General features: G+C 71.1%; 47 protein-coding genes, 3 pseudogenes and 1 riboswitch (1 of these 51 running past the window's edge). Of the genes and pseudogenes, 33 read left to right on the top strand and 17 right to left on the bottom strand.

The genetic code is table 11. The features are described from left to right. Positions 1–121 precede the first annotated feature (121 nt). From ACFPZI_RS20495 to ACFPZI_RS20480, 4 genes are all read left to right on the top strand, one after another. Positions 122–1,993: an ABC transporter ATP-binding protein gene (locus tag ACFPZI_RS20495; RefSeq protein WP_381364903.1), complete on the top strand. Its 1,872-nt coding sequence runs from the start codon at positions 122–124 to the stop codon at positions 1,991–1,993. Between the two features lie 163 nt (positions 1,994–2,156). Then, positions 2,157–3,035 (top strand): FadR/GntR family transcriptional regulator, encoded by an 879-nt coding sequence (locus ACFPZI_RS20490; protein ID WP_381364901.1) that lies wholly within the window; start codon positions 2,157–2,159, stop codon positions 3,033–3,035. A 462-nt stretch (positions 3,036–3,497) separates the two neighbouring features. After that, complete coding sequence (locus tag ACFPZI_RS20485) at positions 3,498–5,021, top strand: RNA polymerase sigma factor (RefSeq protein WP_381364900.1); 1,524 nt, start codon at positions 3,498–3,500, stop codon at positions 5,019–5,021. Between the two features lie 146 nt (positions 5,022–5,167). Beyond that, the gene (locus ACFPZI_RS20480) at positions 5,168–6,040 is read left to right on the top strand and encodes a S1 family peptidase (protein ID WP_381364898.1); all 873 of its coding nucleotides are present in this window, start codon (positions 5,168–5,170) and stop codon (positions 6,038–6,040) included. A 193-nt stretch (positions 6,041–6,233) separates the two neighbouring features. Here ACFPZI_RS20480 and ACFPZI_RS20475 read toward each other — a convergent pair whose 3' ends face one another. Further along, positions 6,234–6,464, bottom strand: a complete 231-nt coding sequence (locus ACFPZI_RS20475; protein WP_381364896.1) for a DUF7455 domain-containing protein — start codon at positions 6,462–6,464, stop codon at positions 6,234–6,236. 443 nt (positions 6,465–6,907) lie between these two features. Between ACFPZI_RS20475 and ACFPZI_RS20470 the strand changes: the two genes are divergently transcribed. The 3 genes from ACFPZI_RS20470 (at position 6,908) to ACFPZI_RS20460 (ending at position 11,355) form a co-directional block, all read left to right on the top strand. Continuing rightward, positions 6,908–9,031, top strand: a complete 2,124-nt coding sequence (locus tag ACFPZI_RS20470; RefSeq protein WP_381364895.1) for a DNA gyrase/topoisomerase IV subunit B — start codon at positions 6,908–6,910, stop codon at positions 9,029–9,031. A gap of 102 nt (positions 9,032–9,133) precedes the next feature. Further along, the gene (locus tag ACFPZI_RS20465; RefSeq protein WP_381364894.1) at positions 9,134–9,766 is read left to right on the top strand and encodes a DUF485 domain-containing protein; all 633 of its coding nucleotides are present in this window, start codon (positions 9,134–9,136) and stop codon (positions 9,764–9,766) included. Continuing rightward, positions 9,763–11,355 carry a solute symporter family protein gene (locus ACFPZI_RS20460; RefSeq protein WP_381364892.1) on the top strand — a complete coding sequence of 531 codons (1,593 nt, stop codon included), beginning with the start codon at positions 9,763–9,765 and terminating at the stop codon, positions 11,353–11,355. Before ACFPZI_RS20465 ends, ACFPZI_RS20460 begins: the two co-directional genes overlap by 4 nt. Before the next feature lie 50 nt (positions 11,356–11,405). Here ACFPZI_RS20460 and ACFPZI_RS20455 read toward each other — a convergent pair. The 4 genes and pseudogenes from ACFPZI_RS20455 to ACFPZI_RS20440 all read right to left on the bottom strand — a co-directional run. Continuing rightward, a pseudogene (locus ACFPZI_RS20455) lies at positions 11,406–11,564 on the bottom strand (two-component system response regulator); the annotation flags it as partial. Between the two features lie 152 nt (positions 11,565–11,716). Then, positions 11,717–12,655, bottom strand: a complete 939-nt coding sequence (locus tag ACFPZI_RS20450) for a sucrase ferredoxin (protein ID WP_381364890.1) — start codon at positions 12,653–12,655, stop codon at positions 11,717–11,719. A gap of 340 nt (positions 12,656–12,995) precedes the next feature. Beyond that, positions 12,996–13,232 (bottom strand): annotated as a pseudogene (locus tag ACFPZI_RS20445) (hypothetical protein); the annotation flags it as partial. A 274-nt stretch (positions 13,233–13,506) separates the two neighbouring features. Further along, positions 13,507–13,851 carry a DUF6082 family protein gene (locus tag ACFPZI_RS20440; protein WP_381364888.1) on the bottom strand — a complete coding sequence of 115 codons (345 nt, stop codon included), beginning with the start codon at positions 13,849–13,851 and terminating at the stop codon, positions 13,507–13,509. A gap of 524 nt (positions 13,852–14,375) precedes the next feature. On the opposite strand from ACFPZI_RS20440, the gene ACFPZI_RS20435 reads away from it, so the two are divergent. Then, positions 14,376–15,497: a CobW family GTP-binding protein gene (locus ACFPZI_RS20435; RefSeq protein ID WP_381364886.1), complete on the top strand. Its 1,122-nt coding sequence runs from the start codon at positions 14,376–14,378 to the stop codon at positions 15,495–15,497. On the opposite strand, the gene ACFPZI_RS20430 is transcribed toward ACFPZI_RS20435, so the two are convergent. Next, positions 15,494–17,950 carry a DNA gyrase/topoisomerase IV subunit A gene (locus ACFPZI_RS20430; protein WP_381364884.1) on the bottom strand — a complete coding sequence of 819 codons (2,457 nt, stop codon included), beginning with the start codon at positions 17,948–17,950 and terminating at the stop codon, positions 15,494–15,496. The genes ACFPZI_RS20435 and ACFPZI_RS20430 overlap by 4 nt on opposite strands. 413 nt (positions 17,951–18,363) lie before the next feature. On the opposite strand from ACFPZI_RS20430, the gene ACFPZI_RS20425 reads away from it, so the two are divergent. The 4 genes and pseudogenes from ACFPZI_RS20425 to ACFPZI_RS20410 all read left to right on the top strand — a co-directional run bounded on the left by ACFPZI_RS20425 (position 18,364) and on the right by ACFPZI_RS20410 (position 23,364). Next, the gene (locus ACFPZI_RS20425; RefSeq protein ID WP_381365005.1) at positions 18,364–19,776 is read left to right on the top strand and encodes a M16 family metallopeptidase; all 1,413 of its coding nucleotides are present in this window, start codon (positions 18,364–18,366) and stop codon (positions 19,774–19,776) included. Beyond that, positions 19,773–21,161, top strand: a complete 1,389-nt coding sequence (locus tag ACFPZI_RS20420; RefSeq protein ID WP_381364882.1) for a M16 family metallopeptidase — start codon at positions 19,773–19,775, stop codon at positions 21,159–21,161. Before ACFPZI_RS20425 ends, ACFPZI_RS20420 begins: the two co-directional genes overlap by 4 nt. Before the next feature lie 255 nt (positions 21,162–21,416). After that, a riboswitch (cyclic di-AMP (ydaO/yuaA leader) is annotated at positions 21,417–21,579 on the top strand. A gap of 12 nt (positions 21,580–21,591) precedes the next feature. Next, positions 21,592–22,365, top strand: coding sequence for a M23 family metallopeptidase (locus tag ACFPZI_RS20415; RefSeq protein WP_381364880.1), 774 nt, complete (start codon positions 21,592–21,594; stop codon positions 22,363–22,365). A 257-nt stretch (positions 22,366–22,622) separates the two neighbouring features. Further along, positions 22,623–23,364: pseudogene (locus tag ACFPZI_RS20410) on the top strand (GntR family transcriptional regulator). 212 nt (positions 23,365–23,576) lie between these two features. Here the strand turns inward: ACFPZI_RS20410 and ACFPZI_RS20405 are convergent. After that, entirely contained in the window at positions 23,577–23,858 is a 282-nt protein-coding gene (locus tag ACFPZI_RS20405; RefSeq protein WP_381364879.1) for an HPr family phosphocarrier protein, read from the bottom strand. A 212-nt stretch (positions 23,859–24,070) separates the two neighbouring features. On the opposite strand from ACFPZI_RS20405, the gene ACFPZI_RS20400 reads away from it, so the two are divergent. The 4 genes from ACFPZI_RS20400 to ACFPZI_RS20385 all read left to right on the top strand — a co-directional run bounded on the left by ACFPZI_RS20400 (position 24,071) and on the right by ACFPZI_RS20385 (position 29,709). Beyond that, complete coding sequence (locus ACFPZI_RS20400; protein WP_381364877.1) at positions 24,071–26,989, top strand: bifunctional acetate--CoA ligase family protein/GNAT family N-acetyltransferase; 2,919 nt, start codon at positions 24,071–24,073, stop codon at positions 26,987–26,989. Between the two features lie 155 nt (positions 26,990–27,144). Next, the gene (locus tag ACFPZI_RS20395) at positions 27,145–27,732 is read left to right on the top strand and encodes a DUF5998 family protein (RefSeq protein WP_381215009.1); all 588 of its coding nucleotides are present in this window, start codon (positions 27,145–27,147) and stop codon (positions 27,730–27,732) included. Further along, a complete protein-coding gene (locus ACFPZI_RS20390; RefSeq protein ID WP_381364876.1) occupies positions 27,729–28,970 on the top strand; it encodes an alkaline phosphatase family protein in 1,242 nt (413 codons plus the stop codon). Before ACFPZI_RS20395 ends, ACFPZI_RS20390 begins: the two co-directional genes overlap by 4 nt. An 88-nt stretch (positions 28,971–29,058) precedes the next feature. Continuing rightward, positions 29,059–29,709 (top strand): thymidine kinase, encoded by a 651-nt coding sequence (locus tag ACFPZI_RS20385; protein WP_381364874.1) that lies wholly within the window; start codon positions 29,059–29,061, stop codon positions 29,707–29,709. A 519-nt stretch (positions 29,710–30,228) separates the two neighbouring features. Here ACFPZI_RS20385 and ACFPZI_RS20380 read toward each other — a convergent pair. The 3 genes from ACFPZI_RS20380 to ACFPZI_RS20370 form a co-directional block, all read right to left on the bottom strand. Continuing rightward, positions 30,229–30,471: a DUF5302 domain-containing protein gene (locus tag ACFPZI_RS20380; RefSeq protein WP_381364873.1), complete on the bottom strand. Its 243-nt coding sequence runs from the start codon at positions 30,469–30,471 to the stop codon at positions 30,229–30,231. A gap of 402 nt (positions 30,472–30,873) precedes the next feature. Further along, positions 30,874–31,485, bottom strand: coding sequence for a DUF6879 family protein (locus ACFPZI_RS20375; protein WP_381364871.1), 612 nt, complete (start codon positions 31,483–31,485; stop codon positions 30,874–30,876). After that, positions 31,478–31,747 carry a hypothetical protein gene (locus tag ACFPZI_RS20370; protein ID WP_381364869.1) on the bottom strand — a complete coding sequence of 90 codons (270 nt, stop codon included), beginning with the start codon at positions 31,745–31,747 and terminating at the stop codon, positions 31,478–31,480. Before ACFPZI_RS20370 ends, ACFPZI_RS20375 begins: the two co-directional genes overlap by 8 nt. A 235-nt stretch (positions 31,748–31,982) precedes the next feature. Here ACFPZI_RS20370 and ACFPZI_RS20365 point away from each other — a divergent pair, with 235 nt between their 5' ends. From ACFPZI_RS20365 to ACFPZI_RS20350, 4 genes are all read left to right on the top strand, one after another. Continuing rightward, positions 31,983–32,393 (top strand): hypothetical protein, encoded by a 411-nt coding sequence (locus ACFPZI_RS20365; RefSeq protein ID WP_381364867.1) that lies wholly within the window; start codon positions 31,983–31,985, stop codon positions 32,391–32,393. Then, entirely contained in the window at positions 32,390–34,558 is a 2,169-nt protein-coding gene (locus ACFPZI_RS20360) for a tetratricopeptide repeat protein (RefSeq protein WP_381364865.1), read from the top strand. Before ACFPZI_RS20365 ends, ACFPZI_RS20360 begins: the two co-directional genes overlap by 4 nt. Before the next feature lie 253 nt (positions 34,559–34,811). Next, a complete protein-coding gene (locus ACFPZI_RS20355) occupies positions 34,812–35,069 on the top strand; it encodes a hypothetical protein (protein WP_381364863.1) in 258 nt (85 codons plus the stop codon). After that, positions 35,066–35,446 (top strand): PIN domain-containing protein, encoded by a 381-nt coding sequence (locus ACFPZI_RS20350; protein WP_381364861.1) that lies wholly within the window; start codon positions 35,066–35,068, stop codon positions 35,444–35,446. The genes ACFPZI_RS20355 and ACFPZI_RS20350 overlap by 4 nt, the downstream gene beginning before the upstream one ends. Positions 35,447–35,871: 425 nt before the next feature. Here ACFPZI_RS20350 and ACFPZI_RS20345 read toward each other — a convergent pair whose 3' ends face one another. After that, the gene (locus ACFPZI_RS20345; RefSeq protein ID WP_381364859.1) at positions 35,872–37,275 is read right to left on the bottom strand and encodes a DUF2786 domain-containing protein; all 1,404 of its coding nucleotides are present in this window, start codon (positions 37,273–37,275) and stop codon (positions 35,872–35,874) included. A 103-nt stretch (positions 37,276–37,378) separates the two neighbouring features. On the opposite strand from ACFPZI_RS20345, the gene ACFPZI_RS20340 reads away from it, so the two are divergent. Next, positions 37,379–38,200 (top strand): hypothetical protein, encoded by an 822-nt coding sequence (locus ACFPZI_RS20340; protein WP_381364857.1) that lies wholly within the window; start codon positions 37,379–37,381, stop codon positions 38,198–38,200. Between the two features lie 183 nt (positions 38,201–38,383). On the opposite strand, the gene ACFPZI_RS20335 is transcribed toward ACFPZI_RS20340, so the two are convergent. Beyond that, a complete protein-coding gene (locus ACFPZI_RS20335; protein WP_381365004.1) occupies positions 38,384–39,187 on the bottom strand; it encodes a VOC family protein in 804 nt (267 codons plus the stop codon). A gap of 355 nt (positions 39,188–39,542) precedes the next feature. Here ACFPZI_RS20335 and ACFPZI_RS20330 point away from each other — a divergent pair, with 355 nt between their 5' ends. Further along, a complete protein-coding gene (locus ACFPZI_RS20330) occupies positions 39,543–40,394 on the top strand; it encodes a sulfurtransferase (RefSeq protein WP_381364855.1) in 852 nt (283 codons plus the stop codon). Between the two features lie 106 nt (positions 40,395–40,500). On the opposite strand, the gene sepH is transcribed toward ACFPZI_RS20330, so the two are convergent. Next, positions 40,501–41,541, bottom strand: coding sequence for a septation protein SepH (sepH, locus tag ACFPZI_RS20325; protein WP_381364854.1), 1,041 nt, complete (start codon positions 41,539–41,541; stop codon positions 40,501–40,503). 480 nt (positions 41,542–42,021) lie between these two features. Here sepH and ACFPZI_RS20320 point away from each other — a divergent pair, with 480 nt between their 5' ends. Continuing rightward, the gene (locus ACFPZI_RS20320) at positions 42,022–42,882 is read left to right on the top strand and encodes a hypothetical protein (protein WP_381364852.1); all 861 of its coding nucleotides are present in this window, start codon (positions 42,022–42,024) and stop codon (positions 42,880–42,882) included. Here ACFPZI_RS20320 and ACFPZI_RS20315 read toward each other — a convergent pair. Continuing rightward, on the bottom strand, positions 42,806–44,134 hold the full coding sequence (locus tag ACFPZI_RS20315) for a D-arabinono-1,4-lactone oxidase (protein WP_381364850.1): 1,329 nt from the start codon (positions 44,132–44,134) through the stop codon (positions 42,806–42,808). The two genes, ACFPZI_RS20320 and ACFPZI_RS20315, sit on opposite strands and share 77 nt — an antisense overlap. Continuing rightward, the gene (locus ACFPZI_RS20310) at positions 44,094–45,353 is read right to left on the bottom strand and encodes an MFS transporter (protein ID WP_381364849.1); all 1,260 of its coding nucleotides are present in this window, start codon (positions 45,351–45,353) and stop codon (positions 44,094–44,096) included. Before ACFPZI_RS20310 ends, ACFPZI_RS20315 begins: the two co-directional genes overlap by 41 nt. A gap of 146 nt (positions 45,354–45,499) precedes the next feature. Here ACFPZI_RS20310 and ACFPZI_RS20305 point away from each other — a divergent pair, with 146 nt between their 5' ends. Next, the gene (locus ACFPZI_RS20305; protein ID WP_381364848.1) at positions 45,500–46,621 is read left to right on the top strand and encodes a ferrochelatase; all 1,122 of its coding nucleotides are present in this window, start codon (positions 45,500–45,502) and stop codon (positions 46,619–46,621) included. Positions 46,622–46,861: 240 nt separating this feature from the next. Further along, complete coding sequence (locus ACFPZI_RS20300; RefSeq protein WP_381364846.1) at positions 46,862–47,677, top strand: inositol monophosphatase family protein; 816 nt, start codon at positions 46,862–46,864, stop codon at positions 47,675–47,677. 239 nt (positions 47,678–47,916) lie between these two features. Here the strand turns inward: ACFPZI_RS20300 and ACFPZI_RS20295 are convergent, their stop codons facing one another. Then, complete coding sequence (locus ACFPZI_RS20295) at positions 47,917–48,090, bottom strand: hypothetical protein (RefSeq protein ID WP_381364845.1); 174 nt, start codon at positions 48,088–48,090, stop codon at positions 47,917–47,919. 578 nt (positions 48,091–48,668) lie between these two features. On the opposite strand from ACFPZI_RS20295, the gene ACFPZI_RS20290 reads away from it, so the two are divergent. The 4 genes from ACFPZI_RS20290 (at position 48,669) to ACFPZI_RS20275 (ending at position 52,270) form a co-directional block, all read left to right on the top strand. After that, positions 48,669–49,322: a response regulator transcription factor gene (locus ACFPZI_RS20290; protein WP_319064346.1), complete on the top strand. Its 654-nt coding sequence runs from the start codon at positions 48,669–48,671 to the stop codon at positions 49,320–49,322. A gap of 4 nt (positions 49,323–49,326) precedes the next feature. Continuing rightward, the gene (locus ACFPZI_RS20285; protein ID WP_381364842.1) at positions 49,327–50,574 is read left to right on the top strand and encodes a sensor histidine kinase; all 1,248 of its coding nucleotides are present in this window, start codon (positions 49,327–49,329) and stop codon (positions 50,572–50,574) included. Positions 50,575–50,967: 393 nt separating this feature from the next. Then, positions 50,968–51,264 carry a DUF4193 domain-containing protein gene (locus ACFPZI_RS20280; protein WP_003993510.1) on the top strand — a complete coding sequence of 99 codons (297 nt, stop codon included), beginning with the start codon at positions 50,968–50,970 and terminating at the stop codon, positions 51,262–51,264. Positions 51,265–51,277: 13 nt separating this feature from the next. Further along, positions 51,278–52,270 carry a hypothetical protein gene (locus ACFPZI_RS20275; protein WP_381364840.1) on the top strand — a complete coding sequence of 331 codons (993 nt, stop codon included), beginning with the start codon at positions 51,278–51,280 and terminating at the stop codon, positions 52,268–52,270. Between the two features lie 106 nt (positions 52,271–52,376). On the opposite strand, the gene ACFPZI_RS20270 is transcribed toward ACFPZI_RS20275, so the two are convergent. After that, a complete protein-coding gene (locus ACFPZI_RS20270) occupies positions 52,377–52,838 on the bottom strand; it encodes a DUF3093 domain-containing protein (RefSeq protein ID WP_381364839.1) in 462 nt (153 codons plus the stop codon). Between the two features lie 213 nt (positions 52,839–53,051). Between ACFPZI_RS20270 and ACFPZI_RS20265 the strand changes: the two genes are divergently transcribed. From ACFPZI_RS20265 to ACFPZI_RS20250, 4 genes are all read left to right on the top strand, one after another. Continuing rightward, positions 53,052–53,636 carry a PaaI family thioesterase gene (locus ACFPZI_RS20265; protein ID WP_381364837.1) on the top strand — a complete coding sequence of 195 codons (585 nt, stop codon included), beginning with the start codon at positions 53,052–53,054 and terminating at the stop codon, positions 53,634–53,636. Continuing rightward, on the top strand, positions 53,633–54,208 hold the full coding sequence (gene dut / locus ACFPZI_RS20260; protein WP_381364835.1) for a dUTP diphosphatase: 576 nt from the start codon (positions 53,633–53,635) through the stop codon (positions 54,206–54,208). The genes ACFPZI_RS20265 and dut overlap by 4 nt, the downstream gene beginning before the upstream one ends. Position 54,209: 1 nt before the next feature. Then, positions 54,210–54,971 carry a DUF3710 domain-containing protein gene (locus ACFPZI_RS20255; RefSeq protein ID WP_381364833.1) on the top strand — a complete coding sequence of 254 codons (762 nt, stop codon included), beginning with the start codon at positions 54,210–54,212 and terminating at the stop codon, positions 54,969–54,971. Between the two features lie 281 nt (positions 54,972–55,252). Continuing rightward, positions 55,253–57,201: the 5' portion of a sensor histidine kinase gene (locus tag ACFPZI_RS20250; protein WP_381364831.1), read on the top strand. It continues 739 nt past the right edge of the window; only the first 1,949 of its 2,688 coding nucleotides appear in the window; it begins with the start codon at positions 55,253–55,255; its stop codon lies beyond the right edge, outside the window.

The following is a 57,201-nucleotide window of genomic DNA, read 5'->3' as shown; positions in this document are numbered from 1 at the left end:
AGAGGCGTCCGGCCCCGGCAAGCGCGGGCCGCGGACATGGATCCCGTGCGGCTGAATTCCCCGCGGCCGACAGGCCTTGCGGTGCCCGAAAAATCCGATATGGCGCGCTATCTTGCTTCGGGTGATCCAGGCCATCGGACTGACCAGCAACCCGCGCAAAGAGCTACCGCCCGCCGTTGACGACGTCTCCTTCGAGGCGCACGCAGGTCGCGTCACGATGCTGCTCGGAGTACCGGGCGCGGGCAAGTCGACAGCGCTCAGGCTCATGCTCGAACTTCAACCGGGCCGTGGCATCACCTACTTCAGGGGCCGTCCGCTGCACGACATCGGCCATCCGTCCCGCGAAGTCGGCGTACTGCTGGGCGAGGTGCCGGGCCACCCCGCACGCACCGTGCGCGGACACGTCCGCATGCTGTGTGCCGCGGCGGGAGTTCCGGTGCGTCGTGGGGACGAAGTCCTTGAAGCCGTCGGGCTCGTGAGCCTGCGGGAGAAGCGCCTCGGCACACTTTCGCGGGGCATGGACCGACGCCTCGGGCTCGCCTGCGCACTGTTGGCGGACCCGCACACCCTCGTGCTCGACGAACCCGCACACGGACTCTCCGTCGGTGAGAACCGCTGGCTGCACGGCATGCTCCGGGCCTACGCGGCGCAGGGCGGCACCGTCCTGAGCACCACGGCCGACCCCAAGGAAGCGGCGCGCACCGCGGACCGGGTGGTCACCCTCGATCAGGGACGGCTCGTCGCCGATCAGCCGGCCGCGGACTTCTCGCGCACCCGGCTGCGCCCCCGCGTCGCCGTCCGCACACCGCATGCCGCCCGGCTCTCGGCGCTGCTCGCCAAGGAGGCCCGTACAGCCCGGCGTTCCGTGGAGGTGGCCGAGGACGGCGGCAACCGTATCTCCGTCTACGGCAGTAGCTGCGCGGACATCGGCGAGATCGCCTTCCGGCACGGCATCGTCGTCCATCAACTCGCGGACGAGACCGGGGACATGGGGCCTGGAGCGGGTGCGTCCCGCACCGAGGAGCCGACTGCCTCGGACGAGGGAACGCCGTCCACCGTGCCGCTGTCCACCGCCACCACTCCCGACGCCGGACATCCCGACGGTGCCCTGGACTCCCGTCCTGCCGACCGCCCGCCGACCGGCCCCCGCGCCGGAGGTGAGGCCCGGGTCCTGGAGTCCGGGTCCTCGACCGGGCTGCCGCCTCCCATCTTCCTTCGCCCCGCGCTCCGTCCCCTCCACCCGCTGCGCTACGAGATCCGCAGGGTCACCGGCGTCGGGACCGGGTTTCTCGTCGGGGCGGCCGCGCTCGTGCTGTCCGCGCTCACCGCCGTACTGCTGGCCCGGATCGGACACACCCCGCAGCCGCGCCTGCTGGCCGCGTGGCCCAGGGAGTTGCCCCTGCCGCCCGCGGCGATCGGGGCGGGGCTGCTCGGCGCGCTGGCCTTCGGCGACGAGTTCCGCCACCCCGCCCTGGCGGCGGACCGGGGCAGTGCGCCCCGGCGGTTGGGGCTGCTCACCGCCAAACTCCTCGTCGCCTCGGTCACCGCGTTCGTACTGGCCGTCCTGACGATCGGGTGCGATGCCGAGCTGCTCTATCTCGTCTACGGGCGGGAGCTCGTCGAGGCCCCCGCCGACTGGTTGCCGCTCGGAGCGAGTTGGCTCGGACTCGTGATCGGGTGCGCCTGGGTGGGAGTGCTGGCCGCAGGGGTCTTCCGGTCGACCACCGCCGGTCTCGCCGTGGTCGTCGCCGTTCCGCTCCTCGTCGTGCCCCTCGTGCGCAAGCCGGCGGACGGGTTGCCGGTACGGACCGCGGCCGGGGCGCCCCTGGGGATGCGTGAGGTGTCCCCGCACCGCTGGTCCTTCGGGGGCGAACGGTATCTGGAGGGGGCGCTGCGGATGGTCGCCCAACCGGTGGGGGGCGCGCTGGCGTTGTCCCTCGCGGTGCTGCTCTGCGCGTATCTGCTCACATCCTTGCGGAACAGGGCCCGATGACGACCGACGGTGCCCCGATCGGTCCGTTCATGCCTGCAACTCCCCGAAGGGAGCCCGCTTCTTTCCGATAAGGCGTCAATTGCGACGGGGTGAGCGATCACCCTTTCGTGTGCTTTTCACCAAACTCCTCAAGGGAGTTGGGAGCCGCGCCGACAAAGGATGCGTGAGTACCCTTGCGCACACCATGATGACCACCGCCCGCTCCGCAGACTCCGGCCTCGCGGGTCCGGGCGAACTCGACCGCTACCCCTATGCCGACGCGCCCGTCGGCGGCCGTGTCGGGCTCCCTGTCTGGGACACCGATCCCGAGCTGGGCCGTGGGGGCCGCCGCAGCGCGGGCAACCGCGGCCGCGGGCTGCACGGCCAACTCGTCCAGCAGCTGGGTCAGATGATCGTTTCGGGCGATCTGGGCGCCGACCGGCCCCTGGTTCCCGAGGAGATCGGCCAGCGCTTCGAGGTCTCCCGCACCGTCGTCCGCGAGTCGCTCCGTGTCCTGGAGGCCAAGGGCCTGGTCAGCGCCCGGCCCAATGTCGGCACGCGCGTGCGCCCGGTCAGCGACTGGAATCTGCTCGACCAGGACATCATCGAGTGGAGGGCCTTCGGACCGCAGCGCGACGACCAGCGCCGTGAGCTCAGCGAGCTGCGCTGGACGATCGAGCCGCTGGCCGCCCGGCTCGCCGCCGGGCACGGGCGCGAGGAGGTCCAGCAGCGTCTGTCCGACATGGTGGAGATCATGGGGCACGCCATGGGACAGGGTGACGCGCTGACCTTCGCCCGCGCCGACTCCGAGTTCCATTCGCTGCTGATCCAGATCGCCGGCAACCGCATGCTGGAGCACCTTTCCGGGATCGTGTCCGCCGCGCTGCAGGTCTCGGGCGGACCGGTCACGGGCTGTGAGCGGCCGAACGAAGCCTCGCTCACGCACCACGGCCGGATCGTCGACGCGCTCGCCGGCGGCGACGGCGCGGCGGCCGAGGCGGCCATGCGTCAGTTGCTGATGATCCACCCCGAGGTCGAGCGAGTGGTGCCCGGCCCGCGCTAGCACTGGCGCTGACCGCGTTCCGCGGACGGCCCGGCCTGCCATCCCCTCCTGCCATCCCCTCCTGCCATCCCCCTCCTGCGGCACCCTCCGACCGGTGAGCCGCCCGCTGTAGGACCCCGCGGGATCACCTTCGATCCCGCGGGGTCCTACAGTGATGAAGGGGCCGTAAGGTCCGGCATGATGCCGCTGTCACCCCCGAGTGACCTTCTTTGTGTCGATCTGATCGATTGTGGGCACTTACGGGGTGTGACTCGGGCCACGTGGATTGGGCGTAACGCTCCTGGAAAGAACGCGATGACCTAAGAGGTGGCAGTCGCGGAGGGAATACGGACGCCGTTCACGGCGCTGTGCAACTCCCCGGCCCCCGCCCGCATCGTCGGCCTATCCCCAAGCCGGCGGTCGGCCCCTGTCCGTCGTGGACGGGGCCGGAAGCCGTTTTCTCAACGTCCCGAGAGGTTGTTCGTGTCGGCCAGCACATCCCGTACGCTCCCGCCGGAGATCGCCGAATCCGTCTCTGTCATGGCGCTCATCGAGCAGGGAAAGGCTGAGGGGCAGATCGCCGGCGATGACGTGCGTCGGGCCTTCGAAGCTGACCAGATTCCGGCCACTCAGTGGAAGAACGTACTGCGCAGCCTCAACCAGATCCTCGAGGAAGAGGGTGTGACGCTGATGGTCAGTGCCGCGGAGCCCAAGCGCACCCGAAAGAGCGTCGCAGCGAAGAGTCCCGCCAAGCGCACCGCGACCAGGACGGTCGCGGCGAAGGCGACGACCACCCGGAAGGCCAGCGCCACCGCCACACCGGCCGCACCCGACGCCGCCGCCGAGGAAGAGGCACCCGCCAAGAAGGCGGCTGCCAAGAAGACCACCGCGAAGAAGACGGCCGCCAAGAAGACGGCGGTGAAGAAGACGGCCGCCAAGAAGACCGCGGCCAAGAAGGACGACGCCGGGGCCACAGACGAAGAGGCCGTCGAGGAGACCAAGGCGACGGACGAGCCGGAGGGCACGGAGAGCGCAGGTTTCGTCCTCTCCGACGAGGACGAGGACGACGCGCCCGCCCAGCAGGTCGCCGCCGCCGGTGCCACCGCCGACCCGGTCAAGGACTACCTCAAGCAGATCGGCAAGGTGCCCCTGCTCAACGCCGAGCAGGAGGTCGAGCTCGCCAAGCGGATCGAAGCCGGTCTGTTCGCCGAGGACAAGCTGGCCAACTCCGACAAGCTGGCGCCGAAGCTCAAGCGCGAGCTGGAGATCATCGCCGAGGACGGGCGCCGCGCCAAGAATCACCTCCTGGAGGCCAACCTCCGTCTGGTGGTCTCCCTGGCCAAGCGCTACACCGGCCGCGGCATGCTCTTCCTGGACCTCATCCAGGAGGGCAACCTCGGTCTGATCCGCGCGGTGGAGAAGTTCGACTACACCAAGGGCTACAAGTTCTCCACCTACGCCACCTGGTGGATCCGTCAGGCGATCACCCGCGCGATGGCCGACCAGGCCCGCACCATCCGCATCCCGGTGCACATGGTCGAGGTCATCAACAAGCTCGCGCGTGTGCAGCGCCAGATGCTCCAGGACCTGGGCCGCGAGCCCACCCCGGAGGAGCTGGCCAAGGAACTCGACATGACCCCGGAAAAGGTCATCGAGGTCCAGAAGTACGGTCGCGAGCCCATTTCCCTGCACACCCCGCTGGGCGAGGACGGCGACAGCGAGTTCGGTGACCTCATCGAGGACTCCGAGGCCGTCGTCCCGGCCGACGCGGTCAGCTTCACGCTTCTGCAGGAGCAGCTGCACTCCGTCCTGGACACCCTGTCCGAGCGCGAGGCGGGCGTCGTCTCCATGCGCTTCGGTCTCACCGACGGTCAGCCGAAGACCCTCGACGAGATCGGCAAGGTGTACGGCGTCACGCGCGAGCGCATCCGCCAGATCGAGTCCAAGACCATGTCGAAGCTGCGTCACCCGTCGCGCTCCCAGGTCCTGCGCGACTACCTCGACTAGGACAGCGATCACGACAGTCCCACAAGGCCGAACCGAGGCCCGGTCCCCTTCGCGGGGCCGGGTCTCGGTGCTGCTCCGCGGGTGCGGGGCGCGACGGGGTGGATCACGCTGGGTGTCCCATCAACGCCCCAGTGTGAGGAGAGCGCATGCGTCGTTGCCTAGCCCGGGTCCTGGCCCGGCCACTGGTCCTCGCCGCCGCCACGACCGCGATACCGCTGGCAGCGGCCGCTCCCGCGGCTCCGGCGGTCGCGGACCGCATCGTCGTCGGCGGGTTCCCGGTCGATGTGAACCAGAGTCCGTGGACTGTGGCGCTGTCCAGCCGTGACCGGTTCGGGGGTACCCGGGCGGGGCAGTTCTGCGGGGGTGTGGCCGTCGGCCGGACCACGGTGCTCACCGCCGCCCACTGCATGAACGAGGAGGCCCTGGGAGCGCCGCCGGACCGGGTGCCCGACCTCAGAGTGATCTCGGGCCGTACGGATCTGCTCTCGGACCAGGGCGAGGAGATAGAGGTACGCGAGACCTGGGTGAATCCGGGCTACGACCCGCTCAGCAACTCCGGCGACTTCGCCGTGCTCACCCTGGCCGCACCGCTGCCCTCCGGCTCGGTGATCGGCATGGCCGGCGCGGGCGATCCCGGGTACCGGGCCGACACCCCCGCGACCGTCTACGGCTGGGGGGACACCACGGGCTCAGGAACCTACGCCGGCAGCCTGCACGCGGCGCGGGTGCGTGTGCTGCGCGACACCCTGTGCGAGGACGCCTATCCGGGCGGCAGCGAGGGCACATACCGCGCCGGGACCATGCTGTGCGCCGGTGAGCAGGACGGCGGGCCGGACGCCTGCCAGGGGGACAGCGGCGGCCCGCTGGTGGCCGAGGGGCGACTGATCGGCCTGGTGTCCTGGGGCAGCGGATGCGGCTGGGCGGAGACTCCCGGGGTCTACACGCGTGTGTCCGATGTCATGCGAACGCTCGACGGGGCTCCGGCCCGACAGGCCGGAAAGGCGCCCGGAGGCGCCTGAAGGCGCCCGGCGAGCCCTGAGCGGGTTTCCCGGGCCTCTCCCTCTCCCGGGCAGCCCCAGGGGCCGAAAGGCCCAGGAGCGAGAACGCATGAGAAGGAGGCGGCTGTCTCCGCAACGAAGGCAGCCGCCTCTCCCGCCGGCCTGTGCCGGTCTGGCTCGTCGTCGTACGCGAGATGTCAGCGTGTCCCCGTGATCAGCGCTCTTCCTCGGCGGCAGGGGCCGGCGGAGAGGTCAGCCGCTGAGTCTCGTCCTGTATCTCGGCGGCGATCTTCTTGAGTTCCGGCTCGAACTTGCGGCCGTGGTGGGCGCAGAAGAGCAGTTCTCCGCCGCTCAGCAGGACGACGCGCAGGTATGCCTGGGCGCCGCAGCGGTCGCAGCGATCGGCGGCCGTCATTGGGCTCGCGGGGGTCAGAACAGTAGTCACGTCGCCTCTTCTCTAGCTCGACGAGCTGTCGTACCAGGGTCAACATCCAACCAGCCCCAAAACGTTCCCGCTCGTGGCTTCTTCTCGAAAAAATCTTTCCGAGGTGACTGGGTGTTGCCGGTTGGCGGCGAATGTGCCGTATCGCGTGTCTGTGTCGTCGTACGGATTCGCGTCGGATCGGTGGTGGTCGGCCCTCCCGGCTGGTAGCCGGTTGTTCTTGAGGACGTGCCCGGAGCCTAAATGGTTCATGCCTGGAAGGGAACGTGATGTGTGCTTCACTCCATCGAGGGATCGAACAGGCATACGACTCTCGACTAGTCTAGGTTTCAGACGAGGGTGGCGTGACAACGGCTCTACCAGGCCTCGGTACCCTCTCACCGGTGACAAGTGACGCGCCCTTACCCATGAGGGCCCCATCTGAAATTCAGCGAGGAGCGAACCGCGTGACCGCCGAGACGTCCGTGCCGTCCACAGCGCTGCTGGCAGGAGCAGACCGGGACGGTTCCAACTACACCGCGCGGCACCTGCTCGTCCTCGAGGGGCTCGAGGCCGTGCGGAAGCGCCCCGGGATGTACATCGGATCAACCGACAGCCGCGGTCTGATGCACTGTCTCTGGGAAATCATCGACAACTCGGTGGACGAGGCCCTCGGGGGCCACTGCGACCACATCGATGTGATCCTCCACGACGACGGCTCGGTGGAGGTCCGGGACAACGGCCGAGGTATCCCGGTCGACGTGGAGCCCAAGACCGGCCTCTCCGGTGTCGAGGTCGTCATGACCAAGCTGCATGCCGGCGGCAAGTTCGGCGGCGGTTCGTACGCCGCCTCCGGCGGACTGCACGGCGTCGGCGCGTCCGTCGTCAACGCGCTCTCCGCGCGGCTGGACGTCGAGGTGGACCGAGGTGGGCACACCCACGCGATCAGCTTCCGCCGCGGTGTCCCCGGCGCCTTCGCCGCCCTGGGCCCGGAGGCGAAGTTCGAGGCCGGGAGCGGGCTGCGCGGGACCAAGAAGATTCCGAAGACCCGCAGCGGCACCCGTGTGCGCTACTGGGTCGACCGCCAGATCTTCCTCAAGGACGCCAAGCCGACCCTGGAGACCCTGCACCAGCGCGCCCGCCAGACCGCGTTCCTGGTGCCCGGCCTGACCATCGTCGTCCGTGACGAGCTCGGGCTCGGCGACGGTGGCAGCAAGGGCGAGGAGTCCTTCCGCTTCGACGGCGGCATCAGCGAGTTCTGCGAGTTCCTGGCCACCGACAAGGCCGTCTGCGACACCCTCCGCTTCACGGGGCAGGGCACCTTCAAGGAGACGGTCCCGGTCCTGGACGAGTACGGCCAGATGACACCCACCGAGGTGACCCGCGAACTCGGCGTCGACGTCGCGATGCGCTGGGGGACCGGCTACGACACGACGCTCCGGTCGTTCGTCAACATCATCGCCACCCCCAAGGGGGGCACCCATGTCGCCGGCTTCGAGCAGGCCGTCGCCAAGACGGTGAACGAGGTGCTGCGCACGAAGAAGATGCTGCGCGTGGCCGAGGACGACGTCGTCAAGGACGACGCCCTGGAGGGCCTCACGGCGGTCGTCACCGTCCGCCTGGCCGAGCCGCAGTTCGAGGGCCAGACCAAGGAGGTTCTCGGCACCTCGGCGGCCCGCCGCATCGTGAACACCGTGATCTCCCGGGAGCTCAAGGCATTCCTGACCTCCACCAAGCGCGACGCCGCCCAGCAGGCCCGTGTGGTTCTGGAGAAAGCGGTCGCCGCGGCCCGGACCCGCATCGCCGCCCGTCAGCACAAGGACGCCCAGCGCCGCAAGACGGCCCTGGAGTCCTCCTCGCTGCCCGCCAAGCTGGCCGACTGCCGCAGTGACGACGTCGAGCGCAGCGAGCTGTTCATCGTCGAGGGAGACTCCGCCCTCGGTACGGCGAAGCTCGCGCGGAACTCCGAGTTCCAGGCGCTGCTGCCGATTCGAGGCAAGATCCTCAACGTTCAGAAGTCGTCCGTGACGGACATGCTGAAGAACGCGGAGTGCGGGGCGATCATCCAGGTCATAGGGGCCGGATCCGGACGGACGTTCGATATCGACGCGGCTCGCTACGGCAAGATCATCATGATGACCGACGCGGATGTGGACGGCTCCCACATCCGCACCCTGCTCCTGACGCTGTTCCACCGCTACATGCGGCCCATGGTCGAGTCCGGCCGGGTGTTCGCCGCGGTGCCTCCGCTGCACCGTATCGAGCTCGTCCAGCCCAAGAAGGGGCAGGACAAGTACGTGTACACGTACTCGGACCGCGAGCTGCGCGACAAGCTGATGGAGTTCCAGACCGAGAACATCCGCTACAAGGACTCGATCCAGCGCTACAAGGGTCTCGGGGAGATGGACGCCGACCAGCTGGCCGAGACGACCATGGACCCGCGCCACCGCACCCTGCGCCGGATCAACCTCACCGATCTGGAGGCCGCCGAGCAGGTCTTCGATCTGCTCATGGGCAACGACGTCGCTCCGCGCAAGGAGTTCATCTCCAGCTCGGCGGCGACACTGGACCGGTCGCGCATCGACGCGTGACCGCCGTGCGATCGACGCGTAGGGGTCCCCGCGGTCACCTGATGGGGTGAAGCAGAACGGGAAGAAGAGCCGGGGGTCTTCCCGTTCTGTCCATCCTTGGGCATGCAGCAAAGCGATGGCCGCCCCCACCCGGGCGGAGGCGGTCCTGAGAGTCCCGCCGGACATGCCGAAAGACGCTCCGCACCTCCCGGGGGAGGTGCGCCCGGGCAGCTCGACGGCGGCCATGCCCTGCCCTCCGGCGGGCCGTCCGGCGTCGTGAGCTACGACGACCCCTGGTACGACGCCCTCGCTTCGGGCTGGGGCGAGGGCACCGGCAAGGGCGCCGGAGCACCCACGGCGGTTCGGACACCGCCGGCGCAGGCCGCGGTCGTACCGGCCGCGCGCGGGCGGGAAGACGCCGTGGCAGTGGCAGACGTGTACCTCCAAGTCCAGCGCAGCGCCGCGTTCCAGGAAGTGCGCAGTCGCTACCGGAGGTTCGTGGTCCCGGCGGTCGTCGTCTTCTGCGCCTGGTACGTGGCGTACGTCGTGACCGCCACCACCGCGCCGGACCTGATGGCGCAGCCGGTGGCCGGCGCCGTGAACGTGGGGATGCTCGCCGGGCTCGGCCAGTTCCTGACCACATTCCTGCTCACCTGGGCCTACGCACGGCACGCGCGACTGCGCAGGGACCGGGCCGCGCTGGAACTGCGCTGGGACACACAGGAGTTGGCGCGCGGCCGGGGCGGTGCCTCATGACGGGCGATCACCAGGCACTGGCGCTGCTGCTGTTCAGTGCGTTCGTCGCGGTCACCCTGGGGATCACCACCTGGGTGAGCCGCCGCCGACAGGGCTCGGCCGAGGAGTTCTATGCCGGTGGCCGGCTCTTCTCACCGATGGAGAATGGTTTTGCCATCGCGGGCGACTACATGTCCGCCGCCTCCTTCCTCGGTATCTCCGGACTGATCGCCCTCTTCGGCTACGACGGGATGCTGTACTCGGTGGGCTTCCTGGTGGCCTGGCTCGTGGTGCTGCTCCTGGTCGCGGAACTGGTGCGCAACTGCGGCCGGTTCACCCTCGCCGACGTGGTGGTGGCCCGGATGCGGGAACGGCCCGTCCGCATCGCCGCGGGAACGTCGTCGGTCACCGTGTCCGTGTTGTACCTGGTGGCGCAGATGGTGGGTGCGGGCAGCCTGGTCGCGCTGCTGCTCGGCGGCCGGAGCGAGGCGGCGCAGGCATGGACCGTCGTCGGCGTCGGGGCGCTCATGGTGATCTACGTGTCGATGGGGGGGATGCGGGCCACCACCTGGATCCAGATCGTCAAGGCGGTCCTGTTGCTCGGCGGCACCATCGCGCTGACCGTCCTCGTCCTGCTGCGGTTCCACGGCGACTTCAACCGGCTGCTGCTCACGGCGGCCGAGCGCAGCGGTCACGGGGAGGCGTTCCTGGCCCCCGGGCTCGCCTACGGCGGGGACTGGACGTCCCGGTTCGACTTCATGAGCCTGGGGCTCGCGCTGGTGCTGGGCACGGCCGGGCTGCCGCACATCCTGTCCCGCTTCTACACCGTCCCGACCGCTCGGGCGGCCCGGCGCTCGGTCGTCTGGTCGATCGGGCTCATCGGCGGGTTCTACCTGATGACGATCGTGCTCGGGTTCGGTGCCGCCGCCGTCGTCGGACCGGATGCCGTGCGCGGGTCCAACGCGGCCGGGAACACGGCGGTTCCGCTGCTGGCGCTCGACCTCGGCGGCGGCGCCGGCTCCACCGGCGGAACGGTGCTGTTCGCGATCGTCGCCGCGGTCGCCTTCGCCACGATCCTCGCCGTCGTCGCCGGGATCACCCTCGCCTCGTCGGCGTCCGTCGCCCACGACCTGTACGCGTCCCTGCGGCGCCGCGGTGGAAAGCCGCGCAGCGAGGTGGCCGTGGCCCGGGTGGCCGCGCTCGGCATCGGCGTGCTGGCGATCGCGCTCGGCCTGCTGGCCCGTGATCTCAATGTCGCCTTCCTCGTCGGGCTGGCCTTCGCCGTGGCCGCCTCCGCCAATCTGCCCGTGCTGCTCTACTCCCTGTTCTGGCGCGGATTCACCACCAGGGGCGCCGTGTGGGCCGTCTACGGCGGGCTGATCCCGGCCATGGTGCTGGTCCTGCTGTCCCCGGTGGTCTCCGGCAACCCGGAATCCCTGTTCCCCGGCGTCGACTTCCACCTCTTCCCGCTCCAGAACCCTGGCCTGGTCTCCATCCCGCTCGGCTTCCTCGCCGGCTGGCTCGGCACGGTCACCTCGGCCGAGATCCCCGACGAGGCCAAGCACGCGGAGGCCGAGGTGCGGTCGCTGACGGGCGCGGGGGCCGTGTGACCCGGGCCGTGTCGCGTGGGCCGTGTCGCGTGGGCGCCGTGCGACGACGCTCAGGTACGGGTCGCCGACACGTAACGGTGTTTCGGTCGGCCCGCGTCGCCGTACTTCAGGGTCAGCGTGGCCCGGCCCGTGCGCTCCAGAAGCTTCGGACAGTGCTGGGCGGTCTGGCGGCCCGCCCCTGTGCGCTCGGCGATCTCCTGGGCGACCGCGAGCCCCGTCCGGTCGGGCGGACAGTGGTCCAGGAGCATCGGATCCAGCCGGGGCAGCGTCTCCGGCAGGCCGAGCGCCTCGGCCGCGTTGTGTGCCGTCTCGTACACGCGAGGAGGAGTCGGTGTCCGCGAGGGATCACGCGCGCGGCCGGTCAGCTCGCGAGCGCGGCCATGGTCACCTCGCGGATCGCCACCACGTCCATCCGCGCGGGCGAGCCCAGCACCGACCCGCAGCTTTCCGCGCGGGGCGGCAGGGACGACCCCTGGGCCACCTCCACGCGCCAGCGGCGCCCGTCGGTGTGCGCGATGAGCACCTTCCAGCGCGGGGCCGCGCCGTCCGTCCGCACGACGGTCAGCGCCTCGGCGGCGTACTCGCCCACCGCGGTACGCACGGCCAGCTCGGCCGCCTGGCCGGGACGCTCCCAGGCGGAGCTCCCGCGGCACCCCTCCGTAACGATCCGGCCCTCCTGCGCGCCGTGCAGCGCCTCCTTGACGGTATGCGCCTCGGCCCTGCCGTACGCGTAGCCGTGAGGCAGCACGAGCACCGTGGGCGAGAAGCGGTGTCCGCCCAGGTGAGTGACCTCCCAGACGCCCTCGACGCCGGAGGCGGCGAGCTCGGCCGCCAGAGGCCGGCCGAGGAGTGCGCAGCAGCGGTCGCGCCTGCCGTTGGTGCAGACGAGGGCGAGCGGGTCGCCCTCGTACGGCCGCCCGCCGAGTGCCGTGGCGAAGGTGCCGCTGTATCCCCTGCCGAGGGCCGCGAAGTCGAGGTCGAGCAGGCGCTCCGGGTCCGTGGTCGTGGCGGAGTGCAGCCACGTGCTGCCGGGCACGGTGTGGGCCGCGTACACCTGGCGCATGGCGGGCGTCCGGCGGTCCGCGTGGCGTCCGGGGCGCCTGATGAGGGCGATACGCACCCCGGTGCCCGACGCGGCGGCCTCCAGGGCGCGGCCCAGCGCCGGGTCGAGGTGGCTCGAGGTGAGCGCCTTGGGGCCCCATGGACCGGGCTGTTCCAGCAGGAGCCAGGTCCTCGCGGTGGCCGCGGTTCCCGCGACGGGCTCGTCGAGCTCGCGGGAGGCGGTTGAGCACGTACTCACAGAGGTGAGCCTAACCTGAGTTGCCCACGAGTGACTTCCTGGCCCGCCCGTGCCTCATACGGGTGCTGCTGCTGGAGGAAGGGGCGAAGGTGACGCGCGTGCCCAGTCGAACTTGGCGTCCAGGAGACGGGGCCGCGATGTCGAGGGCCGCGGCGAGGGTGCTCCGGCGCGCGGGATTTTCAGAAGAGAGCATGAGGTGCACGCAGGGGCCATGTGGTCCTGCCGGCCCGGCGCGCCCTGTCGCGGAAGGCACAGGGCGCTGGGGTTGCTCGACGGCACATGGGTGCGGATTGACCGGAAATGAGTCGAGGTGGGCGGTAATGCTCCGCCCGGTTTCCTGTGCGTCGGGGATGTTGGCCTTGGCGTGAATGAGGGTTTCGCGGGTGACCGCGACGATGCGCTCGTAGGCTCCTCTCGACGCGTCGCCAGGAAGCTTCGACTCCAGGTCCTCTGTGACGTCTGTGCCGATCACGGCGAACCTTCCGTCGGACAGTTCGAAAATATCGGGGCAATTGGCGCCGGTTGCACTTCCCCGCGCGCTCGGAGGGGTGCCGATCCGGCGGACGATGTGGCTCACTGTTCTGGTGTTCCCTTTGATCTCGAGGCTTGGCGCGCACGTAGCTCCGCGGTGCGATGCGGCCCGGTGGGGCCATGACCTCGACAACCGGGCGGCATGGAGCGGCGGTTCGGCGGGGATCTACCCGTTTCACAAGATGCGCGGTAGTCAACCTTGTTGGTACCTGGGGAAACGCTGCGCTTTATGGGTTTGTTTCCGCCCAACCGTGTGATGTGTTCAGGAGAGTGAGGCAGGGGGACACGGCTTCACGCCCGGCCGCCGGAGGCGGCCGCTGCTACTCGCTCGGAGGCTCCCTCACCACCCACCACTCGTCGAAATCCGCCTCCTCCAACTGCACCAGCAGGTCGTCGACCATACGTCCGACCTTGGCCTCCTCGGAGGTCTCGATGAGGGCCGCACGATGTGGCCGGGTGGCGTACCAGTACTCCCTGAAGAGCGGGTTGCTCAGCATGCTTCGGGCGAAGCCGAAGAACTCCTCTCGGGACATGTCGCCCATGCGGTAGTAGCAGAAGGCGTTCGTATAGACGGCGTTGGCGAAGAGGAACTGGCGCTGCCTTTGGGGTGGCACGGCTCCGTCGTAGGCGTCCAGCACCTCGGGATCATCCATGGCCTTACTCAACAACTCCCAGTGGGGGCGCTGTTGATGGGCGAAGTTGGTCTTGCGCTGATCGTGAGCGGCCTGCTCCAGGTATTCGATCCGTGCGCGCGGGGTGTTTCAGCAGGGGCCGCTGCGAAGCCAGAGCCATGGCAGCGCCGGCCGCCAGACCTATCCCGGTCGAGGCTGTGGCCCGCATCCTCTGCATCCAAAATTACGCGTGGTCATGTCAACCCCCGTATCAGGCAGCCGTCCGCCGGCCGTCGGGGTTCGGGTCGACTGCAGGGGACCGGCGAGCGGTGGGCGGCGCTTGCCGCCTTCCAGGGTGCCGAGCTGCTCTGATCGGCGGGAAGGCGGAGAGGCGGCGCACGGAGGGAAGCGAGGGTCGCACAATCCGGCGCCTTGTCCAACGTCTGCCCCGCGAATGCTGCTAACAATCGTTCACTTCGCTCCTGTTCTCACCGCTCGTATCCTGGGGAGTCAGTCGATTCCCGGACGTACGCCGAGGCGCGAGCCGGGGTACGCGTAGGTGTGAGAGGGGTCGCGCGGTGGAGTGGAGCAGCGGTCGGCAGATTCCGGTCATCGTCCTGGCCGGATTTCTCGGATCCGGGAAGACCACCCTGCTCAACCACCTCCTCCACCACAGCGGGGGCAGCCGTATCGGGGCCGTCGTCAACGACTTCGGTGCCATCGAGATCGACGTCATGGCCGTGGCCGGAGCGCTCGGCGACTCGACCGTCTCGCTCGGCAACGGGTGCCTGTGCTGTGCCGTCGACGGCAGTGAGCTGGACGTGTATCTCGAGCGGCTGGCGCGGCCGTCCGCGGGGATCGACATCGTCGTCATCGAGGCCAGCGGTCTCGCCGAGCCGCAGGAACTCGTGCGGATGGTGCTCGCCGGCGAACATCCCCGGATCGTGTACGGCGGGCTCGTCGAGGTCGTGGACGCCGCCGAGTTCGGGGAGATCCGGGCCAGGCACCCCGAGATCGACCGGCACCTCGGCCTCGCCGATCTGGTCGTCGTGAACAAGCTCGACCGGGTGGCGGACGAGGACGGCGTGCTCGACGTCGTGCGGTCGCTCGTCGACCGCGCCGCCGTCGTTCCCGCCACGCACGGCCGCGTCGATCCGACGTTCCTCTTCGACCGCAGGCCCGGTGAGGAGCGCGTCGGGCAGCTCTCCTTCGACGACCTGCACCGGCACGGCCCCGACGCGGACGAGCACGCCGGGCATCTGCACGCCCGGTACGACAGTCTGTCCTTCGCCTCCGTGGTGCCGCTCGATCCGCGGCGGCTGATCCGGTTCCTCGACAGCCGCCCGGAAGGGCTCTACCGGATCAAGGGATACGTCGACTTCGGGCCGTACGACACCGGGAACCGGTACGCCGTGCATGCCGTCGGGCGGTTCCTGCGGTTCTACCCGGAGCCCTGGCCGGCCGGTGCGGAGCGGCTCACGCAGCTGGTGCTCATCGGGACCGGCATCGACACCGCCGCCCTCCGCAAGGAGCTGGAGGAGGTCTGCGCCGGCCACGTCCCCGATGCCCCCGGCACCCCACACGCCGACGAGCAGGGCATGTGGGGCGTGCTGCGGTACGTACAGGAGCCCGACGACCCGGGCCGGGAGGTCCCGCCGGGCCGGGAGGACCAGCAGGGCCAGCAGGGCCAGCAGGGCTAGATCAGCCCCGCCACCACCGCCACCGTCTTCGGCAGGGACACTCCCGAGCCGTCGCGGCGCGGGTCGGGTTCCGGCAGGTCGACCGGCGTCCCGTTCTTCTGAGAGGCGCGGGCCGGGGTGGGGCCGGCCCAGGCCAGGGACAGGCAGTCCTCGCCCTTGAGGAACCGCTGGCAGCGCACCCCGCCGGTGGCCCGGCCCTTGCGGGGGAACTGGTCGAACGGGGTCAGCTTGGCCGTCGTCTGGACGGAGTCGTCCAGCGTGCCGCGCGAGCCGGCGACCGTGAACACCACCGCGTCCGCCCCCGGATCGACCGCCGTGAAGGTGATGACCTTCGCGCCCTCGGTGAGCTTGATGCCCGTCATGCCGCCGGCGGGACGCCCCTGCGGACGGACCTGCGAGGCCTGATAGCGCAGCAGTTGCGCGTCGTCGGTGATGAAGAGCAGGTCCTCCTCGCCCGTGCGCAGTTCGACGGCACCGACGATCCGGTCGCCCTCCTTGAGGGTGATGACCTCCAGCTCCTCCTTGTTGGAGGGGTAGTCGGGCACCACCCGCTTGACGATGCCCTGTTCCGTGCCGAGAGCGAGGCCTGGCGACGACTCGTCGAGCGTCGTCAGGCAGATCACCCGCTCACCGTCCTCCAGGGAGACGAACTCCGAAATCGGCGCCCCGCCCGAGAGGTTCGGGGTCGGCATCGGCTCCGGCAGCTGCGGGAGGTCGACGACGTTCACCCGCAGCAGACGCCCCGTCGAGGTGACCACGCCCACCTCGCCCCGGGCGGTGGCCGGCACCGCCGAGAGGATCATGTCGTGCTTGACCCGTTTGGCGTGCGCGCCCTTGGGGAACGGCTTCGCGTCCGCCGTACGGGCGAGCAGGCCCGTGTCGGACAGCAGCACCCGGCACGGGTCGTCCGCCACCTGAAGCGGCACGGCGACGACCGGGGTGGAGGACGCGTCCAGCAGGACCGTACGGCGGTCGTTACCGAACTTCTTGGCTACCGCGGCCAGTTCGGACGAGACCAGCTTGCGCAGCTCCGCGTCCGACTCCAGGATGCGGGTCAGCTCCTCGATCTCCGTGTTCAGCCGCTCCTGCTCCGCCTCCAGTTCGATGCGGTCGAACCTGGTGAGGCGGCGCAGGGGGGTGTCCAGGATGTACTGGGTCTGGATCTCGCTCAGCGAGAACTGCTCCATCAGACGCTGCTTCGCCTGCGCGGAGTTGTCACTGGAGCGGATCAGGCGGATGACCTCGTCGATGTCCAGCAGAGCCGTGAGCAGGCCCTCGACCAGGTGCAGACGGTCGCGCCGCTTGCTGCGGCGGAACTCCGAGCGGCGGCGGACCACATTGAAGCGGTGGTCGAGATAGACCTCCAGCAGCTCCTTGAGGCCCAGGGTGAGCGGCTGGCCGTCCACCAGGGCCACGTTGTTGATGCCGAAGGACTCCTCCATGGGCGTCAGCTTGTACAGCTGCTCCAGGACCGCCTCCGGCACGAAGCCGTTCTTGATCTCGATGACCAGACGCAGACCGTGGGCGCGGTCGGTGAGGTCTTTGACGTCGGCGATGCCCAGGAGCTTCTTCGAACCGACCAGGTCCTTGATCTTGGCGATCACCTTCTCCGGGCCCACCGTGAACGGCAGCTCGGTGATGACCAGGCCCTTGCGACGGGCGGACACCTCCTCCACGGTGACCGTCGCGCGGATCTTGAAGGTTCCGCGGCCCTTCTCGTACGCGTCCCGGATGCTCGGGAGGCCGACGATCCTGCCGCCGGTGGGCAGGTCGGGGCCCGGCACATGGCGCATCAGGGCGTCGAGATCCGCGTTCGGATACCGGATCAGGTGGCGGGCGGCCGCGATCACCTCGCGGAGGTTGTGCGGCGGCATGTTGGTGGCCATGCCGACCGCGATGCCCGACGCACCGTTCACCAGGAGGTTCGGGAACGCGGCGGGCAGGGTCGTCGGCTCCTGCTCCTGGCCGTCGTAGTTGGGCGCGAAGTCGACCGTGTCCTCGTCGATGGACTCGGTCATCAGGCTCGTGGCCTCGGTCATCCGGCTCTCGGTGTACCGCATGGCCGCCGGCGGGTCGTCGTTGCCCAGGGAGCCGAAGTTGCCGTGGCCGTCGACCAGGGGGACCCGCATCGAGAAGGGCTGCGCCATGCGCACCAGGGCGTCGTAGATCGACGCGTCGCCATGAGGGTGCAGTTTGCCCATGACCTCGCCGACCACGCGCGCGCACTTCACATAGCCGCGGTCGGGGCGCAGGCCCATCTCGTTCATCTGGTAGACGATGCGGCGGTGCACCGGCTTCATGCCGTCGCGCGCGTCCGGCAGGGCGCGGGAGTAGATGACCGAGTACGCGTACTCGAGGAAGGAGCCCTGCATCTCGTCGACGACGTCGATGTCGAGGATCCGCTCCTCGTACGAGTCGTCGGGCGGCGGGGTCTTCGTGCTGCGGCGGGCCATCGCTGCCGGCTCCTTGCTGAAGCGTGGGACGGTATCTGACGCGGACCATTGTGGACCGCCGCACCGACAACCGGGACCATGACCCCCGCCGTTGCCCTCCGGCGGGGGCCGGGGCGGGGTGCCGGCAGGGTACGCGCACCTCTCACCGGCGTCGCCGGCGGGGCCGCCGGCGCGTGTCGGCACCGGGTGCCCACCTCGTACGCCCCGTGATCCCGTATGTACCGAGGTCCCGTGCGCCCCACGAACCCCGTGCGTACCGTGCCGTCCCACCCGTACCCACGGTTCTCGCTCTCGGCGTACCCGGTCCCGTCCGGGAACTTCGCCAGTGCTCCGCACGCTTGCATACAGTGGCAGGACCGGCACAAACGGCGGATGCGACGACCGCCTCCGCGATCGAAGGGACGTACATGCCCATGGGTCACACGGCCACCGCCCAGGCAGGCTCCGGCAGCCTGACAGCGACCGAGCACCGGCTGTCCAACGGCCTGCGCGTGGTGCTCTCCGAGGACCATCTGACCCCCGTCGCGGCGGTGTGCCTCTGGTACGACGTCGGTTCGCGTCACGAAGTCAAGGGCCGCACCGGCCTGGCTCACCTTTTCGAGCACCTCATGTTCCAGGGGTCCGGGCAGGTGAAGGGCAACGGCCACTTCGAACTGGTCCAGGGCGCCGGAGGCTCGCTCAACGGCACCACCAGCTTCGAGCGGACCAACTACTTCGAGACCATGCCGACCCACCAGCTGGAACTCGCCCTCTGGCTCGAGGCCGACCGCATGGGCTCCCTGCTGGCCGCCCTGGACGAGGAGTCCATGGAGAACCAGCGGGACGTCGTCAAGAACGAGCGCCGCCAGCGCTACGACAACGTCCCCTACGGCACGGCTTTCGAGAAGCTGACCGCCCTCTCCTACCCGGCCGGCCACCCGTACCACCACACGCCCATCGGCTCGATGGCGGACCTGGACGCGGCCACCCTGGAGGACGCCCGCGCCTTCTTCCGCACGTACTACGCGCCGAACAACGCCGTGCTCTCCGTCGTCGGTGACATCGACCCGGAGCAGACACTCGCCTGGATCGAGAAGTACTTCGGCTCCATCCCGTCCCACGACGGCAAGCCCGAGCCCCGCGACGGCTCGCTGCCCGGGATCATCGGCGAGGAGCTGCGTGAGCTCGTCGAGGAGGAGGTCCCCGCGCGTGCGCTGATGGCCGCCTACCGGCTGCCCGAGGACGGCACACGCGCGAGCGACGCGGCGGACCTGGCGCTCACCGTCCTCGGCGGCGGTGAGTCCTCGCGGCTCTACAACCGGCTGGTGCGACGGGACCGTACGGCCGTGGCGGCCGGATTCGGCCTGCTGCGGCTGACCGGGGCGCCCTCCCTGGGCTGGCTGGACGTGAAGACGTCCGGTGACGTGGAGGTACCCGTCATCGAGGCCGCGATCGACGAGGAGCTCGCCCGGTTCGCCGAGGAGGGCCCCACGGCCGAGGAGATGGAGCGCGCCCAGGCGCAGCTGGAGCGCGAGTGGCTGGACCGGCTCAGCACCGTCGCCGGCCGGGCCGACGAGCTGTGCCGGTACGCCGTCCTGTTCGGCGACCCGCAGCTCGCCCTCACCGCCGTCGGGCGCATCCTCGACGTGACCGCCGAGGACGTCCGGGAGGTCGCCAAGGCCCGCCTGCGTCCCGACAACCGCGCGGTGCTCGTCTACGAGCCCGTTGCCCCCGGGGCCGGGGAGTCCGAAGAAGCCGCAGCCGCCGGCACCGAAGAAGCCGCAGCCGCCGGCACCGAAGAAGCCGCGGCCGCCGGCACCGACGAGAACGAGGAGACGGCGAAGTGACCGAGCTCGCCACGATGGACTTCCACCCCCAGCCGCAGGCGGGCGAGGCCCGGCCCTGGGCCTTCCCGGCCCCCGAGCGCACCGCCCTCGGCAACGGTCTGACGGTGCTGCGCTGCCACCGCCCCGGCCAGCAGATCGTCGCCGTCGAGGTGCTGCTCGACGCGCCCCTGGAGGCCGAACCGGCCGGGCTCGACGGTGTCGCCACGATCACCGCGCGGGCGTTCTCCGAGGGCACCGACAAGCACTCCGCCGAGGAGTTCGCCGCCGAACTGGAGCGCTGCGGCGCCACCCTGGACGCCTACGCCGACCACCCCGGCATCCGTCTGAGCCTCGAGGTGCCGGCCTCACGGCTCACCAAGGGGCTCGGGCTGCTCGCCGACGCCCTCAGGGCACCCGCGTTCGCCGACAGCGAGATCGAGCGCCTCGTCCGCAACCGCCTCGACGAGATCCCGCACGAGCTGGCCAACCCGTCCCGCCGCGCGGCGAAGGAACTCTCCAAGGAGCTGTTCCCGGCGACGTCGCGCATGTCCCGCCCGCGCCAGGGCACCGAGGAGACCGTCGCCGGCATCGACTCGACGGCCGTACGCGCCTTCCACGAGAAGCACGTCCGCCCCGCGACCGCCACCGCGGTGGTCGTCGGCGACCTCACCGGCACCGACCTGGACGAGCTGCTCGGCGACACCCTTGGCGTCTGGACCGGATCGTCCGCCCAGCCGCGGCCCGTTCCGCCGGTCACCGCCGACGACTCCGGCCGGGTCGTGATCGTGGACCGCCCCGGCGCCGTACAGACACAGTTGCTCATCGGCCGCGTCGGAGCGGACCGGCACGACCGCGTGTGGGCCGCGCAGGTGCTCGGCACCTACTGCCTCGGCGGCACTCTCACCTCCCGCTTGGACCGCGTCCTGCGCGAGGAGAAGGGCTACACCTACGGCGTACGGTCGTTCGGCCAGGTCCTGAGGTCCGCCCCGGACGGCACCGGCGCGTCGCTGCTCGCCATCAGCGGCTCCGTCGACACCCCGAACACCGGCCCCGCCCTGCAGGACCTGTGGACGGTGCTGCGCACCCTCGCCGCCGAGGGCCTCACCGACGCCGAGCGTGACGTCGCCGTACAGAACCTGGTGGGTGTGGCGCCGCTCAGGTACGAGACCGCCGCGGCCGTCGCCGGCACCCTGGCCGACCAGGTGGAGCAGCATCTGCCCGACGACTACCAGGCCGAGCTGTACCGGCGGCTCGCCGCCACAGGCACCGTGGAGGCGACCGCGGCGGTGGTGAACGCCTTCCCGGTGGACCGACTCGTGACCGTCCTGGTCGGCGACGCGGCGAAGATCAAGGAGCCCGTCGAGGCGCTCGGCATCGGCGAAGTCACCGTCGTGGCCGCCGAATAGACGGCCCGTCAGCGGCCGGGACGCCGCTGAGAGGCAGTCCGCGGGGGCCCCGTGGGCACCCGGCGGAGCGCACGCGCGCGTGGCCCTGGTGGCGTGAAAGTCACCAGGGCCCGCTTATGCCCGAATTGGGGCGGGAAGTGCATGTCTGCCCTGTGGGATGCGCTACAAAAGCCGGGATCAGTTTGGGGATTGAAGGATGCCCCGCTTAGCTTCATGCGGTCTGTTCGTCGGGCAGTGCGCCGCACCCGCGGCACCGGACAGTCATCGCCGAGTCCCCGTACGGCGCGAGCCAGGGGAGCCGGGGACCCAACCGTCCCTGAGGTGAATCGGACGCCCGCGCGTGTCGCGAGGGGGCCCGTAGGAGACCTTCCTGCTCCGAACCTGTCAGCTAACCCGGTAGGCGAGAGGGAAGGAAAGGACCACCCTGTACATGGCGTTCACCCGCGCCCCCGGGAAGCACCGTCGTCCCAGCCGTGTGCATCGCGGCACCGCCAGGGCGGCGGGCGTCGCGGCCCTCACCACCACCGGTGTCATCGGCTCCCTCGCGGCTCCGGCGCTCGCCGCCGAATCCGCCGCGGAACAGACCGGCCTCACCCCCGTGATCACCCTGGGCGACGAGGCCGCCGCCCAGGTCGACGCCCAGGCGGCTGCCCAGCACGAGGCCGCACGCGAGGCGGCCCAGGCCGCCGCCCGCGAAGCCGCCGAGGAAGCCGCGCGGGAGAGGGCGGCCGAAGAGGCCGAGAGGGCCCGCGAAGCCGAGGAGCGCGCCGCGCGGGAGGCCGAGCGCAAGCGCCTCACCACCTTCGTGTCCCCGATCGCGGGCTCCTACGTCTCGACCGGTTACCTGTCCGGCGGTGCCGTCTGGTCCTCCGGCAGCCACACCGGTGTCGACTTCCACGCCGCGAGCGGCACCCCCGTGCTCTCGGTCGGCATGGGCACCGTCGTCGAGGCCGGCTGGGGCGGCGCCTACGGCAACCAGGTTGTGATCAAGATGCACGACGGCACGTACACCCAGTACGGCCACCTGTCGTCCGTCGGTGTCTCGGTGGGCCAGCAGGTCACCCCGGGGCAGCAGATCGGCGTCTCCGGCGCCACCGGCAATGTCACCGGCGCGCATCTGCACTTCGAGGCCCGCACCACCGCCGAGTACGGCTCCGACATCGACCCCGTCGCGTACCTCCGCGCGCACGGCGCGAACGTCTGACCGGGCACGTACCCCCTGGCCTCCGTGTGCACCTCGACATTCGGGTGATCCCCTGACACCCCAGGTGTCCGCTTTCCGTGGAATGGCCCCGGCTCGCTCTGCGAGCCGGGGCCATCGGACTTTCCGGCGGGCGGCCCGTTGTCCAAAAAACGGACATGATTCCCGGCTCGCCGTCGGAAATTCCCGCACGTTGCAATAGAGTTATGGAGCGGGCGTCACCCGTTGATGTTATGCGGGGATTAATTCGGAGGTCGGTCATGCGTATTCCGGCGCACTCGGTGTGTACGGCGATCCGGGACGACATCGTCTCGGGTGTCTACGAGCGTGGCGGCCGGCTCACCGAGGAACTCCTCGCCCGCCGCTACGGCGTCTCGCGCGTCCCCGTCCGGGAGGGCCCTGCGCACCCTGGAGGCCGAGGGCTTCGTGGTGACCCGGCGGCACGCGGGCGCATGCGTCGCGGAACCCACCGAGCGGGAGGCCGCCGACCTGCTGGAGATGCGGCTGCTGCTGGAGCCGCTCGGAGCCTCCCGTGCCGCACAGCGCCGCACCGAGGCCCATCTGAAGGTGCTGTGCGGCCTGGTCCGGCTGGGCCAGGAGCGGGCCCGTCAGGGCCACAGCGACGACCTGCGCTCACTGGGTGGCTGGTTCCACGAGACGCTCGCCCGGGCGTCCGGCAGTCCGGCGCTGACGTCGACGCTGATCCGGCTCCGGCACAGGATCGGCTGGATGTACGAGGTGCGGGGGACGAGGGACCCCGTGGAGTGCTGGGCGGAGCACGGCGCGGTCGTGGACGCCGTGGTGCGCGGGGACGGCGAGCGCGCGCGTGCGGTCATGGTGCTGCACATCGAGCGCGCAGCCGCCGCCCACCGCCTGCGCTTCACCGCCGGGTCCGGCAGGGCTGAGCGCGCGGACAGGGCCGAGCGCGCGGACCGAGGGGCCCGCGCGGAGAGTGTGAGGAACGCGCAACATCCCGTAAACACACCGAATCTGCGCTCTTAACACGGGTGCCGTATACAAAAGGGAGTGCGATTCCAAGACATTTCTTGCTGCGCGCAAAAAGGGAAAGAGAAAGGCCCGCCCGGCGGTTCGGGCAGACCTTTCAGTGGTGTGGGTCGGCGTCTGTGAACCACGGAGCACCGCAACCATTGATTGAGGAACCCAGGCGGCGCGCAACCAATTCCGCGAGAGCGGCGCCGGTTCAGGCGCAAAAATCAGACGGTCTCGGGAAGTTCCTCGAGCCCTTCGGAGACCAGCTTCGCCAGCCGGTCCAGGGCGGCGTCGGCCCCCTCGGCGTCGGAGGTGAGGACGATCTCCTCGCCGCCCTGGGCGCCCAGGCCCAGAACGGCCAGCATGGAGGCCGCGTTGACGGGATTGCCGCCGGCCTTGGCGATCGTCACCGGGACGCCTGTGGCCGTGGCGGATCGGACGAAGATGGAGGCGGGGCGGGCGTGGAGGCCCTCGGCCCAGCCGACGTTGATGCGGCGCTCAGCCATGTGTTGCTGCCCTTCGGAGTTCATGTTGTCTAGACCAGTTTCCCATATCGTGAAGCGTGCCGGGGAGCGGTACCGGAAGCGGTACCGGAAGCGACACCAGGAGTGGCACCCGCTCACGCTCCCCGGCGGCACCGGACCGCGGCCCCGGTCCGGCCCGTGCCCCCACAGACTGCCTCGCGCCGTTGCCGTACGCGAGCCGTACTCTGGGGCCCATGCAGACCTCCTCGGACCGGCATGAATATCCCGCCCACTGGGAGGCCGACGTGGTGCTGCGTGACGGCGGTACCGCGCGCGTACGCCCCATCACCGTCGACGACGCCGAGCGCCTGGTCAGTTTCTACGAGCAGGTGTCGGACGAGTCGAAGTACTACCGCTTCTTCGCGCCTTACCCCCGCCTGTCCGCCAAGGACGTGCACCGCTTCACGCACCACGACTTCGTGGACCGGGTGGGGCTCGCGGCCACCGTGGGCGGCGAGTTCATCGCCACCGTACGCTACGACCGGATAGGCCCCGGCGGAACGCCCGCGTCGTCACCGGCGGACGAGGCCGAGGTCGCCTTCCTCGTGCAGGACGCCCACCAGGGCCGGGGCATCGCCTCCGCCCTGCTCGAGCACATCGCCGCGGTCGCCCGGGAGCGCGGTATCCGCCGGTTCGCCGCCGAGGTGCTGCCGGCCAACAGCAAGATGATCAAGGTGTTCACGGACGCCGGGTACACCCAGAAGCGCAGCTTCGAGGACGGCGTGGTCCGCCTGGAGTTCGGCCTCGAACCCACCGACCGTTCCCTGGCCGTGCAGCGGGCGCGCGAGCAGCGTGCCGAGGCCCGCTCGGTGCAGCGGCTGCTCGCCCCGGGCTCGGTCGCCGTCATAGGCGCCGGCCGCGCGCCCGGCGGCGTGGGCCGCAGCCTCCTCGACAACATCCGGGACGCCGGATTCACCGGCCGCCTGTACGCCGTGAACAAGGCCCTCCCGCAGGAGCGGAAGGAACTCGACGGAGCCGCCGGAGTGCCCGCCCACCGCTCGGTGCGGGACATCGACGGCCCGGTCGACCTCGCCGTCGTCGCGGTGTCCGCCGACGACGTCCCCGAGGTTGTGGCCGAATGCGGCGAACACGGGGTGCAGGGGCTCGTCGTCGTGTCCGCCGGGTACGCCGAAGCGGGCCCCGACGGTCGCGAGCGCCAGCGCGCCCTCGTCCGCCAGGCCCGCTCGTACGGCATGCGGATCATCGGACCGAACGCGTTCGGCATCATCAACACCTCCCCGGACGTACGCCTGAACGCCTCGCTCGCGCCGCAGATGCCGCGCCCCGGCCGCATCGGTCTGTTCGCCCAGTCCGGAGCCATCGGTATCGCCCTGCTGTCGCGCCTGCACCGGCGCGGCGGGGGAGTCACCGGTGTCACGGGCGTGTCCACCTTCGTGTCCTCCGGCAACCGGGCCGACGTCTCCGGCAACGACGTCATGCAGTACTGGTACGACGACCCGGACACCGATGTCGCCCTGATGTACCTGGAGTCCATCGGCAACCCCCGCAAGTTCACCCGCCTCGCCCGTCGCACCGCGGCGGTGAAGCCCCTGGTCGTGGTCCAGGGCGCCCGGCACGGCTCCGGGCCCCGCGGGCACGCCGTGCGCGCGACGCGACTGCCCCACGCCACCGTCTCCGCGCTGCTGCGGCAGGCCGGGGTGATCCGGGTGGACACCATCACGGAACTGGTCGACGCGGGCCTGCTGCTCGCCCGCCAGCCGCTGCCGTCCGGGCCCCGGGTGGCGATCCTGGGCAACTCCGAGTCCCTGGGTCTGCTCACCTACGACGCCTGCCTCGCCGAGGAGCTGCGCCCGCACTCCCCGCTGGACCTCACCACCGGGGCGTCGGCGGCGGACTTCCACGCGGCGCTGTCCCGGGCACTGGCCGACGACACCTGCGACGCCGTGGTGGTGACCGCGATTCCGGCGCTGGGGGAGCCGCCCACCGACGACGCGGCACTCGCCGGGGCGCTGCGCTCGGCCGCCGCCGCGACCCCGTCCAAGCCGGTCCTGGTCGTCCACGTGGAACTCGGCGGCCTGGCCGAGGCCCTGTCGGCGGCGGCCGGCACGGCCCCGCAGCCGGCCCCGGCCACCCCGGCTCGCGCGAAAGCGCAGGCCACACACCCTGCCCCGCCGGACGACGAGCGCCCGGCCGCCGCATCGACGCCGGTCACCGCATCGACGCAGGCCACCCCGCACGGCCCGGCCACCCCGCTCACCCCGTTCACCCCCGTGAGCCTCCCCGAGGACGCCCACCTCATCCCCGCCTACCCCGCCGCCGAACGCGCGGTCCGGGCCCTCGCCCACTCCGTCGCCTATGCCCAGTGGCGACGGGACGCCGCCGACCCCGGCAAGGTGCCCGCGTACGAGGACATCGACGAGCGGAGCGCCGCCGCCCTCATCGACGCGCAGCTCACCGGCGGGCAGGACCTCGCCCTGGGTACCGAGGAGACCTGCGTGCTGCTCGGCGCCTACGGCATCGACGTCCACCGCGCCCTCCCCGCTCCCACCGCCGACGCCGCCGTCGAGGCCGCCCGCACCCTCGGCCGGCCCGTGGCCCTAAAGGTGACCGCCCCGCACCTCAGGCACCGCGCCGACCTGGGCGGCGTACGGCTGGACCTGGCGGACGAGGAGCAACTGCGCCGGGCCTACGCCGAGCTGACGGACCAGCTCGGCACGCCCGAGGAGCTGCGCCCCGTCGTGCAGCGGATGGCACCGCGCGGTGTCGACACCATCGTCCGCGCGGTGATCGATCCCGCCGCCGGAGCCGCGCTCTCCTTCGGGCTCGCCGGTGCCCCCTCGCAGCTGCTCGGGGACATGGCGCACCGGCTGATCCCGGTCACCGACCGGGAGGCGACCTCCCTGGTGAGGTCGATCCGGACCGCACCCCTCCTGTTCGGCTGGCGCGGCTCGACCCCCGTCGACACCCCCGCTCTGGAGGAGCTGCTGCTGCGGGTGTCGCGGCTGGTCGACGACCATCCCGAGGTCGTCGCGGTCAGCCTGGAGCCGGTCGTCGTCGCCACCCACGGCGTGAGCGTCCTCAGCGCCTCCGTACACCTGGCCCCGCCCCCCGCCCGCGACGACCTCGGGCCCCGGACCCTCCCCGCGTACTGAGGGCACGCGTGCGGGGACCGAGTACTGGGCCGCGCACAAGGACCCTCCTTTTGAGGTGACCGCCGGCGCGTCTGCCGAGGCCCGCGGCCCGGCGCGCGCGGGGGAGTGCCGTGACCGGTGCCTCGCAGTCAGTGGTCCCCCGTAGGATGGGCGCCATGGCCAAGACCAGTACGACGACCCAGGGGCTGCGGGCGGCGATCGAGCGCAGCGGCTACTACCCGGCCCTCGTGGCCGAGGCGGTGGAGGCCGCCGTGGGCGGCGAGCCCGTCCGGTCGTACCTGGTCCACCAGGAGACCACGTTCGACCAGAACGAGGTGCGGCGCCATGTGACCGTGCTCGTCCTCACCGGCAACCGCTTCATCGTCAGCCACACCGACGAGCAGGCCGCCGACACCACGTCCCCGACCCCGTACGCCACCACGTCCACGGAGTCGGTCAAGCTCGGCCGGATCTCGTCGATCGTGGTCAGCCGCGTCGTCGCCAACCCGGAGTCCTACAAGCCGGGCACACTGCCCCGCGAGATCGTGCTCACCATCGGCTGGGGAGCGGTCGCCCGCCTCGACCTGGAGCCGGCCGCCTGCGGCGACCCCAACTGCGAGGCCGACCACGGCTACACGGGCAGTTCGACGGCCGACGACCTCAGCCTGCGGGTCAGCGAGGCCGGGGACGGCCCGGAGACGGTGCGCCAGGCGCTCGCCTTCGCGCAGGCCCTCTCCGAGGCGACCGCGGACCCCACACGATGACTCCGCACATCTCCCCGACCCCGTACATCCCACCCCCCGTACCCTCCCCACACACCGTCGGCTGGGAGGTCCACCCGGAGCCCCTGGCCCCGGACTCCGCCCCCCTGCCGGAGTACGGCACCGGCTCGCTGGCCGACCTGCTGCCCACCCTCGCCGCCGGCATGGGCGTCCCCGGCACCACCAGCGCGATCCCGGAGCTCACCCCCGCCGACCGGAACTGCGTGTTCCTGATCGACGGCCTCGGCTGGGAGCAGCTGAAGGCGCACCCGGAGGAAGCCCCGTTCATGGCGTCCCTGCTGGCCGCCTCGCGCGGCGGCACCGGACGGCCGATCACCACGGGCTACCCGGCCACCACCGCCACCTCCCTGGCCTCCGTCGGCACCGGCCTGCCGCCCGGCGTGCACGGCCTGCCCGGTTACACCGTGCGCAACCCGGACACCGGCGAGCTGATGAACCAGCTGCGCTGGCAGCCCTGGACCCGGCCCGACACCTGGCAGCCCCACCCCACCGTCTTCCAACTGGCCCAGCGGGCGGGGGTGCACGCCGCCCAGGTGTCCTCACCCGCCTTCGCGAACACCCCGCTGACCAAGGTCGCGCTCAGCGGCGGCAGCTTCCACGGGCGGCTGTCCGGCGAGGAGCGCATGGACCTCGCGGCCGCACAGCTGGCCGCCGCCGACCGCTCCCTCGTCTACACGTACTACGCCGAGGTCGACGGCGCGGGCCACCGCTTCGGCGTCGACTCCGACACCTGGCGCGGCCAGCTCATGTACGTCGACCGCCTGGTCCAGCGGCTGGCCGAGCAACTTCCGCCGCGCAGCGCGCTCTACGTCACCGCCGACCACGGGATGATCGACGTGCCCTTCGACGACGAGCACCGCATCGACTTCGACCACGACTGGGAACTGAGCGCCGGAGTCGCCCTGCTCGGCGGCGAGGGCCGCGCCCGCCACGTCTACGCCGTACCCGGCGCCGGAGCGGACGTCCTGACCTGCTGGCGCGAGGTGCTCGGCGAGCAGTTCTGGGTGGCCTCGCGGGACGAGGCGATCGACGCGGGCTGGTTCGGCCCCCGGATCGAGGACCGCGTGTACCACCGGATCGGTGACGTGGTCGCCGCCGCCCGCGACGACGTGCTGGTCATCGCCTCCGAGCGGGAGCCCAAGGAATCGGCGATGGTCGGTAACCACGGCTCGCTGACCCCTGCCGAACAACTGGTCCCCCTCCTCGAAGTACGCTCCTGACACCCACCCCATGTCGCCCGCGGACCCGGACCGCCCCCACCCGGTCCGTCCTCACCACCCATACCCGCCGAAAGGTGCCCGCCCTCCCATGCCCGAACTGGTGTTCTTCTCCGGAACGATGGACTGCGGGAAGTCGACACTTGCTCTACAGCGAATCTACAATCGGTCGGCAAGGGGTCTACAGGGCGTGATCTTTACGCGCGATGACCGGGCGGGGGAGGGGAAGCTGTCTTCGCGGCTTGGTCTGGTGACGGATGCTGTTGAGGCGGCGCCGGGGATGGATCTGTACGCCTATGTCGTGGGTCGTATGTCGCAGGGCGACAGGGTCGACTATCTGATTGTGGATGAGGCGCAGTTCCTGGCGTCGGAGCAGGTCGATCAGCTGGCGCGGGTCGTGGACGACCTGGACCTCGACGTTTTCGCCTTCGGTATCACGACCGACTTTCGGACCAGGCTCTTCCCGGGCTCGCAGCGACTGATCGAGCTGGCGGACCGGATAGAGACCCTTCAGGTCGAGGCGATGTGCTGGTGCGGGGCGCGTGCCACGCACAACGCCCGCACGGTGGGCGGCGAGATGGTCGTGGAGGGTGAGCAGGTTGTCGTCGGTGACGTGAATCGCCCTGCCGCGGAAGTGGGCTACGAGGTGTTGTGTCGACGTCATCACCGCCGCCGCATGACGAGCGCCGCTGCGCGTGCCAGCGCGCTCTCGCCGGACGTCCTGCCGTTTGCCCCCGTTTGAGCCTCGAACCTGCCTGCCGCGCCGTTGACGGCGGCCATGGCGACTACACGGCCGTTGACAGCCGCCGGTCCGACGCCCGCCGCCCTAGAAGCGACTTGTGCGTGGTCTGGGACCAGTGCCTGGCTGGCCGAGCGCGTCACGCTACGGCAGCCCGCGGACCTGGACAAGCCCGACCTGGACCTGCGGCTCGGCGTGCCCGCAGCCGCCGTTTCCCCGGCCGCGCGCACGGTGACTCTCGCCGACGGAACCGAACTCGCTTACGACGTCCTGATCCTGGGCCGCAAACTGAGCGGCACGGACAAGACCAAGTCCACCGCGGCGACGCCATCGACCCGCGCCAACCGCGGCTGGGCCCGTTTCCCCAGGCGGAGACCGTCGGCTACGACCTCATCGGCAACCGGCAACCGGCAACCAGCAACCGGCACGCGGGTATGCGCACCTCCCGGGCCTCGACACAAGGCGCGAGTCCGTGGCGCCCAGGGCGTGTTGTAGGGCGGCCAGATCGCGGAACCGATTGACTCAGCCGCCGCTCTTGCGCCGGAACGACCGCTGGCTCGCAGCCGGGCCGTGCGCCCTACGGACCTTCGACGCATCGACGTTCGCGGCAAGGTCAGCGGCGTCCGCCTGCACACCGCGCTTGCGCGCCAGGGCCTCCCGGAACTTGCGTTTCAGGTCGTAGTGGCCGTCGCTGTCGGGCACCAGAGCGGACGCCTCGGGGTCGGTCGGCTCCGAACCTTCTTTGGATGCAGACTCTGCGGTCATGGCGACCTCCTGTGTTCGGGCAGTGGGAAGTACAGCTTGTCATGCCGGGCGCAGTGCGGGGCGCAAGCAACATCATCTTGGCTCTGGCTTCGGCGGGTATCGCCTCGCGGCCGGGCACACCACGAGGGCGTTCATCTCGTAGGTGTACGCACAGGAGGGTTTCGAGCCGGGACGGTTCAAGGAGCGTGGGTCAGTAACGGCCTGACTGCAACCGAGGCTGGAGCGCGCGGTCTCGGCTGGGCCTTGGGCTGGCTAGGCTGCCGGTCATGAATCCGGCCATGACCAGCGGTGTGACCAAGGAGCCCGCCATCCTTGACGCCATGGAGCTGTCTACCGAATCCGGAACGGTTCAGTCGGTCACGGCTCGCACCGGCGAGGCCGGCGAGGCGCCGGGCCCGGGCCTCAGTGGGCGACTGTGGGCGGGGCGAGAGGAGCGATCTCCCTGTCGAAGAAGTCGTGGAAGTCATCGCCCCGCTCGTACAGCGCGTCGAAATCGGCTGATGTCTCCCGGATCAGTGCTCGATCGGTGAAGCGATGGGCTCCCGCCGCATTCCCGTCATTGTCATAGAGCACTTCGTACATGGCGACGTCTCCGAGGACCACCACCTCGGGAACAGGGCGGTCCTTTTCGATGTCCGAGATTTCGCGGGCATCGAGCACCCTGATGTTGTCGCCCAGTTCCACGCGCAGACGTAGGACGAAGAGTTCCCATTGTACGTACGGAGTCACCGGGAAATCCACCATGCGAAGGCGGCGCTCCAGAATGCCCAGCCGTGCGGCGTCGCGGAACTGCTGTGCGTAGGTGTTGCGTTTCTCCTGGATGAGGGATAATGCGCGGTCCCATTCTCCGGCGGCGAAGGCTTCCCAGCTGGCGAACCCGCGTTCTTTGAAGTTCTGCCCTCGTTCGAGCTTGTTCAGGTGGTGAATTCCGCTCTCGTAGACGCGGCGGAAGTCGGCGTGATATGCGGGACGATCCATACGTTCGGACGCTCCGCGTGGGAAAGAATCAAACATTCGGGATATCCGGTTTCGCCGCGATCAGCATATTCCTCGGGACGACCACGAGTCGTTCGTCCGCTCCGACGGAGACTCCGGCAGGCAGCTTCCTGCCCAGGGATTCCGTGAGGTCACGGCCGATGACGACGATGTCCCCGTTCTCGAGTTCCCAGATGTCGGGGCAGTCGGGGTTGTCGGTCGTGTTCCCCAGTTCCTGTGGTGATTTCCCCAGACGTCGCTTGAATGTCGTAGCCGGATCCGCTTCCCACGGCCTGCTCATGGCCATCGCCCCCTCGAATGGGTCGGAGCCTCGCTACTTTAGCAGTGAATATATCGGCTTGGCCATGTGAAAAGTGGACACGCTGAAGAAGTTGCGGCCGTGTCCCCTTGTTGTCCCATCCGGCTCAAGAGTGCGACGATGAACAGCCGCGAAACGGCGCGGTGTTCAAAGTGCGACAGATGCGGGCTATTTGGCATACAATCCAAAAATTGGAATTCTTTGAGCAGGGGGAACTGTGGACCCGGAGACGGCATTACTCGCGCAGAGCGCGGGAGTCACACTGGTCACCTTGATGACGACCGACGCCTGGAATCGCACCCGGGAGGGCGTCACGCGACTGTGGCGCCGAACGCAGCCGCACCGCGCCGAGGCTGTCGCCGCCGAACTGGCGGTCACCCGTGAAGACGCCCTGGCGGCCGGTGAGGCCGACGACCAGGAGACACTGGGCGAACTGCACGCGGAGTGGCAGGGGCGGCTGCGGCGGCTGCTCGCAGCACGGCCCGGCGCCGCCGCGGAACTGCGCGGACTCCTCGAAGAACTCGACCCGGGCGGTGCGACCGGCCCAGCGATCACCCAGCACGCCAGTGCGTCCGGTCGCGCCCGCATCTATCAGGCCGGACGAGACCAGCACAACGCGCAGCGATGACAGGCGCGATGGACGGCCACGCCGAGGACCGCGGCCGTGTCTACCAGGCGTCGGGCGACCAGCACATCAGCGAGCACCACCACTACGGCGAACACGGCGAACACGGCGACGAGGCGGCCGTGCCCCAAGGCCCCGACTCGGTTCGCCGCCCGGCGGTCGGCCGGCCTCCGGTCGTGCTGCGCGACCGCGCCGAGGTGATGGAACGGCTCCGAGCGAGTGTGCGGGCAAGGCACGGCGGCGAGGTCTACGTGCTGTACGGCATGGGCGGCTGCGGCAAGACCGCGGTCGCCTACACGTTCTTCCAGCTGGCCACCGGCGAATGCGGCAGGGTGGGGCTGTGGGTCAGCGCCTCCGACCGCGCGAACCTGCGTGCGGGCATGCTCGCCGTAGCCGCCGACCGAGGTGCCGGTGACGGCGAGTTGCTGGCCGCCCGCAACGGACTCCGCCCCGCCGCCGATCTGGTCTGGCAGTATCTCGACCGCTCCGCCGAGCCCTGGCTGCTGGTGCTCGACAACGCCGACCAGCCCGAGATCCTCCGGGACGGCAGCTGGCTGCGCACCAGTCCACGCGGCACGGTCGTGGTGACCACGCGCCGGCCGGCCGCCCGCTGGTGGCCGGGGGCGGAGTTGCAGCACATCGGCGTACTGCCGCGTGAGGACGCCGCGCGGGTGCTGCGGGACCTCGCCCCGCACCGTGGCACACAGCAGGAGGCGGCCCGGATCGCGGACCGGCTCGGCCGGTTGCCGCTCGCCCTCACGCTGGCAGGCGGCTTCCTCTCCCGGCAAGTGCTCGATCCCTGGACGATGGAGACCTACGGGCGCCGTCTGGAGGAAGGAGAAGGGGTCGAACTTATTGACCAGGGGGCCGATGCCTTGTCGGAGGAGGATCCCCGACATCTGGTGGGCCTGACGTGGCAACTGACACTCGACGCGTTCGAGGCCCGCGGCCTGCCCGAAGCGACCGCGCTGCTGCGGCTCCTGTCGCGTTTCGCCCCCGAGCCCCTGCCGCTGTCTCTGCTCAACCACGCCGAGATCAGCGGTGTCCTTCCGCGTGCCCGCTGCGAAACGGCCCTGAGAGCGCTGCTCGACCAGTCGCTGACCGAGCTGGTCGACGTCGGTGAGCGGTGCGCACAGAGTCACGCGGTGCTGCTCGACAGCGTCGTCGCGGCGACCCCGGCGGAAGTGGTGCCGGCTCTTCATGCCACAGCGGTCCGACTGCTCGACGCGGCCGTACCCGGTGTGCCCGACGCCGGTCCGTACGATCCGCTGCTTCGGCTGTTGGTGCCGCACGGGCTCGCCCTGCTGCGGCGCGCAGGCGACCCGTCGACATCGGCCGACGCACTGGCAGTGGCGACCAGGCTGTCCGCCGCCCTGCACCGCACGGGGGACTACCTGTCCGCCTGGGAGGCCGCCCGAGCCGCCGCGGACCTCGGCGAGCGGCAGCTCGGCGCGGAGCACCGTCTCGTCCTGGCCGCCGGTTCCAGGGCCGGACGGGCGCTCTTCCGGCTGGGCGGATACACCGAGGCCGAACTGCTGCTCGGACGCGTCCACGCGGCTCAGGAGCGACTGTTCGGGGCCGACGACCCCGACACCCTGGACAGCCGCCACGGTCTTCAGCTCGTGCTCGGAAATCTCGGACAACGCGACAAGGCCCTCTCGCTCCTCCGCTCCACGGTCGCCGGCAGACGAAGGGCACTGGGTCCTGCCCACCCGCTGACGTTGCGCTCCCGCTCCAGCCTGCTGGTCCTGCTGTCCGCGTCCGAGATCGTCGCCGAAGAGGACGGCGCGCTGCTTTCCCTGCCCGCGGAATGCGTACGGTGCCTCGGCCCCGACCACACGGTGACCCTGGGCGCACACCACAACCATGCCTGGGCGCTGTACCTGCTGGGCCGTTTCGACGAGGCCGACCAGGAGATCCGGCTTGTCACCGAGGCATACCGGCGACGCTTCGGCCCCGACCACCCGATCGCGCTCTCGGCACAGCAGCTCCTGTCCCGAACCCACGCCGCGCGGGGCCACTTGGAGGCGGCTGTCGAGATCATGACGGATGTCGTGGCCAGGCGGGAACGTGGCCTGGGAGCCGACCACCCGTTCACCGTCGCCGGCCGACGACTCCTCGGCGATTTCACATCGAGGCAGTGGCGCCCGCCCGGAGCGCGCCGGTGAGCGTTCCGGAGTTCGGGGGGCGCCCGGTTCCGTCGTCGTTGTCCCAGCCGTCCCCGAGACTCACGACTGCTCCCGCGCTGCCCTTCCCACGCTCCCCGGGAACCGTCTCGGCCCCCGCCACCGCGCCCTTGCGTTCCGCCATGTCACCACCGCCTCTTTCGGCTCAATGCCCCGCACGTCCGGAGCGCTCGACGTGGGCTGGGCGGGTACGTACCCGTACCCGTATCCTTGGAGGTCGAATGAGGAGGCCCGTATGTCCGATGCCAACGTCCGCATCCCCGCCGAAGCCCGCGACCGGCTTGCCCGGATAGCTTCCTCGGAAGGTATGTCCCTACGGGGTTACCTGTCCCACCTCGCCGAGACCCTGCTGACGCCCGAGGAACGCATGGCCCGCGCCGAGCAAGCGCGAGCCGCCCTGCGGGAGTGGAACGGCTACGACCCGAGTGTGAGCGAACAGGCTGCTTTGGACGCCGAGTTGGACCGGCGCCTCAGCGAGGCGGGAGCAAGGTGACCGAGGCTCTGCACATCGTCCTGGACGAGACGGCGATGGTGGCGGCGGGGCAGGGAAATGTGCTCGCCTCACGCTTGATCCATCGCGCGAATTCCGAGGCGGACTGGTTCCTCTACGCCCCCGCATGCGCTCTGGTCGAGGCGGACCGGGTGCGGCCCGGTACGGCGGAACACCTCGCCGCGCTCCCGGGCATCACGTTGCTCGACCTGGATCTGCCTGCCGCACTTGCTGTGGCCCGCGAAACGTCCTGGGCTCCCGCCCACACGCGTTATGCCGCCGAGCCGACCGAGGAACGGCCGAACGGTGCCGTGGTCGCCACCACAGCCCCTGACGTATGGAAGGGGCAGTCCGTACGTGTCATCGACTTGAACTCTTGAGCTGAGGGTGGCGTCGTGGGTCGGGGCCGGTGGTGCTGTTCGGCGGGCGGGAGATCGAGTGACGGTGTATCCGGTCTTGTCGGGGGCGGTCGGCGCAGGTGCGGGCGGCTTTCCTCGGCCGCCCGGTGGGATGACGGCCTCGACGTGTGCGATGCCGGAACAAGCGCCCACGCCCCGGGGATGACGCACCGCCCCAAAGGCGTGAGCATTTTGGCTGCCACTGTCCTGATGTCGCTCGTTTGAGCGCATACGTGACACATGCCCGCCGACTGCTCACATTTTTCAGTAAGATATCCGTCTCCGGCCCCGCAGCGCCGGGACCGTGAAGATCCCCTGCGCCACCCGGTGGGACACCATCCTCCACCTGCATCACAGCAGCGTCGGCCGCCGACTCGAACAGACGGAAAGGACACCGGATACCGAGCTCAGCGGAGCGCCTCGGCCCGACCGCGCAGTTGTGCGTGGTTCGCGGCGGCCGTACCGTGCGCCCAGCCCTCCTGGTCCCGGACATGCGTCTCACCGAGGTTGTAGGACAGGTCCGTGAACCATTCGTCCACCTGGTCGTCCACCGCCCGGGCCCGGGAGGCCAGCACCGGCAGCAGTCCGGGCCCGTGGTCTTCGCGGGCCGCCTCGGTGGTCTCGTCGGTCGCCCGGGTCAGCCGCTCGGCGATCCGTGTGGCGTAGGCCCACAGGAAGGACTGCCGATAGGAGCGAGTACGCGACGCCCCGTCGTGGTGGGTCCGGCTTCCGGCTGCCTGGAGCGCGGACTGCGCCTGGACCAGCAGGGAGGTGTACAGCAGTTCCACCGCCCGCGCGTCGGAGGCGAAGCCGACCACGGTGGAGAAGCCCAGGTGCCGCGACCACACCGTGCGGCACCGGTTGGCCTCCGCCGCCGCCTGCAGCAGGTGCGCCTTCGGTTCCTCGTACGGTGCGTCCACGCCGACCCGCACACCCCCCGGCACCTGCCGGGTGTCCTGCTCGGCGTCCAACAGCGCCGCGTCAATGCTGTGCTGGGCCATGAGCTGCTGCGCCTTGGCGGTGAGAACCTCGGCCTCCTCGTGGAACTCGGTGGACTCGGCCTTCGCCAGCAGCCCGCGAACCTTCGCCAGCACCGGAGCCTCCGTACCGCTGCCATGGGGCACGGCGCCGGAACCGGCCTCGCACGGGGGCGGCATCAGCTGCGGAATCTCCGGGAGACCGCTGAGCAGGTCCAGCAGCTCCACCCACGCCCGCCCCAATACGGTCGGCTCGCACTTCTCGCGGGCGGCAGCGCCGGTCAGATACGCGTCGTCGTCGCCCCACCACACCTCGGCGGACAGAGCGGCCAGTTGGGCTGCCCAGCGCTCGTCCAGGGCCGTGGCCGATGCCGGGTACGCGCGGTGTTCGGCGGCGATCAGATCGGCGGCGAGTCGCCCGTGTCGCGCCTTGAGGTCACGCCGGGCGGCGCGCACCACATCGGCGGGCTGCCAGCCGCGATGCCACACCGCGTGCAGTGCCTCACCGCCTGCTGCCAGCACCGCGCGGCCCATGCCCGCCTTGGTGAACAAGGCGGCGGCCCGCCCCAGTGCGGCTTCGCGGCGTGCCGTGTCCGCGATCGGGACGGCCCACACCTCGTCCATGGCCTCGTCGAGCAGATCGTCGACCGTCCGCGGGCCGCGCGGACGCGGGACGGACGCTCCGCCGCCCACCCCGCACAAGGGGTCGCCGCAGTCGCAGCCGCCGAACCCGAACGCGGCGCCGAAGGCCCGCTCCTGCTCCGCCCGGGCACGTTGCCGCGCATCGCGCTGCTTCTTCTTGGCACGCCGTCGTTCCTGGTTGCGTTTGCCCACTGCGGTACCTCATGCCCACGGAGATGTTGCCGTATCCGCGCCCACCGTAGTGGACCCGGCCGTCCGCTCGCGGAGCCTCTCAGGCGTGCGCTTGAATGATCGAATGGCTGTAGCAATGGACGAGGAGACGGTGTACGCGTTCGCCGACGACACCGAGGCCACCGAGGGGCGGATCCTGCTCGCCGACGGTGCGGTGATCGAGGTGGGGAGCGAGCCCCGAGGCATCGGCGGTCTGGTGCGGGACGGCTCGGGCGCCGCCTGCGGGGTCTGGGTGCAGGTCGTGGGGCGGGAACTGACGGCGGAATGCGACGGTGCGTGCGCCCCGAGGTCAGGACGCTTGTGCCGGCATGCCGTCGCACTCGCCCTGCACGCCGCCGAACGGCGCCTGCCCTGGCACGCCACGCCTGCTGACGACGCTCGCCGCGCCCCGGGCGAAGCCCTGAACGCGCTTACCGCCGTGGAGAAGGCCGCAGTGCTGGACCGGCTGCTGGACGCCCGGCCCGAACTGCGCGTGGAAGCGGACCGGTTGGCCGTACGCGTGCTGGACCCGCGGGCGCGTGCCGAACTGGCAGCCCTCCAAGAGAGGACCGCGGCCGAGGTCGAGCACGCCCTGCGCGCCCTCGACGCCGACCAGTTGAGCGCCGGCCATCGCCCGGGCTTCGGGTACACCGACGTTCACGAGGCCGCGAGCCGCCTGATCGAGCCGGTCATCGAGCAGTATGAGGCCGATGTCCGTCGCCGTCTGGAGCTGGGCATGCTCGACGCGGCCGAGGCCGTGGCCCTCGGCGTACTCGACGGCCTGGACGCCTGCGGAGGTGACTACGACGGTGACGAGGTGCTGTGTTACGCCGGGGAGGACCTCACCGAGACCTACGGGTACACCATTCGCGAACTGATGTACACAGCAGGCCGGGCCGTGGAGTAGCCCCGCAGTGTCCGGCCCACGTCGTGTGGACGTGCGGGCCGACGGCAACGCGCTGCGTCGACGTCTACGAAGGGCGCGCACAGCGACGGAACCGGCAGCGACCGGACCGGCCCGAAACCGCGTGCGTCTCCTGCCGGAGAAAGTGCTGCGTTCGCGGTGGTCGCCGACCGTGAACCCTGCCCGTCAGCGAGGGGTCTGCACGAGGGCGAACCGTGCCCCCTCCGGGTCCGTCGCCGTCGCGACCCGGCCGTGGGCGCTGTCGTGGGGCCGCTTGAGGATCTGGCCGCCCAGGTGCAGGACGTGGTCCACCGTGTCGTCGACGTCGGCCACGGTGAAGTACGTCGTCCAGTGCGGGCCGCGGTCCCTCAGGAGGCCGTTGCCCACGCCGTGGATCCCGGCCACGGGCCGGCTCTCCACGCTCAGGGTCACGTAGTCGAGGTCGGCGGAGATCTCCGGCTCCTCGGTGTAACCGAACACCGCCGCGTAGAACTTGGCCACGCGCTCCGACTCGAAGGTCGTCAGCTCGTTCCAGGCGGGCGCGCCGGGCACCCCGGTGACCGCCTGGCCCCGGTGCGCGGACGCCTGCCAGATGCCGAAGACGGCGCCCGAGGGGTCGGAGCCGATCGCCAGCCGCCCGGCACCATCGGTGTCCAGCGGGCCGACACCGATGGTGCCGCCGCACGACCGCACCGTCTCGGCGGTGCGGTCCACGTCCGCCGAGGCGAAGTAGGGCGTCCAGGCCACGGGGAGATGCTGGTCCGGCGACAGCAGTCCGATGCCGGCCACCTCGCAGCCGTCGAGCAGGGCACGCACGTAGGGGCCGAGTTGCTGCGGACCGGGCCGGAACTCCCAGCCGAACAACGCTTCGTAGAACATCCGGGCCCTGTCCGGGCCGTGCACCATGAGACTCACCCAGCAGGGTGTACCGGGTGCGTACCGGACGGGCGCTTCACCGTCTCGGCGGGCGGACCCCCGTGTGTCGGTCATCGTCACTCTCTTCTCGGCCGTCCTCGCGGTGGCCGTGCTCTTCTCGACCCGGGTGAGGGTCGTGTCGCGTCCGTTCTGCGGATTCGTCCCCGTGCTGGTGCTGGTGCTGGTGCTGGTGCCGGTGCCGGCATCGGCCACGGTGTCGCGCGCTCCGGGCCCGCCCCGTACGGCGGTTCCTGTCTCCGGAGGATGCCCGATGTGCGGGTCCCCGTCCTTTTCGGCACGCTTGCCGGAGGATGTCGATCGGTAGTACAGCATGTGCCCGATCCCGTACGCCTCGTGATCGGGTCTGCCCGGCCGAGCAGAGTAGCCGGACCTGGACGAGACGGCCACCCCGTACGTCAGGATGGTGGCCATGAACGCCATCATCTCCGCATCCGAACTCGCCGCCGGACTGGCGGGCGGCGACCCGCCGGTACTGCTCGACGTCCGCTGGCAGTTGAGCACGGCCGCGGCGGCCGGTGAGCCGCCGTTCGACGGACGGGCCGCGTACCGCGGCGGGCACCTTCCCGGCGCCGTGTTCGTCGACCTGGACAGGGAGTTGGCCGTAGCGCCGACCGGGCGGGGGCGCCATCCGCTGCCCGATCCGGAGGAGTTCGGCGCCGCGATGCGCCGGGCGGGCGTGTCGGCGGGCACACCGGTGGTCGTGTACGACGGCGGGATGGGCTGGGGAGCCGCCCGCGCGTGGTGGCTGCTGCGGTGGACGGGGCACCCGGACGTGCGGGTCCTCGACGGCGGGTTGCCGTCCTGGGACGGTCCGCTCGAGACCGCGCGGCCGGAGCCGGCCGAGGGCGACTTCGCGCCCGCATGGGGGGCGGCCGGGCTGCTCGACGCCGACGGAGCGGCGGCGCTGGCCCGGTCCGGGCTGCTCCTCGACGCCCGCGCGGGAGAGCGCTACCGGGGCGAGGTGGAGCCGATCGACCCGGTCGGCGGCCACATCCCGGGCGCGGTCTCGGCGCCCACCACCGAGAACGTCGGCCCGGACGGACGCTTCCTGTCCGCCGGGGAACTGGGCGCGCGGTTCCGGGAGTTGGGTGCGACCACGGACAAGCGGGTCGGTGTGTACTGCGGTTCGGGGGTCTCGGGGGCGCACGAGGTGCTGGCGCTCGCGGTGGCGGGTATCCCGGCGGAGCTGTACGTAGGCTCCTGGTCGGAGTGGTCGTCGGACCCGGAGCGGCCGGTCGCGGTGGGACCGGACCCGCAGTAGACCGCGCAGTAGACCGGAAGTGTGAAAGGGGCGCTCGCCATGTGCGAGCGCCCCTTTCACGACACCTCGGATCGGTTTGCTTGATTCGGTGGACGCTTCCGCCGGGTCACTCCTGCTTCTTGCGCCGGGTCCCGAACACGATCTCGTCCCAGCTCGGCACCGCAGCGCGGCGGCCCGGACGGACTCCGTCCGCCTCCGCCTGACGGTCCGTGGAGCCGACGAGGCGGTCCCGGTGACTGGTGACGGCACGGGGCATCAGGACGTCGGCGTAGGCGGAACCGGCCGAGGCCGCGGGAGCCGGCGGCTCCTCCGCCTCGGGTTCGCCGTCCGGCTCCTCGGCGGCCGGCTCGGGGGCCCGTTCGGGAACCACCAGGTCGCCCCGGAAGCTCGGCACCGCCTCCAGCAGGCTGGTGAGCGAGTCCCGCTCACCGCCGGCCGTGGCCACCAACTCCTCGTCGGGCTCGGAGTCCTGACCCGGTGGCAGGCTCTGCCGCTCGCGGTCACCCGGACGGTCGCGGGGCAGCCGGGCGATGCGCGGCACGAACGGGAAGCTGGGCTCGGGCGTCGCGGCGAGGTCGTCGGACTCGCCGATCAGTGAACGCGCCTCGTCGTCGACGGCCTGGACGAGCCGCCGGGGCGGGTCGTACGTCCAGCTGGCCGAGTGCGGTTCGCCCGCGACCCGGTAGACCAGCAGTACTTCCCAGGTGCCGTCGTCGCGGCGCCACGAGTCCCACTGCACGGTGTCCTTCTCCGCGCCGCGCAGCGTCAGCCGTTCCTGCACGGCCTCGCCCAGCGGCGGACCGGAGTTCTCGCCGGGCCGGCGGACGGAGGTCTTGCGGGCACGTTCCGCCATGAAGGCGCGCTCGGCGAGCACGGGGCCCTCGAAGCGGCGGACGCGGTCCACGGGGATGCCGGCCATCTGGGCGACCTCTTCCGCGGTCGCACCGGCTCGTATGCGCGCCTGGATGTCGCGGGGGCGGAGATGGCTCTCCACCTCGATCTCGATCTGGCCGAGGCGGGGACGGTCGCCGCGCACCGCGGCGCGCAGGCGTTCGTCGATCGGAAGCGTGTACTCCGTGCTGTCCGCAGCCTTCAGCACCAGCCGTGTGCCGTCATTCGAGACGGCCACGACACGCAGTTCGGGCATGGGGACCTCCCGGGTGGTGCCTGCCGACGTCACGTGCGTCGCTGCTTCCGCTAGTCGAGTGTGGCCTGCCCGGGTGCAGCCTGCCACAACCTTGCCGAGTTGCCCGGCGTGTCGGGCGTGGGCCCTGGCTCGCCGTTATGACACGGTTACCTATTCGCAACGCTAAGTGACCAACTGCTTCACCCTGTGCAACTAGTCCCCTCCCGGCGGTCCTCAAGGAACCCGAGCACCCTGATGGGCGACCGGACTCAGGGCTCGCAACAGTACTCCATTCGGGCCATGTGCGTGGATTGGCACGCCGCCCCAACTTCCCGCAAGGGGTGCTACTTGGCCGCCCGGGTCCGGACCCGCCGAATCCGGGCGTGGGAAACTTCACGCAATCACCAGAAACGGAACTAATGGTTTCGGTCGGACGTCCATTTGTCGTGCAGTTGATCGCTCGTGCACGGGAACGTAGGAGAAGGCAGGCAAGGTCCAGGAATGCGTGAAAGGCCGGTTGTCGCGGGTGAGCACGGTGACGCGGAGGAGGGGAAGCGCGCGCGGATCGATCTGAGCGTGCCGCAGGTCGCGGGCAGCGGGGTGGCCGCGGTGCTGGGCGCCCAGCTCGCCTCGTCCTTCGGCGTCTACGGGACGATCATCGGCGCCGGAGTCATGAGCGTCGTCGCCACCTGCGGCGGAACGGTCTTCCAGCACTTCTTCAAGCGCACCGGTGAGCAGCTCCGTGTAGCCGCCGTGGCGCCGGTCCGGGCGTCCGCCGCGCCGGCCGGGCGACAGCCCGCGCGGGCACCCGGCGAGTTCACCGAGGGCACCGTGTACCGGGGCCGGGCCAGGGGAGTGCGGCTGGGCTGGAAACGGACCGTGGTCGCGGCCGCGTTGGTGTTCGGGGTCACGATGGCCGGAATCACCGTCTACGAACTCGCTTCGGGCCAGAGCCTCAGCGGCGCACCGGACACCACCGTCGGCAACGCGGTCACCGGTGAGAACAGGTCCGGCTCCGGTGACTCGTCCGGCCCCGGCGGTTCGGACGAGCAGGACCCCGGCACCTCCGGCGACTCCGGGACGTCGGACGACTCCGACACCTCGGAGGGCTCCGGCGGCTCCGGCGGGGACGGACCGGCCCCCGCGCCCTCCGCGACGCCTCAGGGTGAGGGAGCGGCCACCGGCTCCGGCACACCGGACGGCGGGAACGCCCCGGCGGGCACCCCGGACGACACCGGGAACCAGGACTCCGGCGACACCGCGAGTCCGGAACCGGACGCGTCCGCTACGTCCCCAGGACCCTCCGCAGATAGTCGTTCCGGAACAGGCGTTCCGGATCAAGACGGTCCCGCAGTGCCGTGAACTCGGCGAAACGCGGATACACCCGGGAGAGGTACTCGGCGTCCCGGGTGTTGATCTTCCCCCAGTGGGGCCGGCCCTCATGGGCGGTGAAGATGCGCTCCGCCGCCGTGAAGTACCCCCGATAGGGGGTGCCCCGGACCATGTGGACCGCGATGTACGCGGTGTCGCGGCCGGAGGCCGTGGACAGGGTGATGTCGTCGGCCGGGGCCGTGCGCACCTCGACGGGAAAGCTGACCCGCAGGGGGGAGCGGTCGACCATGGCCTTCAGCTCGCGCAGCGTGTCCACCAGCGCCTCGCGCGGCAGCGCGTACTCCATCTCCACGAAGCGCACCCGGCGCGGCGACGTGAACACCTTGTACGGGATGTCGGTGTAGGTCCGCGCGGACAGGGCCCTGCTGGAGACGCGCGCGAGGGCGGGGACGGTCGCGGGCACCGCGCGGCCGACCCAGTTCGCCGCCTGGAAGACGCCGTTGGAGAGGAACTCGTCGTCGAACCAGCCCCGGACGGGATGCACCGGCCGCTGCGGGCCGGCGCTGCGGTTGTTCCGTTTGGTGTTGGTGCTCCCGGTGTGCGGGAACCAGTAGAACTCGAAGTGCTCGTTCTCGGCGTGCAGTTCGTCGAACTCGGCCAGCACCCGGTCCAGGGGCATCGGCTCCTCGCGGGCCGTGAGCAGGAAGATCGGCTCGACCGCGAAGGTGATCGCGGAGACGATGCCGAGGGCACCGAGACCGATCCGGGCGGCGGCGAAGACCGCGCGCTCCTCGTCGGTCCCCTTCTCCGAGCAGGTGAGCACCGAACCGTCGGCGGTGACCAGTTCCAGGCCCCGGATCTGCGCGGCGAGGGAGGCCGAGTCGCGGCCGGTCCCATGGGTGCCGGTGCTGGTGGCCCCGGAGACGGTCTGCTCCATGATGTCGCCCATGTTGGTGAGCGACAGCCCTTCCCGCGCGAGAGCCGCGTTGAGCCGCTTGAGCGAGGTGCCGGCCCCGACCGTGACGGTGCCCGCCTCGCGGTCGAGGTCCCGTATCCCCGCCAGCAGATGAGGGCGGATCTGCACGCCGTCGGTGGCCGCGATCGAGGTGAAGGAGTGCCCGGTGCCCACCGCCTTCACCGGGAGGCCGTCCTCGGCGGCGCGGCGCACGGCCGCCGCCAGTTCGTCGACGGAGGCCGGTGCGACCTCCCGCGCGGGGCGGGCGAGGACGGTGCCTCCCCAGTTACGCCATGTTCCGTTCCTCGTGCTCGCCGTGCTGCCCAACGGAGCCTCCCCGACCCGGAGCCGGCCGCTTGAGCCGACGGTACCCGAGGAAACCGACCACGACCGCGACGGCTCCGGACACCGCCGGAACCCCGTACCCGGCGCGCGCCCCGGACGCGTCGATCACCCAGCCGGACGCGGCGGAGCCGAGCGCGACCCCGACCGCGAGCCCGGTGCTCACCCAAGTCATACCTTCGGTGAGCTGTGCGCGTGGTACGTGCTCTTCGATGAGGGACATCGTCGTGATCATCGTGGGAGCGATGGACAGACCCGCAACGAACAACGCCACGGCCAGAAACGGCAGGTTCCCGACCAGTAGGAGGGGGATCATACTCACGGCCATGGCACATATGCCCAGCAGCCAGCGGCGCTCGGGCGCCCCGGCGAAGCGCATCAGCCCGAACGTCAGGCCCGCCACGCAGGAGCCCAGCGCGTACACGGCGAGCACCACACTGGCGGCGGCCTTGTGCCCGCGCTCCTCCGCGAAGGCCACGGTGACCACGTCCACGGCGCCGAAGATCGCCCCCGTCGCCGCGAAGGTGGCCACCAGGACCTGCAGGCCCGGCGAGCTCAGCGCCGTACCGCCGCCCGCGCCCCGGCCGCCGTCACCCGTGCGCTCGCGCGGGTGCGGGGCCGGTTCGGTGGCGTGCTGGGCCGTCAGCCAGAAGACGCCGACCGCAAGGAAGCAGGCCGCGAGCAGCGGACCGGCCTCGGGGAACCACGCCGTGGACAGCCCGATGGAGATGATCGGCCCGAGGATGAAGCACATCTCGTCCACCACGGACTCGAAGGAGTACGCGGTGTGCAGCTGCGGGGTGCCGCGGTACAGGGCGGCCCAGCGGGCCCGGATCATCGCGCCGAGGCTCGGGACGCAGCCGATGCCGGCGCAGGCGACGAAGAGCACCCAGTCCGGCCAGCCGTAGTGCGCGGCGAACAGCAGCAGTGCCGCCGCGACGAGCGCGAGCAGCGTCGCCGGACGCAGCACCCGCCGCTGTCCGTACTGGTCCACCAGGCGGGAGACCTGAGGGCCCGCGACCGCGGCGGCCAGGGCGATGGTGGCCGACAGGGCGCCGGCGAGCCCGTACCGCCCGGTCAGCTGGGAGACCATCGTGACCACGCCGATGCCCATCATGGCCAGGGGCATCCGGCCGATGAACCCCGCGGCGGAGAAGGCCTTGCTGCCGGGGGCGGCGAACAGGGCGGGATAAGGGCTGGGCACGAGGTCTCCGAAGATCTCAGTAAGGCGCGACCGCAGGCGATACAACTTACGGGTTAGGTAACCCTAACGTCTTCCGGTCGCAGGGTCACGGCCCGGTCGGCCCCCGCCGTTGCCCGGCCGCCCGAGGCGGGTGGCAGGATCGAGGCATGCCTGACGAGCTCGATCCCACCCCCTACGACGCCCTGCTCCTGCTCTCCTTCGGCGGCCCCGAAGGCCCGGACGACGTGGTCCCGTTCCTGGAGAACGTGACGCGCGGGCGCGGCATCCCCAAGGAACGCCTGAAAGAAGTCGGGGAGCACTACTTCCTGTTCGGCGGGGCCAGCCCCATCAACGAACAGAACCGCGCCCTGCTGGACGCCCTGCGCAAGGACTTCGCCGACCACGGCCTCGACCTCCCGGTCCACTGGGGCAACCGCAACTGGGCGCCGTACCTGACCGACACCCTGCGCGAGATGGTCCAGGGCGGCCGCCGCCGCATCCTCGTCCTGGCCACCAGCGCCTACGCCTCGTACTCCGGCTGCCGCCAGTACCGCGAGAACCTCGCCGACTCCCTGGCGACGCTGGCGGCCGAGGGCCTGGAGCCGCCCGCGGTCGACAAGCTGCGGCACTACTTCAACCACCCCGGCTTCGTGGAGCCCATGGTCGACGGGATCGTCCGCTCGCTCGCCGACCTGCCCGAGGAGGTGCGCGACGGCGCGCACATCGCCTTCTGCACCCACTCGATCCCCATCGCCTCCGCCGACACCTCGGGACCCGTCGAGCAGCACGGCGACGGCGGCGCGTACGTGGCACAGCACCTGGACGTGGCCCGGCTGATCGCCGACGCCGTGCGGGAGCGCACCGGAGTGGAGCACCCCTGGCAGCTCGTCTACCAGTCCCGCTCCGGCGCCCCGCACATCCCCTGGCTGGAGCCCGACATCTGCGACCACCTCGAGGAGCGGCACGCGGCCGGGGTCCCGGCCGTGGTCATGGCCCCCATCGGCTTCGTCTCCGACCACATGGAGGTCATCTACGACCTCGACACCGAGGCCACGGACAAGGCCGGGGAACTGGGGCTGCCGGTGCGCCGCTCGGCGACCGTGGGCGCCGACCCGCGGTTCGCCGCCGCGATCCGCGACCTGGTCGTGGAGCGCGCCGCCATCGAACGAGGCCAGGACGTCACCCCCTGCGCCCTGGGCGAACTCGGCGCGAGCCACAACCTCTGCCCGGTGGGCTGCTGCCCGGCCCGTGCCCCGCGTCCCGCCGCCGCGGGCGCCGACAGCCCTTAGGAGCTGTCCGGCGGACCATGCCGGAGACGCGGGGTCTGGCACGCCCATCTGCGACGTTGTCGTCGGTCGCCGACTCCCCCGAGCTCTCGGCTCCGCTCGAGCAGGGGGGACCCCCATCGCGTCGACTCTCTCCTCCGCCTTGCAGCTGCACGCACCAGACCCCGCTCACCCCAGCTGGAAAGATGCCGCCAGTTACCTCCGACTTGATCCGCCGGAAAGCCCCTACGCCTGAGGAGTGCCGTGACCGACCCCCTGCACGCGGAACTGCTGGAGCTGGCCCGCGAAGCGGCACGCCGCGCGGGTGAGCTGCTGCGGGACGGCCGCCCGGCCGACCTCGAGGTCGCCGCGACCAAGTCCAGCCCGATCGACGTCGTCACCGAGATGGACATCGCGGCCGAGAAGCTGATCACCGGGCTGATCGCCGAGCACCGGCCCGACGACGGCGTCCTCGGCGAGGAGGGCGGCTCGACCGAGGGCACCAGCGGCGTCCGCTGGGTGATCGACCCGCTCGACGGCACGGTCAACTACCTGTACGGGCTGCCCACGTGGGCCGTTTCCATCGCCGCCGAGCAGGACGGCGAGACCGTCGTCGGGGTGGTCGCCGCCCCGATGCGGGGTGAGACGTATCACGCGGTCCGCGACGGCGGGGCACGGGCCACCGGCGCGTGGGAGGGCGAGCGCACGCTGACCTGCCGCCCCGCGCCGCCCCTGGACCAGGCGCTGGTCTCGACCGGCTTCAACTACGTCACCGAGGTCCGCACCCACCAGGCCGATGTCGCGCGGCGGCTGATCCCGCTCCTGCGGGACATCCGGCGCGGCGGCTCGGCCGCGGTCGACCTCTGCGACCTGGCCTGCGGCCGGCTCGACGGCTACTACGAGCGCGGGCTGCACCCCTGGGACCTGGCCGCGGGGGACCTGATCGCCAGGGAGGCGGGCGCGCTGACCGGTGGACGGCCCGGTGAGCGCCCCTCGTGGGACCTCGCGGTCGCGGCCACCCCAGGTGTCTTCGAGCCCCTCCAGCGGCTGCTGGAGGACTTCGGCGCCTGGCACGACTGACGGGCGGCCGGCCCGAGGGCCGGACCGATGGACGCCCGGGTGACGGACAAACCGACGGGCCCGGCCGATCGACCGACGGATCGACCGACGGAGCGATCGGCGGCTCGGCCCGTCGGACCGGCCGGGCCCGTCGGACCGCTCGGCCCGACGGCTGGGAGAGCGGACCCGGGAACACGAAGCGGGCCCCGGCGCTGGATTCGCCGGGGCCCGCTCCTGTCGGGCTCATTGCATCGGGCTGATCAGACGCGGGCCGCGCCGACCTCCACACCGTGCTCGGCGGCGAGCCGGCGCAGGTCGTCGAGTTCGCCCTGCTCCACCTCGACGAGGAATTCGTCTCCCTCGTCGCGGGCCCGGGACAGATCGGACTCGGTCGTCCTTATGCGCTGCAGAAGTCCTGCGGTGAAAGCGTCCATGCTGCGCCCCCTCGTCCTGGGTCGTGGGTCGATGGCACGGGGGTGTGCCGGTTCGAAAGGGACGATCACGTCTCCGGTGGATGACCGGCGCCGCTCGGCCGGGGGGCTACGGCTTCGGACATCCGGGTCCGCTCTCGCGGAAAACGGACCGAAGCGCACCGCATGGTGGTGCGGTGCAAGCAGAGTGTGATCGCGGGATGTAAAACCCGTCCTCCCCAAGCTCCCTCCCGCGGAAACCTCACCGGACGAGAAAATCTCGTATTCCCCTTCCGTTCTCCGGGACGTTCCCCGGTCTCCCGCCCCCGCGCCACCGCCCGTTCCCCCGGCCCCGCGCCGGCCCGCCACCACCCGCGCCGGCCCGCCACCGCCCGCGCCGGCCCGCCACCGCCCGCTCCCCGGTCCGTGGCCGGCCGCCGTGGCCCGCTGTCCGGCCCCGCCCCTCCCGACGCACGCCCGTTCCCCCGGCTTACCGCCGACTTACGGCCGAAAAGGGCAGGATGGAGGCAACACACTCACCAGGACCCTGCGCGCGTGCGCTCCGGAGCGCTGCCCGGCAGGACGTAGGAAGGACAAGCGACGTGCGCGTACTCGTCGTCGAGGACGAGCAACTGCTCGCCGATGCGGTGGCCACCGGGCTGCGCCGGGAGGCCATGGCCGTCGACGTCGTGTACGACGGTGCGGCCGCCCTCGAGCGCATCGGCGTCAACGACTACGACGTGGTCGTCCTCGACCGTGACCTCCCCCTCGTGCACGGCGACGACGTGTGCCGCAGGATCGTCGAACTCGGCCTGCCCACACGCGTGCTGATGCTCACCGCCTCCGGCGACGTCAGCGACCGCGTCGAGGGCCTGGAGATCGGCGCCGACGACTATCTGCCCAAGCCCTTCGCGTTCAGCGAGCTCATCGCGCGCGTGCGCGCCCTGGGACGGCGTACCAGCGTGCCGCTGCCGCCGGTCCTGGAGCGCGCCGGGATCAAGCTCGACCCCAACCGCCGCGAGGTCTTCCGCGACGGCAAGGAGGTCCAGCTCGCGCCCAAGGAGTTCGCCGTCCTGGAAGTGCTCATGCGCAGTGAGGGCGCCGTCGTCTCGGCCGAGCAGCTCCTCGAGAAGGCCTGGGACGAGAACACCGACCCGTTCACCAACGTGGTGCGGGTGACCGTCATGACCCTGCGCCGCAAACTGGGCGAGCCGCCGGTCATCGTGACCGTGCCCGGCTCGGGCTACCGGATCTGATCCCGTGGCCACCACGCCCACCCCCACCCCGCCGTCCCCGCCGGCTCCCCCGAAGCCCACCTGGGACCCCCGCAGGCCCGTACCGCCCTTCCCCTGGCTGCGCCCGACCATCCGGATACGGCTCACCCTGCTCTACGGCGGCATGTTCCTGATCGCCGGGATCCTGCTGCTGTCGATCATCTACCTGCTCGCCGCGAACGCGCTGAACGTGGGCAGCGACCTGCCCTTCCGGATCCTGTCCGGGCAGGTGTCCAGCGACATCTGCCGGCTGCGCAGCGCCCAGCTGCCCGCCGACGAGCTGAACGCCGCGCTGAACGACTGTGTGAACGTGCAGCGCCAGCACGCCCTGGACAACCTGCTCAGCCGCTCGCTCCTCGCCCTGCTCGGCCTCGCGGTCATCGCCTTCGCCTTCGGGTACGCCATGGCCGGCCGCGTCCTGTCGCCGCTGGGCCGGATCACCCGCACCGCGCGCGCGGTGGCGGGCTCCGACCTGTCCCGCCGGATCGAGCTGGACGGCCCGGACGACGAGCTCAAGGAGCTGGCCGACACCTTCGACGACATGCTGGAGCGGCTGCAGCGGGCCTTCACCGCCCAGCAGCGCTTCGTGGGCAACGCCTCGCACGAGCTGCGCACCCCGCTGGCGATCAATCGCACGCTGCTCGAGGTGCACCTCTCGGACCCGAACGCGCCGGTCGAGCTCCAGCAGCTCGGCAAGACGCTGCTGGCCACCAACGAGCGCAGCGAGCAGCTCGTGGAGGGCCTGCTGCTGCTCGCCCGCAGCGACAACCAGATCGTCGAGCGCAAGCCGGTGGATCTCGCCGAGGTGGCCTCCCAGGCCATCGACCAGGTGCACGCCGAGGCGCAGGCCAAGGGTGTGGAGATCCACGGAGTGCAGAAGCCCGCGGTCGTCCGGGGCAACGGCGTCCTGCTGGAGCGGATCGCCCTGAACCTGGTCCAGAACGCCGTGCGCTACAACGTGGCCGAGCGGGGGTGGGTGGAGGTCACCACCGACGTCGAGCACGGGCAGGCGGTCCTGGTGGTGTCCAATACGGGCCCGGTGGTACCGGCGTACGAGGTCGACAATCTGTTCGAGCCCTTCCGGCGGCTGCGCACCGAGCGGACGGGCAGCGACAAGGGGGTCGGCCTGGGACTCTCCATCGTCCGGTCGGTGGCGCGGGCGCACGGAGGGCACATCTATGCCCAGCCGCGCGAGGGCGGCGGGCTCGTGATGCGGGTCACCCTGCCGATCTGACATTATGTCGCCGACACGACGGGGTGTTCGCTTTGGGCGGAATCTCCGGAGAGCCCCTCCGGCGCTCCCGTGTGGGATCGATCACAGGGGCGATGTTCGGTCCGTCGACACTCCGTGATCGTGAAGTCCCCGGAAGGCCGGGTATATCCCGGTTTTCAGGGGCATCGATTACGGGAAGTACACGGTGAGGCGGCTTTGAAGTGCCGCGTTCGGACCGTGTACGGTCCCCATCGCCATCCAAGCCGACCACTCGTGAGGGGTTCGGTTGGGTGTCGATTGAGTAACAGACCTTGATGTGAGGCAAAATCTCCGCCTCGGGTCGGGCACAAGTCCGGCCTCTCGCGCGTTACGTGCGCTGAAGAGACCGCATACACCCAGAGGGGGAGAGCGACCATGGCAACCGATTACGACACTCCACGCAAGACCGACGACGACGTCGACTCGGACAGTCTTGAAGAGCTGAAGGCTCGCCGCAACGACAAGTCGGCCTCGGCCGTGGATGTCGACGAGTTCGAGGCCGCGGAAGGCCTCGAGCTGCCCGGAGCGGACCTGTCGAACGAAGAGCTGGCCGTCCGGGTCCTGCCCAAGCAGCAGGACGAGTTCACCTGCATGAGCTGCTTCCTGGTGCACCACCGCAGCCAGCTGGCCCGGGAGAAGAACGGCCAGCCGATCTGCCGCGACTGCGACTGAGGGCGGGTCGGCCGTGACTGGCTCGACCCCTCCTCGGAAGCGCCGCTTCCTCACGAGGGGAGCGGACTCGGGGCCGCAGGACGGCCCCCGGCGCGACGCACGCGACCACGAGCGAGGCTCAACCGATACCGGCTCGACCGATACCGGGGCGGCCTCGCTCGGACCCGCAGCCGACCGGGGTGACCTCCCCATACCCGTGGAGGTCACCGCCCCCGCCCCGGTGGCCCGCAGACGTGCCGCGGCGTTCCGGGACAAGGCCAGGGAAGGCGCCCAGAAGGGCGGCGCCCGCGCGCGTGCGGGGCTGGCGTACCTCGCGGACCGGATCATCGAACTCGCCCCGCGGGTGCCCGTACGGGACCTGGAGACGCTGCGCAGGCAGTTCCCGGGGCTCGGTCCCGAGGACCTCGCGGAGAAGCTCGTGGCGGGCGCCTCCAGGGCCACGGCGTCCGTCGGGGCCGGTGTCGGCGCGGCGGCGATGATGCCCGTACCGCCCGCGATGCCGACGGAGCTGGCCGCCGAGATCACCGGCGTCGCGGCGATCGAGCTCAAGCTGATCGCCGAACTCCACGAGGTCTACGGCGTACGCCCGGCCGGCAGCCTCGGGCCGCGCAGCACCGTGTACCTGGACTCCTGGTCGCGGGAGCGCGGGATCGAGGCGACCAGGCCCTCGACCGTGAGTGCGGCGCTGAACAGCCGCATGAAGCGCGAACTGCGCCAGCAGATCATGAAACGCACCGTCCGCAACCTGCCGAACCTGATGCCGTTCCTGGTGGGAGCCGCCGTCGGCGCGGTCATGAACCGCCGGGACACCAGGAAGCTCGCCACCCGCATCCAGACCGACCTCCGCAAGATCCAGGTGCCCTGGGAGGAGCTGCCCGCCCTTCCCGCCATCGAGGCCCCGGCCGACGCCCTGGAGATGGACAAGCTCACCGGCCGCGCCCTCCGCAAGGCACTCGGCGGCGGTGACGGCCACCCGGACGGGAGCGACGGCCCCCGGAGAGGCTGATCCGGGTACGGCCCAGCGGGAACGACGGGGCAGTGGGCGACGGACGTCGTCGGGCGCCCTGATCCCACCCGACGGGCGACAGTTCGCCCGGGTGTTCCCCGCCGTGCTACGCGGCGGCCTTCGCCGCCCGCAGGGCCTCCGCCAGCCGTTCCGGCTCGCGCGTCGACAGGAAGGCGTACGGCGTCGGGTCCTCCGGGTCGGTGATCTCCACCCGCAGCGCCCCCGGCACATAGGCCCGCAGCAGCATGAAGCAGCGCGGATCGGCCCGGTGGGTGCGCCAGGCGCGAGCCTCCTCGGCGTCCAGGACCTCCATCGTGCCCAGCGCCGCCACCGGGATCTTCGCCTCGCCGGCGATCAGCAGGCCGCCCACGACCCGGATCCGCACCGAGCCGTACGCGCTGGCCGCGACCGCGGCCGCCGCGGTGCCGCCGGCCAGGCCGCCGAGCATCGGCAGAATGCCGAACGGCAGCACGATCAGTGCCATCGAGACACCCGCGAGCAAGGAGATCAGCCACCAGGAGCGGGGAGCCGTCAGGCGTTCTTCGTAGGGGAGGGCGGAGAGCTGCATGGATCCAAGCTTGGCACGGCGCCGGGACAGGGCCGCGGTCAGGGCGGCCGGCGCCAAGGCCTGTCCGGCGGATCAAGTCGGAGGTGACGGGCGGCATCCGTCCAGCTGGGGTGTGCCGGACTCCGCGAGCCCGGCATGATCCGAACGAGAGGCCCCAAGTGCTGCCGGGAAGGGCGGTGGTGGGTGGCGGGAGGGCGGGTAAGGTCTGCGCCTGTGAGTGGTACTTCCTCAAGTCTTCAGCCCCCCGCCGACGCCGTGACACCGGTGCGCCACCCGGATGCTCCCGCGCCCGGTGAGCTGCTCGGCGCGCACTACGACCAGTGCTTCGGCTGCGGCGGCGAGCAGCCACACGGGCTGCACATCGAGGCGCGAGCCGGCGAAGGCGTGTCGGTCACCGCCCTGTTCACCGTGCGCCCCGCCCACCAGGGCGCCCCCGGCCTCGCGCACGGCGGAGTGCTCGCCACCGCCCTCGACGAGACGCTCGGCGCGTTGAACTGGCTGCTGCGTACGATCGCCGTGACCGGCAGGCTCGAGACCGACTACGTCCTGCCCGTGCCGGTCGACGCCACCCTCCACCTGGAGGCGGAGGTGACCGCGGTGGCCGGACGGAAGATCTACTCCACCGCCACCGGACGCATCGGCGGTCCCGACGGCCCGGTCGCCATCCGCGCCGACGCGCTGTTCATCGAGGTCAAGGTCGACCACTTCGTCGACCACGGTCGCCCGGAGGAGATCCGGGCAGCCATGGACGACCCCGACCAGGTCCGTCGCGCCCGCGCCTTCGAGGTGAACCCGTGACCGTGCCCCGCGGCGACGCGCGCTCCGACGGCCGGCTCGAGGTGCTGATCCGGCGCGTCGACCCGGACGTGCCGCTCCCGGCGTACGAGCACCCCGGTGACGCGGGCGCCGATCTGCGGACCACCGAGGCGTGCGAGCTGGCCCCCGGGGAACGGGCCGTCCTGCCCACCGGAGTGTCTGTGGCCCTGCCGGAGGGGTACGCGGCCTTCGTGCACCCGCGATCCGGACTGGCCGCGCGCTGCGGCGTCGCCCTGGTGAATGCCCCGGGGACGGTTGATGCCGGGTACCGTGGGGAGATCAAGGTGATCGTGGTGAATCTCGACCCGCGCGAGGCCGTGCGGTTCGAGCGTTTCGACCGGATCGCCCAACTGGTCGTCCAGCAGGTCGAGCGGGTCCGTTTCGTGCCGGTCGCGGAGCTGCCCCGCTCGGTACGGGCCGAGGGGGGCTTCGGATCCACCGGCGGCCATGTCGCGGTGGAAGGTAAGAGCGGCACAAGCGTTCAGGCCGCCGTCGGCGGCACAGCGGGTGGGAATCGATACGCTTCGGTCGTATCCGACCGGGAAGGACAATGACGTGTTCGGACGTCGCAAGAAGAGGGATGCCGCCGAGGACGCGGCCGGCGAGGCCGAGCAGGTCGTCGACGGTGTCGACACGGAGGCGGCCGGCGAGGCCGAGCGGCTGAGGCTCGAGCCGGCGCCGCGGCCCGACGGGCCGTGGGACGGCTCCGAGGTGAGAGAGCCCGGCGAGGGCAGGGTCGACCTGGGCGGTCTGTTCGTGCCCGGAGTGGACGGCATGGAGCTGCGGGTGGAGGTCGCCGGTGACGCGATCGTCGCGGCCACCGTCGTGCTGCGCGACAGTGCCATCCAGTTGCAGGGTTTCGCGGCCCCCAAGCGTGAGGGTATCTGGGGCGAGGTCCGCGAGGAGATCGCGTCCGGTATCACCCAGCAGGGCGGCATCATCGACGAGGTGGAGGGCCCGCTGGGCTGGGAGCTGCGGGCCCAGGTGCCGGTGCAGCTGCCGGACGGTACAGGCGGTTTCCAGGTCGTCCGGTTCGTCGGCGTGGACGGCCCGCGCTGGTTCCTGCGCGGGGTGATCTCGGGTCAGGGCGCGGTGCAGCCGCAGGCCGCCGGGCTGCTGGAGCAGATCTTCCGGGACACGGTCGTGGTGCGCGGGGACGGCCCGATGGCGCCGCGCGACCCGATCGTCCTGAAGCTGCCCGACGACGCGCAGATGGTCCCCGAGGGCGTGCAGCAGGAGGAGGCCTCCGAGGGCTCCCGCTTCGCGGGCGGCATGGGACAGCTGGCGCGCGGGCCGGAGATCACCGAGGTCCGCTGATCGCGTAGCGCTTCGCAGCCACGACGGCGGAGCCGCACCCGGTGGAACGCTGTTGACCGACAGCATCCTCACCGGGCGCGGCCCCGCCGTCGTCGGCAGGCTCCCCGACGGAACCCCGACGGCCCGCCCGCAGCCGCCCGTCAGGGTTCCGTCAAGGACGCGTCCCGCATCCGGGCCGATGCCTTAGGCCGCCTCGGGCGAACGTAGGGTCGACTCCGCGCAGACAGCGGTGAACCGGTGACCGGCGACCGCGCTGTCCGGAACCGGAAGACAATGAGGGCATGGGACGCGGCAGACTTCGGATCCACCTCGGCGCGGCACCGGGCGTCGGCAAGACGTACGCGATGCTGTCCGAGGCGCAGCGCCGTGTCGAGCGGGGCACCGACTGCGTGGTCGGGTTCGTCGAGCACTACGACCGGCCGCGGACCATGGCACTGCTGGAGGGCCTGGAACGGATACCGCGCCGGGAGCTGGAGCACCGCGGCGCCGTCCTTCCCGAGATGGACCTCGACGCGGTCCTCGCCCGCCGCCCCCAAGTGGTCCTCGTCGACGAACTCGCCCACACCAACGTGCCCGGCTCGCGCAACGCGAAGCGCTGGCAGGACGTGGAGGAACTGCTGGCCGCCGGGATCGACGTGCTGTCGACCCTCAACATCCAGCACCTGGAGTCCCTCGGCGACGTCGTGGAGTCGATCATCGGCGTCCGGCAGCAGGAGACCGTACCGGACGAGGTGGTGCGGCGGGCCGACCAGACGGAGCTGGTCGACATGACGCCCGAGGCGCTACGCCGCCGGATGGCGCACGGCAACGTCTACCAGCCGGACAAGGTCGACGCGGCCCTGTCGAACTACTTCCGTCCCGGCAACCTCACCGCGCTCAGGGAACTCGCGCTGCTGTGGGTGGCCGACCGGGTCGACGAGTACCTCCAGTGGTACCGCAGCGAGCACGACGTCTCGGCGATCTGGGGGTCACGCGAACGGATCGTGGTCGGTCTGACCGGCGGTCCCGAGGGCCGCACCCTGATCCGCCGTGCCGCGCGGCTGGCCGAGAAGGGCGCGGGGGGCGAGGTGCTCGCGGTCTACATCGCCCGCGGGGACGGTCTCACCGCCGCCTCGCCCGGCGAACTGGCCGAGCAGCGGACCCTGGTGGAAAGTCTGGGCGGCACCTTCCACCACGTGGTCGGGGACGACATCCCGGCCGCCCTGCTCGCCTTCGCGCGTGCGGCGAACGCCACCCAGATCGTGCTGGGCTCCTCGCGCCGCAAGGCGTGGCAGTACGTCTTCGGCCCCGGCGTCGGCGCGACCGTCGCCCGGGACTCCGGTCCCGACCTGGACGTGCACATCGTGACCCACGAGGCGATCGCCAAGGGACGCGGACTGCCGGTGGCCCGGGGCGCCCGGCTCGGCCGGTCGCGGGTGGCGTGGGGCTGGGCGGTCGGAGTGGCGGGTCCCGCGGTGCTGGCCGTGCTGCTCAGCGCCTTCGACCCGGGCCTGGCCAACGACATGCTGCTGTTCCTGTCGCTGACCGTGGCCGCGGCGCTGCTCGGCGGGCTGCGGCCGGCCCTGGCCTCGGCGGCGTTCGGCTCGCTGCTGCTGAACTACTTCTACACGCCGCCCCTGCACCGCTGGTCGGTCTCCGACCCGAAGAACATCATCGCCATCGTGATCTTCGTCGCCGTCGGCGCGGCGGTGGCGTCCGTCGTCGACCTCGCCGCCCGCCGCACGCACCAGGCGGCCCGGCTGCGCGCCGAGTCGGAGATCCTGTCGTTCCTCGCCGGCAATGTGCTGCGCGGCGAGACCGGCCTGGAGGAGCTGCTGGAACGGGTCCGCGAGACGTTCGGTATGGAGTCGGCGGCGTTGCTGGAACGCGCGGGCGACGTCGAGCCGTGGACCTGCGCCGGACGGGCCGGCACCGGGCCGGCCCTCGAACGGCCCGACGACGCCGACGTGGACGTTCCGGTGGGGGACCACATGGCACTCGCGCTGACCGGCCGGGTCCTGCCCGCCGAGGACCGCCGGGTGCTGGGCGCCTTCGCCGCCCAGGCCGCCGTCGCCCTGGACCGCCGCCGGCTGCGCGCCGAGGCCGACCGGGCGCGCACCCTCGCCGAGGGCAACCGCATCCGCACCGCCCTGCTGGCCGCCGTCAGCCACGACCTGCGCACCCCGCTGGCCGGGATCAAGGCGGCGGTCTCCTCGCTGCGCTCCGAGGACGTCGACTGGTCGCCCGAGGA

The sequence above is a fragment of the Streptomyces chlorus genome (assembly GCF_042655885.1).
In the GTDB taxonomy this organism is placed as follows: domain Bacteria; phylum Actinomycetota; class Actinomycetes; order Streptomycetales; family Streptomycetaceae; genus Streptomyces; species Streptomyces chlorus.
The sequence above is the reverse complement of the archived record's forward strand: the minus strand, read 5'-3'. Positions and strand labels throughout refer to the sequence as shown.

What these genes read in the sequence shown, in the direction of transcription:
- ACFPZI_RS20415 (WP_381364880.1), top strand. Translation starts at nt 21,592, where the DNA reads ATGGCGTTCACCCGCGCCCCCGGGAAGCACCGTCGTCCCAGCCGTGTG.
- ACFPZI_RS20270 (WP_381364839.1), bottom strand. Translation starts at nt 52,838, where the DNA reads ATGCAGCTCTCCGCCCTCCCCTACGAAGAACGCCTGACGGCTCCCCGC.
- ACFPZI_RS20480 (WP_381364898.1), top strand. Translation starts at nt 5,168, where the DNA reads ATGCGTCGTTGCCTAGCCCGGGTCCTGGCCCGGCCACTGGTCCTCGCC.
- ACFPZI_RS20425 (WP_381365005.1), top strand. Translation starts at nt 18,364, where the DNA reads ATGGGTCACACGGCCACCGCCCAGGCAGGCTCCGGCAGCCTGACAGCG.
- ACFPZI_RS20460 (WP_381364892.1), top strand. Translation starts at nt 9,763, where the DNA reads ATGACGGGCGATCACCAGGCACTGGCGCTGCTGCTGTTCAGTGCGTTC.
- ACFPZI_RS20320 (WP_381364852.1), top strand. Translation starts at nt 42,022, where the DNA reads ATGCGTGAAAGGCCGGTTGTCGCGGGTGAGCACGGTGACGCGGAGGAG.
- ACFPZI_RS20385 (WP_381364874.1), top strand. Translation starts at nt 29,059, where the DNA reads ATGCCCGAACTGGTGTTCTTCTCCGGAACGATGGACTGCGGGAAGTCG.
- ACFPZI_RS20465 (WP_381364894.1), top strand. Translation starts at nt 9,134, where the DNA reads ATGCAGCAAAGCGATGGCCGCCCCCACCCGGGCGGAGGCGGTCCTGAG.
- ACFPZI_RS20335 (WP_381365004.1), bottom strand. Translation starts at nt 39,187, where the DNA reads ATGACCGACACACGGGGGTCCGCCCGCCGAGACGGTGAAGCGCCCGTC.
- ACFPZI_RS20360 (WP_381364865.1), top strand. Translation starts at nt 32,390, where the DNA reads ATGACAGGCGCGATGGACGGCCACGCCGAGGACCGCGGCCGTGTCTAC.
- ACFPZI_RS20370 (WP_381364869.1), bottom strand. Translation starts at nt 31,747, where the DNA reads ATGAGCAGGCCGTGGGAAGCGGATCCGGCTACGACATTCAAGCGACGT.
- ACFPZI_RS20390 (WP_381364876.1), top strand. Translation starts at nt 27,729, where the DNA reads ATGACTCCGCACATCTCCCCGACCCCGTACATCCCACCCCCCGTACCC.
- ACFPZI_RS20340 (WP_381364857.1), top strand. Translation starts at nt 37,379, where the DNA reads ATGGCTGTAGCAATGGACGAGGAGACGGTGTACGCGTTCGCCGACGAC.
- ACFPZI_RS20405 (WP_381364879.1), bottom strand. Translation starts at nt 23,858, where the DNA reads ATGGCTGAGCGCCGCATCAACGTCGGCTGGGCCGAGGGCCTCCACGCC.
- sepH (WP_381364854.1), bottom strand. Translation starts at nt 41,541, where the DNA reads ATGCCCGAACTGCGTGTCGTGGCCGTCTCGAATGACGGCACACGGCTG.
- ACFPZI_RS20305 (WP_381364848.1), top strand. Translation starts at nt 45,500, where the DNA reads ATGCCTGACGAGCTCGATCCCACCCCCTACGACGCCCTGCTCCTGCTC.
- ACFPZI_RS20355 (WP_381364863.1), top strand. Translation starts at nt 34,812, where the DNA reads ATGTCCGATGCCAACGTCCGCATCCCCGCCGAAGCCCGCGACCGGCTT.
- ACFPZI_RS20330 (WP_381364855.1), top strand. Translation starts at nt 39,543, where the DNA reads ATGAACGCCATCATCTCCGCATCCGAACTCGCCGCCGGACTGGCGGGC.
- ACFPZI_RS20430 (WP_381364884.1), bottom strand. Translation starts at nt 17,950, where the DNA reads ATGGCCCGCCGCAGCACGAAGACCCCGCCGCCCGACGACTCGTACGAG.
- ACFPZI_RS20400 (WP_381364877.1), top strand. Translation starts at nt 24,071, where the DNA reads ATGCAGACCTCCTCGGACCGGCATGAATATCCCGCCCACTGGGAGGCC.
- ACFPZI_RS20380 (WP_381364873.1), bottom strand. Translation starts at nt 30,471, where the DNA reads ATGACCGCAGAGTCTGCATCCAAAGAAGGTTCGGAGCCGACCGACCCC.
- ACFPZI_RS20375 (WP_381364871.1), bottom strand. Translation starts at nt 31,485, where the DNA reads ATGTTTGATTCTTTCCCACGCGGAGCGTCCGAACGTATGGATCGTCCC.
- ACFPZI_RS20295 (WP_381364845.1), bottom strand. Translation starts at nt 48,090, where the DNA reads ATGGACGCTTTCACCGCAGGACTTCTGCAGCGCATAAGGACGACCGAG.
- ACFPZI_RS20280 (WP_003993510.1), top strand. Translation starts at nt 50,968, where the DNA reads ATGGCAACCGATTACGACACTCCACGCAAGACCGACGACGACGTCGAC.
- ACFPZI_RS20395 (WP_381215009.1), top strand. Translation starts at nt 27,145, where the DNA reads ATGGCCAAGACCAGTACGACGACCCAGGGGCTGCGGGCGGCGATCGAG.